General features: G+C 34.6%; 55 protein-coding genes (1 of these 55 cut by a window edge). 25 read left to right on the top strand and 30 right to left on the bottom strand.

All coding sequences use genetic code 11. The features are described 5' to 3' along the window. The 3 genes in view from JJQ60_RS13690 to JJQ60_RS13700 are tightly spaced (at most 36 nt apart) and all read right to left on the bottom strand, a layout consistent with a single transcriptional unit that may run on beyond the window. Window positions 1-212: the beginning of a hypothetical protein gene (locus JJQ60_RS13690; protein ID WP_201921079.1), read on the bottom strand. The gene continues 928 nt to the left of window position 1, outside the view; 212 of the gene's 1,140 nt are visible here — the first part of the coding sequence; the start codon lies at window positions 210-212; the stop codon falls past the left edge of the window. Window positions 213-228: 16 nt separating this feature from the next. Further along, on the bottom strand, window positions 229-1,110 hold the full coding sequence (locus tag JJQ60_RS13695) for a sugar-transfer associated ATP-grasp domain-containing protein (RefSeq protein WP_201921082.1): 882 nt from the start codon (window positions 1,108-1,110) through the stop codon (window positions 229-231). A gap of 36 nt (window positions 1,111-1,146) precedes the next feature. Continuing rightward, window positions 1,147-2,715, bottom strand: coding sequence for a 7TM domain-containing protein (locus JJQ60_RS13700; RefSeq protein WP_201921085.1), 1,569 nt, complete (start codon window positions 2,713-2,715; stop codon window positions 1,147-1,149). Window positions 2,716-2,789: 74 nt separating this feature from the next. Here JJQ60_RS13700 and JJQ60_RS13705 point away from each other — a divergent pair, with 74 nt between their 5' ends. The 3 genes from JJQ60_RS13705 (at window position 2,790) to JJQ60_RS13715 (ending at window position 7,022) form a co-directional block, all read left to right on the top strand. Further along, the gene (locus tag JJQ60_RS13705) at window positions 2,790-3,302 is read left to right on the top strand and encodes an RNA polymerase sigma factor (protein WP_201921088.1); all 513 of its coding nucleotides are present in this window, start codon (window positions 2,790-2,792) and stop codon (window positions 3,300-3,302) included. A 221-nt stretch (window positions 3,303-3,523) separates the two neighbouring features. After that, entirely contained in the window at window positions 3,524-4,426 is a 903-nt protein-coding gene (locus JJQ60_RS13710; RefSeq protein ID WP_201921091.1) for a FecR family protein, read from the top strand. Between the two features lie 16 nt (window positions 4,427-4,442). Further along, window positions 4,443-7,022 carry a carboxypeptidase-like regulatory domain-containing protein gene (locus JJQ60_RS13715; protein ID WP_201921094.1) on the top strand — a complete coding sequence of 860 codons (2,580 nt, stop codon included), beginning with the start codon at window positions 4,443-4,445 and terminating at the stop codon, window positions 7,020-7,022. Between the two features lie 20 nt (window positions 7,023-7,042). Here the strand turns inward: JJQ60_RS13715 and JJQ60_RS13720 are convergent, their stop codons facing one another. Continuing rightward, complete coding sequence (locus JJQ60_RS13720; RefSeq protein ID WP_201921096.1) at window positions 7,043-7,315, bottom strand: hypothetical protein; 273 nt, start codon at window positions 7,313-7,315, stop codon at window positions 7,043-7,045. Window positions 7,316-7,318: 3 nt separating this feature from the next. Continuing rightward, window positions 7,319-7,561, bottom strand: coding sequence for a hypothetical protein (locus JJQ60_RS13725; RefSeq protein WP_201921098.1), 243 nt, complete (start codon window positions 7,559-7,561; stop codon window positions 7,319-7,321). A gap of 147 nt (window positions 7,562-7,708) precedes the next feature. Between JJQ60_RS13725 and JJQ60_RS13730 the strand changes: the two genes are divergently transcribed. Then, on the top strand, window positions 7,709-8,218 hold the full coding sequence (locus JJQ60_RS13730) for a CvpA family protein (RefSeq protein WP_201921099.1): 510 nt from the start codon (window positions 7,709-7,711) through the stop codon (window positions 8,216-8,218). A gap of 32 nt (window positions 8,219-8,250) precedes the next feature. On the opposite strand, the gene JJQ60_RS13735 is transcribed toward JJQ60_RS13730, so the two are convergent. From JJQ60_RS13735 to JJQ60_RS13750, 4 genes are all read right to left on the bottom strand, one after another. Next, entirely contained in the window at window positions 8,251-10,116 is a 1,866-nt protein-coding gene (locus JJQ60_RS13735; protein WP_201921101.1) for a SulP family inorganic anion transporter, read from the bottom strand. 116 nt (window positions 10,117-10,232) lie between these two features. Continuing rightward, window positions 10,233-10,865, bottom strand: coding sequence for a carbonic anhydrase family protein (locus JJQ60_RS13740; protein ID WP_201921103.1), 633 nt, complete (start codon window positions 10,863-10,865; stop codon window positions 10,233-10,235). Window positions 10,866-10,875: 10 nt separating this feature from the next. Continuing rightward, the gene (locus JJQ60_RS13745) at window positions 10,876-12,456 is read right to left on the bottom strand and encodes a SulP family inorganic anion transporter (protein ID WP_201921556.1); all 1,581 of its coding nucleotides are present in this window, start codon (window positions 12,454-12,456) and stop codon (window positions 10,876-10,878) included. 146 nt (window positions 12,457-12,602) lie between these two features. Continuing rightward, entirely contained in the window at window positions 12,603-12,878 is a 276-nt protein-coding gene (locus tag JJQ60_RS13750; protein ID WP_201921106.1) for a hypothetical protein, read from the bottom strand. 275 nt (window positions 12,879-13,153) lie between these two features. On the opposite strand from JJQ60_RS13750, the gene JJQ60_RS13755 reads away from it, so the two are divergent. The 3 genes from JJQ60_RS13755 to JJQ60_RS13765 are packed head-to-tail and all read left to right on the top strand — an operon-like array spanning window position 13,154 to window position 15,842. Then, complete coding sequence (locus JJQ60_RS13755) at window positions 13,154-13,606, top strand: hypothetical protein (protein WP_201921108.1); 453 nt, start codon at window positions 13,154-13,156, stop codon at window positions 13,604-13,606. A 32-nt stretch (window positions 13,607-13,638) separates the two neighbouring features. Then, complete coding sequence (locus JJQ60_RS13760; protein ID WP_201921110.1) at window positions 13,639-14,577, top strand: alpha/beta fold hydrolase; 939 nt, start codon at window positions 13,639-13,641, stop codon at window positions 14,575-14,577. Window positions 14,578-14,636: 59 nt separating this feature from the next. Next, the gene (locus JJQ60_RS13765) at window positions 14,637-15,842 is read left to right on the top strand and encodes a DUF418 domain-containing protein (protein ID WP_201921113.1); all 1,206 of its coding nucleotides are present in this window, start codon (window positions 14,637-14,639) and stop codon (window positions 15,840-15,842) included. Between the two features lie 2 nt (window positions 15,843-15,844). Here the strand turns inward: JJQ60_RS13765 and JJQ60_RS13770 are convergent, their stop codons facing one another. The 9 genes from JJQ60_RS13770 to JJQ60_RS13810 all read right to left on the bottom strand — a co-directional run bounded on the left by JJQ60_RS13770 (window position 15,845) and on the right by JJQ60_RS13810 (window position 25,575). Beyond that, a complete protein-coding gene (locus JJQ60_RS13770) occupies window positions 15,845-16,594 on the bottom strand; it encodes a tetratricopeptide repeat protein (RefSeq protein WP_201921116.1) in 750 nt (249 codons plus the stop codon). A gap of 5 nt (window positions 16,595-16,599) precedes the next feature. Further along, window positions 16,600-18,366, bottom strand: a complete 1,767-nt coding sequence (locus JJQ60_RS13775) for a BatD family protein (protein ID WP_201921119.1) — start codon at window positions 18,364-18,366, stop codon at window positions 16,600-16,602. Between the two features lie 106 nt (window positions 18,367-18,472). After that, window positions 18,473-19,378 carry a tetratricopeptide repeat protein gene (locus JJQ60_RS13780; protein WP_201921122.1) on the bottom strand — a complete coding sequence of 302 codons (906 nt, stop codon included), beginning with the start codon at window positions 19,376-19,378 and terminating at the stop codon, window positions 18,473-18,475. A 6-nt stretch (window positions 19,379-19,384) separates the two neighbouring features. Then, the gene (locus JJQ60_RS13785) at window positions 19,385-20,419 is read right to left on the bottom strand and encodes a vWA domain-containing protein (RefSeq protein WP_201921125.1); all 1,035 of its coding nucleotides are present in this window, start codon (window positions 20,417-20,419) and stop codon (window positions 19,385-19,387) included. A gap of 15 nt (window positions 20,420-20,434) precedes the next feature. Further along, the gene (locus tag JJQ60_RS13790) at window positions 20,435-20,944 is read right to left on the bottom strand and encodes a flavodoxin family protein (protein WP_201921128.1); all 510 of its coding nucleotides are present in this window, start codon (window positions 20,942-20,944) and stop codon (window positions 20,435-20,437) included. Between the two features lie 4 nt (window positions 20,945-20,948). Beyond that, window positions 20,949-21,953: a vWA domain-containing protein gene (locus JJQ60_RS13795; RefSeq protein ID WP_201921558.1), complete on the bottom strand. Its 1,005-nt coding sequence runs from the start codon at window positions 21,951-21,953 to the stop codon at window positions 20,949-20,951. After that, on the bottom strand, window positions 21,953-23,587 hold the full coding sequence (locus JJQ60_RS13800) for an LPXTG cell wall anchor domain-containing protein (RefSeq protein ID WP_201921131.1): 1,635 nt from the start codon (window positions 23,585-23,587) through the stop codon (window positions 21,953-21,955). Before JJQ60_RS13800 ends, JJQ60_RS13795 begins: the two co-directional genes overlap by 1 nt. Before the next feature lie 43 nt (window positions 23,588-23,630). Beyond that, window positions 23,631-24,497 (bottom strand): DUF58 domain-containing protein, encoded by an 867-nt coding sequence (locus tag JJQ60_RS13805; RefSeq protein ID WP_201921134.1) that lies wholly within the window; start codon window positions 24,495-24,497, stop codon window positions 23,631-23,633. A 76-nt stretch (window positions 24,498-24,573) separates the two neighbouring features. Then, on the bottom strand, window positions 24,574-25,575 hold the full coding sequence (locus JJQ60_RS13810) for an AAA family ATPase (RefSeq protein WP_201921136.1): 1,002 nt from the start codon (window positions 25,573-25,575) through the stop codon (window positions 24,574-24,576). 246 nt (window positions 25,576-25,821) lie between these two features. On the opposite strand from JJQ60_RS13810, the gene JJQ60_RS13815 reads away from it, so the two are divergent. From JJQ60_RS13815 to JJQ60_RS13850, 8 genes are all read left to right on the top strand, one after another. Next, window positions 25,822-25,977: a hypothetical protein gene (locus tag JJQ60_RS13815; protein WP_201921138.1), complete on the top strand. Its 156-nt coding sequence runs from the start codon at window positions 25,822-25,824 to the stop codon at window positions 25,975-25,977. A gap of 22 nt (window positions 25,978-25,999) precedes the next feature. Continuing rightward, window positions 26,000-26,752, top strand: a complete 753-nt coding sequence (locus JJQ60_RS13820) for an SDR family NAD(P)-dependent oxidoreductase (RefSeq protein ID WP_201921140.1) — start codon at window positions 26,000-26,002, stop codon at window positions 26,750-26,752. Between the two features lie 84 nt (window positions 26,753-26,836). Next, window positions 26,837-27,973, top strand: coding sequence for an ATP-binding protein (locus tag JJQ60_RS13825; protein WP_201921142.1), 1,137 nt, complete (start codon window positions 26,837-26,839; stop codon window positions 27,971-27,973). Window positions 27,974-28,032: 59 nt separating this feature from the next. After that, window positions 28,033-28,761, top strand: coding sequence for a metallophosphoesterase (locus tag JJQ60_RS13830; RefSeq protein ID WP_201921145.1), 729 nt, complete (start codon window positions 28,033-28,035; stop codon window positions 28,759-28,761). Window positions 28,762-28,962: 201 nt separating this feature from the next. Continuing rightward, the gene (locus JJQ60_RS13835; protein ID WP_201921148.1) at window positions 28,963-30,828 is read left to right on the top strand and encodes a sensor histidine kinase; all 1,866 of its coding nucleotides are present in this window, start codon (window positions 28,963-28,965) and stop codon (window positions 30,826-30,828) included. Between the two features lies 1 nt (window position 30,829). Next, a complete protein-coding gene (locus JJQ60_RS13840; RefSeq protein ID WP_201921151.1) occupies window positions 30,830-31,582 on the top strand; it encodes a LytR/AlgR family response regulator transcription factor in 753 nt (250 codons plus the stop codon). A 133-nt stretch (window positions 31,583-31,715) separates the two neighbouring features. Further along, window positions 31,716-32,852, top strand: a complete 1,137-nt coding sequence (locus JJQ60_RS13845; protein ID WP_201921154.1) for an SPFH domain-containing protein — start codon at window positions 31,716-31,718, stop codon at window positions 32,850-32,852. A gap of 80 nt (window positions 32,853-32,932) precedes the next feature. Continuing rightward, window positions 32,933-34,033, top strand: a complete 1,101-nt coding sequence (locus JJQ60_RS13850; protein ID WP_201921157.1) for a DNA helicase PriA — start codon at window positions 32,933-32,935, stop codon at window positions 34,031-34,033. Window positions 34,034-34,050: 17 nt separating this feature from the next. On the opposite strand, the gene JJQ60_RS13855 is transcribed toward JJQ60_RS13850, so the two are convergent. From JJQ60_RS13855 to JJQ60_RS13895, 9 genes are all read right to left on the bottom strand, one after another. Next, entirely contained in the window at window positions 34,051-34,572 is a 522-nt protein-coding gene (locus JJQ60_RS13855) for a hypothetical protein (protein WP_201921161.1), read from the bottom strand. Between the two features lie 80 nt (window positions 34,573-34,652). After that, on the bottom strand, window positions 34,653-38,363 hold the full coding sequence (locus JJQ60_RS13860) for a T9SS type A sorting domain-containing protein (protein WP_201921164.1): 3,711 nt from the start codon (window positions 38,361-38,363) through the stop codon (window positions 34,653-34,655). Between the two features lie 87 nt (window positions 38,364-38,450). Beyond that, window positions 38,451-38,825 (bottom strand): carboxypeptidase-like regulatory domain-containing protein, encoded by a 375-nt coding sequence (locus JJQ60_RS13865; RefSeq protein ID WP_201921167.1) that lies wholly within the window; start codon window positions 38,823-38,825, stop codon window positions 38,451-38,453. A gap of 75 nt (window positions 38,826-38,900) precedes the next feature. Beyond that, on the bottom strand, window positions 38,901-40,292 hold the full coding sequence (locus tag JJQ60_RS13870; protein ID WP_201921170.1) for an MGH1-like glycoside hydrolase domain-containing protein: 1,392 nt from the start codon (window positions 40,290-40,292) through the stop codon (window positions 38,901-38,903). A gap of 101 nt (window positions 40,293-40,393) precedes the next feature. After that, window positions 40,394-41,944 (bottom strand): L-piperidine-6-carboxylate dehydrogenase, encoded by a 1,551-nt coding sequence (amaB, locus tag JJQ60_RS13875; protein WP_201921174.1) that lies wholly within the window; start codon window positions 41,942-41,944, stop codon window positions 40,394-40,396. Between the two features lie 154 nt (window positions 41,945-42,098). Further along, on the bottom strand, window positions 42,099-43,523 hold the full coding sequence (locus JJQ60_RS13880; protein WP_201921176.1) for a leucine-rich repeat domain-containing protein: 1,425 nt from the start codon (window positions 43,521-43,523) through the stop codon (window positions 42,099-42,101). 43 nt (window positions 43,524-43,566) lie between these two features. Then, window positions 43,567-44,106: a 3-hydroxyanthranilate 3,4-dioxygenase gene (locus tag JJQ60_RS13885; RefSeq protein WP_201921178.1), complete on the bottom strand. Its 540-nt coding sequence runs from the start codon at window positions 44,104-44,106 to the stop codon at window positions 43,567-43,569. A 119-nt stretch (window positions 44,107-44,225) separates the two neighbouring features. Continuing rightward, a complete protein-coding gene (locus JJQ60_RS13890) occupies window positions 44,226-44,438 on the bottom strand; it encodes a hypothetical protein (protein WP_201921181.1) in 213 nt (70 codons plus the stop codon). A gap of 246 nt (window positions 44,439-44,684) precedes the next feature. Beyond that, window positions 44,685-45,608 carry a nicotinic acid mononucleotide adenyltransferase gene (locus JJQ60_RS13895; protein WP_201921184.1) on the bottom strand — a complete coding sequence of 308 codons (924 nt, stop codon included), beginning with the start codon at window positions 45,606-45,608 and terminating at the stop codon, window positions 44,685-44,687. Between the two features lie 122 nt (window positions 45,609-45,730). Here JJQ60_RS13895 and JJQ60_RS13900 point away from each other — a divergent pair, with 122 nt between their 5' ends. The 8 genes from JJQ60_RS13900 to JJQ60_RS13935 all read left to right on the top strand — a co-directional run bounded on the left by JJQ60_RS13900 (window position 45,731) and on the right by JJQ60_RS13935 (window position 53,688). Then, window positions 45,731-46,726 (top strand): NAD(P)H-dependent glycerol-3-phosphate dehydrogenase, encoded by a 996-nt coding sequence (locus JJQ60_RS13900; protein WP_201921187.1) that lies wholly within the window; start codon window positions 45,731-45,733, stop codon window positions 46,724-46,726. A gap of 39 nt (window positions 46,727-46,765) precedes the next feature. Further along, complete coding sequence (locus tag JJQ60_RS13905; protein ID WP_201921189.1) at window positions 46,766-47,227, top strand: nuclear transport factor 2 family protein; 462 nt, start codon at window positions 46,766-46,768, stop codon at window positions 47,225-47,227. Window positions 47,228-47,236: 9 nt separating this feature from the next. Then, window positions 47,237-47,695, top strand: coding sequence for a nuclear transport factor 2 family protein (locus JJQ60_RS13910; RefSeq protein WP_201921192.1), 459 nt, complete (start codon window positions 47,237-47,239; stop codon window positions 47,693-47,695). 9 nt (window positions 47,696-47,704) lie between these two features. Further along, the gene (locus JJQ60_RS13915; protein WP_236669124.1) at window positions 47,705-48,553 is read left to right on the top strand and encodes a sulfurtransferase; all 849 of its coding nucleotides are present in this window, start codon (window positions 47,705-47,707) and stop codon (window positions 48,551-48,553) included. A gap of 30 nt (window positions 48,554-48,583) precedes the next feature. Continuing rightward, complete coding sequence (locus tag JJQ60_RS13920) at window positions 48,584-49,684, top strand: glycoside hydrolase family 3 N-terminal domain-containing protein (RefSeq protein ID WP_201921195.1); 1,101 nt, start codon at window positions 48,584-48,586, stop codon at window positions 49,682-49,684. 474 nt (window positions 49,685-50,158) lie between these two features. Next, window positions 50,159-52,399, top strand: coding sequence for a catalase/peroxidase HPI (katG, locus tag JJQ60_RS13925; RefSeq protein ID WP_201921564.1), 2,241 nt, complete (start codon window positions 50,159-50,161; stop codon window positions 52,397-52,399). Between the two features lie 117 nt (window positions 52,400-52,516). Then, a complete protein-coding gene (locus tag JJQ60_RS13930; RefSeq protein WP_201921199.1) occupies window positions 52,517-52,912 on the top strand; it encodes a nuclear transport factor 2 family protein in 396 nt (131 codons plus the stop codon). A gap of 167 nt (window positions 52,913-53,079) precedes the next feature. Next, entirely contained in the window at window positions 53,080-53,688 is a 609-nt protein-coding gene (locus JJQ60_RS13935) for a helix-turn-helix domain-containing protein (RefSeq protein ID WP_201921202.1), read from the top strand. 46 nt (window positions 53,689-53,734) lie between these two features. Here JJQ60_RS13935 and JJQ60_RS13940 read toward each other — a convergent pair whose 3' ends face one another. The 3 genes from JJQ60_RS13940 to dprA form a co-directional block, all read right to left on the bottom strand. After that, window positions 53,735-54,241, bottom strand: a complete 507-nt coding sequence (locus JJQ60_RS13940) for a GNAT family protein (RefSeq protein WP_201921205.1) — start codon at window positions 54,239-54,241, stop codon at window positions 53,735-53,737. Continuing rightward, window positions 54,241-54,525, bottom strand: coding sequence for a type II toxin-antitoxin system TacA family antitoxin (locus JJQ60_RS13945; protein ID WP_201921208.1), 285 nt, complete (start codon window positions 54,523-54,525; stop codon window positions 54,241-54,243). The genes JJQ60_RS13940 and JJQ60_RS13945 overlap by 1 nt, the downstream gene beginning before the upstream one ends. Before the next feature lie 83 nt (window positions 54,526-54,608). Next, window positions 54,609-55,712, bottom strand: coding sequence for a DNA-processing protein DprA (gene dprA / locus JJQ60_RS13950; RefSeq protein WP_201921223.1), 1,104 nt, complete (start codon window positions 55,710-55,712; stop codon window positions 54,609-54,611). A 145-nt stretch (window positions 55,713-55,857) separates the two neighbouring features. On the opposite strand from dprA, the gene JJQ60_RS13955 reads away from it, so the two are divergent. Together JJQ60_RS13955 and JJQ60_RS13960 are read left to right on the top strand one after the other, a co-directional pair. Then, window positions 55,858-56,856: an HU domain-containing protein gene (locus JJQ60_RS13955; RefSeq protein ID WP_201921226.1), complete on the top strand. Its 999-nt coding sequence runs from the start codon at window positions 55,858-55,860 to the stop codon at window positions 56,854-56,856. Between the two features lie 204 nt (window positions 56,857-57,060). Further along, the gene (locus JJQ60_RS13960; RefSeq protein ID WP_201921229.1) at window positions 57,061-57,570 is read left to right on the top strand and encodes an acyl-CoA thioesterase; all 510 of its coding nucleotides are present in this window, start codon (window positions 57,061-57,063) and stop codon (window positions 57,568-57,570) included. The last annotated feature ends 101 nt before the right edge of the window (window positions 57,571-57,671 follow it).

The following is a 57,671-nucleotide window of genomic DNA, read 5'->3' on the forward strand; positions in this document are numbered from 1 at the left end:
TAGTTGAGTTTTATATCCTGATAGATACTACTGGCAATTAGATCTTCTTTGGTGAGTATAGTATCATTCATTCTGATTACTTCGGGGCTTTTAAAATAGTTGTATTCATATCCTCCTCTTGTTTCGACATCAAATGCAGTTTTACTTTGCGAAAATGTTAAACCACTTAGTAATAATGCTATAGCTCCAATTATTATTTTTCCTGTATTCATAGTTATATGTATCTTCTTATTTAATTTTGTTTTCTATGGTTTCTTTTAATCCTTGTTTATTCACTAATTGAATTCCTAATCCTGGACGCACATTAATCTCCATGATCTGTGGTCCTTTATTTTTATCGATCACAATATCTATCCCCAAATAATTGAGTGGAAACGCCTTAGCAGTCGCTACAGAAATTTCCAGAATCTCTTTCCAATATGGGATCGCAACATCTTTGACAATAAACTTACTGTCTGGATGGTGGTTGTAGTAGTATTTTCCATCATAGACCTGGGTTAGTCTTCCTTTTTTCATATCCACCCCTATACCTACTCCATTTTGATGCAGGTTGGCTTTACCATCAGACCGGTCCGTCGGCATTCTTAACATTCCCATAAGAGGTACTCTATCCAGGGTTATGATTCTAAAATCTGGCACACCTGCCGGATATATATCATGAAAAAATGGGTGTGGTTCTATACATTCTTCAATCAAAACTCTATCATGAGAGCCCAGTGAAAAGAATCCCATGATGGTAGCTGCCATATGCTGAAAAATTGCTCGTTCTGATATCACTTTTCCACTAGAAGTCCAATTTCCGCTCTGATCTTTTTTAACAATTTTAATCCCTCCACCACCACAACCATTAGCTGGTTTTATGGCCATGGCGCTATATTGTTTACAGGTCTCCCATGCTTTTTTTATATCGCTATTATATTCTATAACTGCATAGGTCTGCGCACATGGAATATTATATTGATGCAGGATTTCTTTAGTAAGCACCTTATCATCTGCCAGGGGATAATGTTTTTTATTATTATTAGGGTAAATAAGCTTTATATTTCTTTCGTTCAAGCCAATTACTTTTGATTTTTGGCGTGATTTGGCATCCAGTATTCTTGAAAACATCGGAATCATAATTTTATCTCTTTGAATTGATACTATCTAGCTAAAAAGTGGTCTGAAACGATAGAATTCGACCCATCGTATCCCAATATATCTCCCTAATAACATCGCGGTTGCGATAATTAAAAGAATGCACTCAGGAAAAATAATCAGGACAGAAGGTAACCATGACAAGGACAAAACACCGTAGCAAATTGTTGTTGCTATTAGGGTTTGAAATAGTTTGTCTATTGCCATTTTATATCCATCTTCGACCGTGGATCTAGAAAATCGCTCGGCAGCTATGGTAAGAATGATAGTAGGAAAAAATGTAAGGGTTGTTAACCAAGTGATATTGTATTTAATACCAAGCATAGTCGCCCCAATCATAAGACTAACCATTATGGTTAATGAAATGACCAGTTTTGGAGTATATAGTAATCCTATTTTATCAAATGGGTAAGAAATTAGCCCCACTAGCAGTATTAGACATATAAATAATACTACTCCCGAAATATATCCAGTATGCAACAATGAAAATGCAATTAATACAGGAAGAAAAACACCAAAGGTTTTAACTCCTACAACATTTCTTAAAAAAGCAACCAGCAACCCTCCTAACGGAAGTAACAATAATAAACTAAGCGCATTTTTTGGTAAAATTCCGCTCTCTACAATACCCCAAAGTGAAATACTCGACAACTTATGAAGCTCTTCAGAATTCATTTTTAAGAACGAAATATGATTTAGTTCATTGATCTGATAGGTATAATCAAATTGTATTCCTGGTGTATGTGTAATTAAAAATTCATCTCCTGCATACACTTCTAAGTAATTAGCGGGCAAATACCCATAATGATTGTTTAAGGCATCAAAAGAAACCCAGGTTTCATTGATCATTACCTCGGCCCATGCATGCGAAGTTCTTTTATCTGTATTTTCCAGGATAATTCCGCCTTTAATTCTGGCAGGGTACCCCAAATTTCTACATAAGGCTACAAAAAGTCTGCTTTTACCATTACAGGATGCTCTGTTTTGCTTAATGGTTGTTAAGGCATCAGTAAGAGTTATTATTGGCGCTGAAGGAATACTAAGAACATGATCAAAAATATTCTTTATTACTTCTCCATCGTTTGCCGTGTTTTGTGCAAGTTGTGTCGCCAGATTACTAATAGTTTCATTATCTGATTGTATATTATCAGTCGATTTTAGATAATCGCTATACTTTTCTGAAGTTATATTAAACTGTTTCGGGATTTGGAAATACTTTTCTTTGCCTTCAAAAATGAATTCGTAATTTAACGTATGATAGGTATTCTTCTTACCTGTTCTCCAAACCCCCTTCTGATTTTTATTTTTAGAGACTTGTCTTGAAAATATTAATGTCGTATCACTTTTGCTTTTCTTTGCTGAAATACGTTGTCTGGAATTGCTAAAAGGAATAAAACTTTTTACTACCGTGTTTTTATCTTCGGACTTAAAAAAGTAATTATAATTTACCTTATAGACTACATTTGGATTAAAATCGTCATAGTTTTTAAGAATCGGTTTTATCTTAAACCCAATTGATATCAAGGCAATTATCGTAACTAAAAGTAATACGGTTTTAATATTTGTCTGAGAATCCATAATCAGTTATTTTTGGGTTAATAACAGGTGAGAATAAATTCACCCTACCATAAATCGAAAAAAAATCTTTATACATGGAGCAATCCTCAAAATCTGTTTGTGATCAACCCGTTTTTACTGAATTGTTTGAAACACATGCAGAGGCCGTAAGAAACCTTATTTATTATAAGTGTGGAGATAGAGATCAGGCAGAGGATGTAATGCAAGAGGCCTTTATAAAACTTTGGGATCATTGCAAAAAAGTTCTTTTTGATAAGGCAAAGGGGTTTTTATGTACCGTAGCTAATAATCTTTTCTTAAACCAAGTTGCTCGAAAAAAAGTACGATTAGAATACTCAAAAATACCACGTAGCAATAAAAATGTAGAATCTCCTGATTTTGTAATGGAAGAAAAGGAGTTTATGGATAAACTTCAGCGAGCCATAGGGGAGCTTCCAGATGGACAACGAGAAGTTTTTCTATTAAATAGAATTGATAAAAAGACCTATAAGGAAATTGCCGAAATGCTTGAAATTTCGGTAAAAGCCGTAGAAAAAAGAATGCATAATGCATTAAAAAAAATGAGAGTTCTGATAAAAAATATCTAATCATACCAAATGAATTTTGAAATGAACGATTAAAAAACGAAGTTGCTTTTTTGTTTTACAAAGCTAAGAATCCTTTACCAAGCCTTGGCTAAGAAAAGAGGTGACCAAAGAAGTAAAACGGAAAATGAACAAGTTTTTAGTGTTTATTTTAATGTTTATTTGGTATTTGGGTAGGGTATTTTAAAAATCACCTGTTATTGATCTGATATGAAGATAGAATTATGCTTAACGAAAATGAAAATATATATTTAGCAAAATGGTTGAATAATGATCTTTCGGCTGAAGAACTTGAGGAGTTAAAAGCGCTTCCGGAATACGATGAATATAAAAAAATCGTAGATGGATTGACTTTTTTTAATCCTCCCTCTTTTGATGTCCAAAAATCATTAAAAACTACTATTACCAAACTTGATGCTCCAAAAAAAGGAAAAGTCATCAAGTTAAAACCTGTTTTATATGCTATTTCTGCGGCGGCTTCAATAGTCTTGATTATTGGGCTTTTCTTTAATAAAGTAACTCACACTGCTGATCCTGGACAACAAATCGCCGTGGTTTTACCAGATGGAAGTTCTGTAAATCTAAATGCTTCTTCTACATTATCTCATCAACGCTTTTTCTGGTCAAGTAACAGAAATGTTACCTTAAATGGTGAGGCGTTTTTTAAAGTTGCTAAAGGAACCAATTTCTCGGTCTCTACTCCATTAGGTACCGTAGAGGTACTAGGAACTCAATTTAATGTAAAAGGAAGATCAGATGAATTCTTGGTAGGGTGTTATGAAGGAAAAGTACGTGTATCATCCTTAAAGAACCAGAAAAAAATATTGAAAAAAGGAGATGCAGTATCTTTAAAAAATGAAGAATTGATCTCAAGAAAAATTAAAGATATTACCCCGCTATGGATGCAAGGAGAAAGCTTATTTGATAGCATCCCACTAAAAAAAGTGCTTGACGAATTAGAAAGACAATACTCAATAACTTTTAAAAGGGAAGCCATTGATCAAGATCAATTATTTACAGGTGGATTTAATTATAAGGATTTAAAAATTGCGCTAGAATCGGTGTTAGTTCCTATGGAAATTGAATATATTATCAACGGAAATATAGTTTCCCTTTCTCCAAGGTAAGGCTAGAAAATGTGCTATGAAAAAAATACTCTTATTATTTATCTTTTTTTCTTGCTCATTGCAAGCTCAAATGACCAAAGAATATAAAGAAACTCCTTTACAACAAATATTATCAGAACTTTCAGAATCTTATGGACTCATTTTTTCTTTCAGTAATGAGACCGTAAAAAATAAAATTCTTACACTGGCCATTAATAATACTCCTTTGGATGATTTACTAACGACTCTAAGCAGCTTAACTAAGCTCGATTTCAAGAAAATATCAGATCGCCAGATTATTGTAAGCTCCCCTAATACCAAAGTAGAAGTTTGCGGATATCTTTTTGACGAAACTACCAATGCTCCGCTGCCTTTTGCATCCATCCTTATTGAAAGTCAAAAAACTGGAGCGGTCGCTAATGATGACGGTTTTTTTCAATTAGGCGAATTAGACGAAAATGAACCTATATTAATCCAATATGTAGGATATAAGGATAAAAAAATGACCGCAGCAGATTTTAAAATGCCTGACTGTCCCCGAATACCTCTTTTTGTCGAAAGCACAGCGCTAGAAGAAGTTCTTATCGTAGAGTATATTACTACCGGGATTGGAAAAAATATTGATGGATCATTTACTTTTTCGAATGATGAGCTCGGTATCTTACCAGGTCAAACAGAACCCGATATATTGCAAAGTATACAGCTAATCCCTGGAATCAATAGTCCAGATGAGACCGCAACCGGAATACAAATACGAGGAGGTTCGCCAGATCAAAATCTTATTCTTTGGGATGATATAAAAATGTATAATACGGGGCATTTTTTTGGAATGCTCTCGGCATTTAACCCCAATGTAGTTAACGAGGCTAAGATTTTTAAAGGAGGAGCAGATCCAAAATACGGCGATCGTGTCTCCGGGGTAATTGATATCTCGAGTGATACAGAAGTGGCAGAAAAATTTACTGGTGGTGTCGGAATTAACGGCACGCATCTCGATGGTTATTTTAAAACTCCGATAGGGAGTAAAGTTGGCATCGTCATTTCTGGTAGAAGATCATATACCGATTTTTTTGAATCTCCGACATACAACTCACTTTCAGAAAAGGTATTTCAGAATACGAAAATAGATGCTAATTCTAATACTCAAACTCCGATTCCTGATGAAGAACCTGAAAACGAAATCGAAGAAGAACCTGAAAATGAGCAAGATATAGGCGATAATAATTTTTTCTTTTACGATACAACCGCCAAACTCATTATAGACGCCACAAAAAATGATAAAATTTTGGTGAGTGGTATTTATACCAACAACGATTTGGCGTTTCAAATAAATGATGATGAAGACGCAATTAATGATGACTTAGAAATTCAAAACGAAGGAGTTAGTTTTTCATGGATAGGTACAAAATCAAAAGATTTTCATCATGAGCTAAAAGCCTACTATTCAAAATATGACTCTGATTACTTATTTACTGTTAGAGAAGAATTACGTATTGAAGAACAATCTATTAGAAAAAATACTGTCGAAGATATTGGGGTAAACATTAATCTTACATATGATATTGATCAAAAAAACGCATTAACTGCTGGTTATCAATTTTCTAATAGCAAAGTCTTTTATGCCATCACCCGTGAAAGCGAATTTGAAACTCCTGTAAACGAGACTGATCTTGTGAAAAATACTGCGAATACGTTCTATGCAAACTACAAGTTATTAACCAAAAATAAGGGATTTATAAATCTTGGAGTTCGCTCGTCACATTATTCTATAGTCGATAAGTTTTATATAGAGCCCAGGATCAATATCGAGTATCCTATTTCAGATAATTTAAGAATTAAAGGTACAGGAGAACTGAGGTATCAGCCTATAAGTCAACTTATAGAATTTGAAGATACCCAACTGCGATTAGAAAATAATATTTGGATACATGCCAATGACGACATCCCGGTTTTAGAAAGCACGCAATTCTCTGGTGGTTTATTGTTTTCTAAAAAAGATTGGAATATAGAAGTGGATGCTTACTTTAAGAACATAGACGGTTTAACATCAATAACTAATGGGGTAAACACCTTTGATATTGATTTATCTACCGGAGAAAGTACAATTTTTGGAGTAGATGTTCTTTTACGAAAGAAATTTAAAAACTTTAGAACCTGGCTTGGATATACTTTTAATGATATTGAATATACCTTTCCCGAGATACAACCTGGGTCTTTTCCTGGAAACAATGATATTACACATAATTTCAGAATATCTAACACTTTAGAAATAAATTCGATGGAGTTCTCGTTAGGTTGGTTTTGGCGTTCTGGAAGCCCTTTCACCGATGCTGCATTAATTAATGAAGAAATAGAGTTTGGGTCTGCTAATGCAAGGCGACTACCAGAATATCACAGATTGGATATCTCGGGGGTGTACCGGTTTAATTTCAACAAAAACGAAAGCTGGAAAGGACAATTAGGCATTTCTATATTAAACCTCTATAATCGCCAAGTTCCTATTTCGGTGAGTTACCGGGCAGACGAAAACCCAAATACCGGAGAAGTAGAACTAGAAGTACTACGGCAGCAATCCTTAGGATTAACTCCTAATTTGGTTTTTAGGATGTTTTTTTAAGCAACCTGCTTATTCATAATTTAAGTATCTAATGCTCTAATTACTTCATCCCGATGTAACCATCGCATTAATGTTATCTGATTTTCTGCTGTCATAACACCAATCAAAAAATATAGTCCTACGCCCATCTTAAATACTTTATCATTGCCACGAACTGTTTTAAATTGGCTTAAGATATCTATGTTTTTGGCTGTTTTAATAGATTCTAAGACACTTTTGAGCTTTTCCTGAAGAGAACTGTCATTTAAAGTTTTAAAATCATCAGCGAAGCTTGAAGAGATTATTACATCCATCTGTTATGATTTAAATAATTCTTCTTCACTAATAGCGGTGGTAGTTTTAGCTTGCTGAAGCAAAAGCAACAACCCTAAATCCTCTTTCTGATCCAAAGACATGGCATTTATCTGTTCTTTTTGTTTATGCTCGACATACCACGTTATTGCATCTTCCATTACCTTTTTAACGCTAGAACTCTCTATTGCTGCAATTAGCTTGAGCTTAGGAATTATTTGTTCATTAATATCTATTATTTTTCTCATGATATATATCATATATATTATATGTCAAATATATATAATTATCAATTCATTTCAATGAAGAAAATGTTTTAATTCTACCTAGAAACAAAGGTAGATCCCGATAAATGTGATGAAATGAACTATATTTAGCCTAGAATTACTGATCTAATGAATTACATTGACATCATCTTAGGCATTCTTTTATTATGGGGATTAATAAAGGGGCTTAGTAAAGGTTTATTTGCTTCTTTAGCCTCTTTGTTGGCTTTAGTAATAGGTATTTATATTGCTGTTCATTTTTCACATATTGTTGGTGATTATTTGCAACAATATGTAGATTGGCAAGAAGGTGCTATGAAGCTTGCTGCTTTCGCCCTTACGTTTATTCTTGTCGTTGTTTTAGTTTCGTTAGCAGGTAAACTACTTACCAAAATTGCAGATTATGCGGCCTTAGGGATTTTAAACAAAATTCTTGGAGCAGCTTTTGGTGTCTTAAAGATGGCATTTATTGCCAGTGTTCTCATTATTTTTATTGATGCGATCAACAGAAATATCACGATTATAAAGGAAGAAACACTGGAATCCTCATTACTTTACAATCCAGTACGCAAACTAGCACCTATGGTATTACCCAACATATTAAAAGAGGCTCCCGCAGAAAATAATAGTGAATCCTAAATAAGAAATATTAGTTTTTCTAGTTCAAGAAATTACTTAAGAGATGTCACTCTATCTTCTACTACTTCTATCAGATAGGTCATACACGAATCAAAGTCTTCAAAAACCCGTTCTTCTGGCACTAAATCAGGTATTATATGAATACTCTTTATTATATACATAGGTTGTTTTTGAATACCAACAATTTGAGTTTTAATATTTTTTTGTTCTAGTCCCAAAATAATCTCTTCAAGAGTATACACTCCAGACTGATCCATATAAGGCACTCTATCCATTCTTAAAATTACATGAGAAGCCGTTTCAGGAATTTGATTTGCTAATTCTTGTAACTCATTATTGGATCCAAAAAACAGTGGTCCATTAAGATGCTTTACAAATATTTCTTCTTTAAGCTCTGTTGGGAAGTTTATTTCGTCTTTCCAGGGTTTCTCTAGCATGCGATTTTCAAAACCATTCAAGGACTCTATCCTTGATTCCATGACGGTAACGTCTCCCATTTTTTTCATAAAGGCTAATGAAGCTAATACTAAACCTATACCTACAGCATAGACCAAATCCCAAAATACTGAAAGTACTAAAACAATTATCATAATGATAACCTCAATTTTTGGCATACTAGGAATTGCTTTTAGGCCTTTATAATCCATAACTCCAATACCAACAGTGATTAAAATCCCGGCAAGTACAGCCGCTGGGATTTGTGATGCTATGGGACCAAGAGCCAATAAAACGATTAGTAGTAGAACTCCTGCTATCATACCAGACAACCTTGTTTTTCCTCCTGCATTTATATTCACAACGGTTCTTATTGTTGCACCAGCTCCCGGGATTCCTCCAAAAATAGCTGCTATACTATTTCCTATCCCCTGACCTATCAATTCTTTTGTAGGATTATGCTTTGTTTTTGTCATATTATCGGCTACCACAGAAGTTAACAAAGAATCTATAGCTCCTAAAAAGGATAACGATAACGCTGTAAAAAAATAAGGAAATATCGTATCTAAATTAAAATTGGTAATGATTGATAAATTAGGAACCGGAAAGCCGCTGGGAATTTTTTCAATAGGCCTATAATCTAACCCTAAACCATAGGCTGCTCCAGAAACAATTAATAATGCCACTAGAGTGCTGGGCACTGCTGTAGTGATTTTTTTAAATCCATAAATAATTACTATGGTCATCAAACATAAAATCAGTTCTAGATAACTTATACTTTTTATCGCTCTAGGCAGACTTCTAATCGAACCCAAAACACCAGAAGCCCTACTATTTGCTAGGGCTTCTGCTTCGAGATATATTTCATCATCCGTAATTTTCTCTGCCCTTCTAATGGTTTCTCTAAAGTCTTCTAAAACCAGAATTCCTTCTCCAGCTTCATCTATTAGTATTTTATCAAGAATTACTTCTTCTGCCTGCGGTTTAAATGTTTCAACATAAGCTTTGTCATCTTTTGGATAATATCCAAGAGCGGGCAATATTTGAGTAATCAAAATCATCACTCCAATCGCCGTCATAAATCCAGATACCACAGGATAAGGTATATATCTAATGTATTTACCAATGCCAATAGCTCCTAAACCAATTTGGATTAATCCTGCCAAAAGAAAAACCGTAAGGATCGCTGGCAATGCTTTTTCAACATCACCATTATTTGCACCAATTAACCCAGCAATTACCAACATACTTACAGCAGTCATTGGTGCTGTAGGGCCAGAAATCTGAGTGTTTGTACCGCCAAATAACGCAGCAAAAAAACTGATAAAAATAGCTCCATACAATCCCGCACTTGGTCCTAATCCAGAAGAAACTCCAAATGCTAATGCCAAAGGTAAAGCTACAATTCCGGCAGTTAATCCTCCGAACGTATCTCCTCTAAGATTACTAAAAAAACCTTTCATATCTTGCTATCTTTTGATTTTAATCATAAATAATAGTATAACTATCAAAATTAGCAAAAAAAAAGAGCCGATATACATTTATTTCAGCTCTTTTATGAAAATTTCAATAAACTTGATTAGCTCTCAAAAAAGGTTACTTTTCCGTTACTAATATCATACATTCCTCCAAGGATTAGTATTTCATTATTATCCTCCATTTCTCTAAGTACTTCACTATCTTTTCTAATGTTATCAATAGTCATATGTACATTTTTAACAGCAACTTCATTTACGAAATCAATATTTTTCGAGTTTCTCGATGAAGGATCCGATGGTTCGGTTACTGCTTCAACAGCAGGTTTGATTTTGCTAATAAGTGCAGTCAGGTTCCCTAATTTAGCATCATCACAAGCGCCTTTTACTGCACCGCAGGCAGTATGCCCCAAAACCAGAACCAATTTGGTTCCAGCTAGTTTACATGCAAATTCCATGCTTCCTAGAATATCTTCGTTAACAAAGTTACCCGCAACTCTAGCGCTGAAAATATCACCAATCCCCTGGTCAAAAATCAACTCAGAAGATACCCTTGAGTCGATACAACTTAATATTGTAGCAAAAGGAAACTGACCACTTTTAGTATCTGCTACTTGTTCCAACAAATCTCTATCAGCATGCATTTTCTTTTGAAATCTTTCATTCCCTTCTTTTAATAATGCCACAGCTCCTTTTGGCGTTATTGATGCTTGAGTTTCTTTTGTATGTGCTTTCATAATAATCTATTTACGCTGATTTTGGTCTTAATTTAAAAAATTGAATATAACTTTCAGGGTTTTCAACTTCCCCTCTTTCTGAAATAAGTTTAATATCGATATGTCTACCTTTTGCTTTTTCAGAAAAATCTTCTAGAATTTCTAAAATATCATTATCCAGATATCTCGTCTTTCTAACATCCAAAGTAAGATACGTATCTTCTGGTAATTGATCAAGTTCTTTTAGAATAGCTCCCTTATTAAAAAAGGTAACCTCTTCTGCCAATGTCATTTTTACTCTGTGTTTCCCATTACTAACATCTTCAATATGCAAGAAATGTGAGTTTTGGTAGCTTTTATATAGAATAACAACAATTCCGACCATAAGTCCTAAGCCAATACCCCATAATAAATCGATAAAAACAATTCCTAATATAGTTACTATAAAAGGCACAAATTGTTTTCTACCTGCACTCCACATGGCCTTAAAAGTAGAAGGTTTTGCCAATTTATATCCTACTATTAGTAATACTGCTGCTAAAACCGACAACGGAATCATATTTAATAAACGAGGTATTAAAATCACCGATATCAACAAAAAGAATCCATGAATTATAGCCGACATTTTAGTCTTACCTCCAGACTGTATGTTCGCTGAACTTCTTACAATTACCTGGGTAATAGGCAACCCTCCGATCATACCCGAAATAATATTACCGGTTCCTTGCGCAAATAGCTCTTTGTTAGTTGGAGTTACTCGTTTTTCAGGATCCAACTTATCTGTTGCTTCAACACAAAGTAATGTTTCTAAACTAGCTACCAAAGCTATTGTAAATGCTGTTATCCATATATCTGTATTACCTATAACGGCAAAATTAGGAAAGCTAAACTGACCTAAGAATGAAGAAAAATCTCCAGGAATAGGTACACTAACCAAATGTTCTTTAGAGATACTCAGTCCTTCGCTATCCACAGTAAAAGCATAAAAAAGTATCCCAATCACTACCGCAACCAAGGGTCCTTGAACCAATTGAAATATTTTGGCTTTCTTAACCAGAACCTTATCCCATAGAATCAATATTGCCAAACCAACAATGGCGATTATAGTAGATCCCAAACTAATGGATTTAAAAGCATTAATAATTCCAGAAAATGTATTCCCCCCATCGGTTTGAAAGAAAGAAAAATCTCCTTCAGGAGCCGCATCGTATCCAAAGAAATGTGGGATTTGTTTTAGAATTATAATAATCCCTATACCTGTTAGCATTCCTTTAATAACAGAGGAAGGAAAATAATATCCTATAACCCCTAATTTCAATACTCCAAAAAGAATTTGAATTAAGCCACCCAATACTACGGCAACCAAAAAGTTTTCGTAACCTCCTAATGTTCCAATTGACGCAAGCACTATTGCCGCTAATCCAGCCGCAGGGCCACTTACTCCAATCTGAGAACCACTCAAGGCTCCAACAACAATACCACCTACAATTCCCGCGATTAAGCCAGAAAAAAGTGGAGCTCCACTAGCTAATGCAATACCCAAACATAAGGGCAAGGCAACAAAAAATACTACAATACTAGCCGGTAGATCATTTTTTAAATTCTTAAAAATGTTCATAGTTTTTAAAATTAAGTTTTAGCTCCCATTAGAGAAACAGGAACAATCGAATAAAATTGATTTGAGATAATCCAAAACGATAGTAATGTTTAACTAACTCATGTTAAACTTTATATTCTGAATTATAATGCCAAAATGTATTATGAATACTTTGGAGGTGGTGTTTTATGCTCCAGATATACTGAGGAATTTCTAGCGTAACAATCAGGATATGATTTAAAAATCAAATCAACTATAGCCATTGGTTTTTCGTCAAAATCCTGAGTGATCTTATCTTTTTCTTTAAAATCTTCTTTTTCTGAGTTTTCTTTCTCTTTCTGTTCAGAAGTATCCATTTCTTCTAAGGCAATAGATGTTTTTTCATCAGAAAGATAGAAATCAAATACTCCCATAGCATAATTGGATATATTTAACATAAATCCAAATACAATTAAAAACCGGATTATCTGAAGTTTACTCGTCACTTACTTTTATTTGAATCACAAAAATAATAGTATTGCTTTCAAAATGTGTTAAATGAATTGTTAAATTCTTTAAACAATTGTGCTTATGTGATATTTTTTGGCAATATAGCGATTTTTCAATTGGACAAACCTAAATCTTCTTTGTATATCGTTACTTAAAAATCAATTCATTACATAATGGGTTTTGAAATAATTTCCGTATTATCTACAAACTATTTGTCGTTACCATGTATATCCAATTAATCCTATATTTAGCTTTTATTTCAATAATATCCCTAAACATTCAGGAACAACAGGTAATTAATAGCTATTATGAGTATGTAAATTCTACCAACCCTGGAGAAGATTCTCCATCTAAATGCGATTGTGATTATAAAAAAATTGAATTGTACCTCTCCAAAGATTTTTCTTTCCTATTAAGAGAGCAAAAGGGTCGGCTCACCATTCTTTCACTTGATTCATTATACGGCACCTGGCAAATTAACCCTCTAAACGAACTACAACTTAATATAGATTCTGTAATTACAGACTCTAATACTATCATCCCTGATTTTTTACATAGCAAAACCAAAAAGTTTAGCCCGCCCCGAATAGAAAAAATAAAAATTACCAAACATCAATTGCTTTATGATTATGATAAAGTTTTGCTTCCAAAAGGAAAGACTATTGAGCTACGATAAGACAAGTTTTTAACTCAAAAAAAGATCTAAAAATGAAGAAGATCTATACCATTTTTAAATATATCGTTTTGGTGCTGGGGATATTGCTTAGTATCTCCATACTTCTTGGATATACTAATCTTGGCAATTTATCGCACAAACAAAATCCAGCAGATACGTTTGTAACTATCGAAAATGAAAAAATCAGAGTTTCACAAAAAGGAAGCGGAAAAGATATATTATTTATTCATGGTAGTCCAGGTTTAATTGAAGATTGGAATGATATAGCCGATACACTTGCAAAACAATATAGAGTAACTTCTTTTGACAGGCCAGGGCATGGATTTAGTTCTTCTAAAGAATATACATATCACATAAAAGATAATGCCCTTTTGGTAGAACAATTGATTTCTCAATTAAATCTAAAAAATCCCTTAATCGTCGGGCACTCGTATGGGGGTTCAACAGCGGCTTATATGGCTGCACATTCAAACACAAATAATCGCCATTATATAATTATTGATTCGCCGTTATATACATCGCGATCAAGAACAATTTATAAGCTCATTTCTACCCCAATAATCGGCAAAGGAATTGCTCTTTTAGCTTCGTATACCATTGCAAATAATCAAATAAGAGATGGCTTGACCACAATATTTCAGAATACTCCTGAAGAAAAAGTGGAACAACTTATAAAAGAAAGGCAAAGGATTTGGTCTCAACCTAAAGTAATCTACACAAAATCCATGGAGTCTCTTCATTATCAAGAAGATCTTAATGCGATATCGCACAAGTACAAAAATATAAACGCCTCGATTACCTTGATCACAGGAAAAGATTCATTAAAAACCCTAAGGAAAGACTGTGAAAGATTTCATATAGAAGTCCCAAATTCTGAACTTATACTTTTGGATAAAACCGGGCATTATATTCAATTTGACAGGTCCCAAGATGTTATTGAAATCATACGTAGTAAGATGGAACTAAATTAATCCATACGCATAAGATTTCACTTTTTGTGATGTCATTATAAATTCCTAATTTAATAGTATTGGAAAAAACGTCTTCAAATAGGATAGTAATTATTGATGCTCTAAGGGGTTTTGCCCTTGCTGGAGTGGCACTAGTACATATGACCGAACAATATATTGCCTCTGCACCTACCGATAACTTAATGGAGATTACCAATGGTACAATTGATCAGATTCTTAGTGGGGCTATTGGATTTTTAATTATTGGTAAATTTTTTGCTCTTTTCTCTATTCTTTTCGGCCTAAGTTTTTTTATCCAAATGGATGCTGCCGCTAAACGCGGACAAAACTTTGCAGGTCGATTTTTATGGAGAGTATTTTTACTTTTTGTTATAGGATATACTCATCATCTTTTTTACAAAGGAGATATTTTAACCATCTATGCACTTCTTGCCCCTTTTCTTATTCCTTTTTACAAAGTAAATAACAAATGGATTTTGTTAACCGCAGGGCTATTTTTGCTGAGTATTCCACGATTTATTTCTTATTCTATACTGGGTACAGAAAGCGCTTTTGGCTTTTCATCATTTACTGATTTTAACAGCGAATTAAATACATCATATATACAAACGCTCAAAGAGGGGAGTTTGAACCAGGTATTTGCAAAAAATGCTGGTCAGGGAATGCTTCAAAAAATGGATTTTCAGATTGGCTTTTTTGCCCGATTTTATCTAACGTTTGGTTATTTTTTAATCGGTCTCTGGTTGGGTAAAATAGGGTTGTTTCAAAATGTAAAAGAAAGGGTACCCTTAGTAAAAAAGTGGTTAAAAAGAGCGAGCATCGCTTTTGGTATTGCATTACTCGTTACTGCGGGTTTCTTTGCAATGAGCCCGCAACCTGTAGATTTTAATAGCTGGTTGCATATTTTAGGCATTAATGCTTATGATTTATCAAACATTGCGCTTACTACCATTATTTTATGTGGTTTTATATTGATATATAGAAAAAAATGGGGCGAAAAACGATTGTCTTTTTTTGCACCTTACGGAAGAATGGCACTCACAAATTATGTACTACAATCTATTGTAGGTACTTTTATTTTATTTGGTTGGGGCCTTGGATATTTAGGAAAAATCAGAACCTTATATCTTTTTGCTATAGCGATAGCACTAATTGTACTACAAACAATTTTAAGTAAGATTTGGTTAACATATTTCAAATACGGCCCACTAGAATGGGCATGGCGAAGTGCCACGTATGGAAAACTGCAGCCTTTTAAAAAATAATTTTATAACTCTTTTAGATCTTCTGCGGGAATCCAGCCAATTTTTCCATCGGCAAGCTTTATTTTTTTCCAGTTATTTACGGTCTCTGTAACCTTTACTTTGGTTCCTTCATGAAGTTCAAATACTTCTTCGCTTCGTAAATTAGGTTCGCTTTTAACCACTGCTTCTTGACTAAAAATAATAGCGAATTGATCGTTTTTTAACGTGTTGTACTGGTTAAACGCAAAAACCACCCCTAAAATTCCAACAAAAAGCAATAGCCAGGAGCTTACGAAAAACAATCGTTTTCTTGATGAGGTATCTGCAGTGTAGTATAGAATAAAGAGAATAACAAATAGAACTACACAAAGTACAGAAATCCAAGCCCAATTATCGTAACTAAACATATTTGTAAACCCCTTTATTGTCCTCGAAACAAAACCTTCTGGGATAACATCTATAGCATCAATAGTTGCATTTTGGGCAAAAGCCAAATTGTTTTTTATATCTTCATCATTTGGAGCTAATTCTAATGCTTTTTCATAATAATATATGCTAGGGCCAATGTTACTTACTTTATAATGTGCATTTCCCAAATTATAATATAGTGCGGCAGATTCTTGACCAGAATCCAATATGGACCTGTATGTATCTATTGCTTCCTGATATTTTTCTTGATTATATAATGACCCCGCACGTTGAAATGTTTCTTCGTCTTGCGAAAAACCAAGGGCTATCATCAAAAATAGTAGTATCTCAATGATCCTTTTCATATATTTTATAATTGTTTGTCTATGGTAGCAATTACTCGAGACGCTTTATCATAATCTTGTTGCATAGCTGAAGTTGAAGACGGTGTATATCTTGCAAATTCGCAACTCTCTAATAAGGCAATAAACTCTATAGCAATGGTTGCTTCTACATCTTGTTCTTTTAATAATCGTTGTATACGATCTTTACTCATATCACTGGTTTGGATATGTAGTTTTGCTTTTAAATAATTATGTAACGCACGTTCCATAGCAATGTAAAACTCTTTTTGATTTCCAAGATTTTTCTTGGCTTCAGAAAGATACTTACGCGCTAGCTTATCTGCTTTACGAACTCTATTTCCTTTAACATCACTCAACCGCTCTTCTCTCTTTTTTCCAAAGAAAAGAAACAACGGGATAGCTAACAATGGGGCTGTAAGTGATATCCAATATGCCGTAGATTTAAAGAAATGTTTTCGTTGTACTGGTTTAAGATTTGCACTGGATTTTAAGAATCTAAACTGTGTACTTGCCTGGGTAACTAATTTTTTACCCGTACTATTAGATTCAGAAGTGGTGATCGTATTACCTCCATCTGGTCCTGTCTTTACATTAATAACAATCTCATCGGATGTAATTCTTTTATAGGTTTCAGTTTTTAAATCAAAATATGAAAATGAAACCGCAGGTATGGGATATTTGCCTTTATATTGAGGCACTAATGTGTATGTATCGGATATATTACCACCCATACCGGTTAAGTTAGTTCTAACACGCTCATTATGCTGTGGCTCGTACTGTTCTAATCCGCTAGGAACAACAAGTTTGGGCAAATCAAATAATTTTAAGTTCCCATTTCCAGAAACAGATACTTTGGCGTCTAATGATTCGGTAGCATCTAATTCTGTTTTGTTTGTCGTGACTTTAAACTCAAAAGATCCGACTGCACCCGTAAAATCATCTGGTTTTCCTTGGGTAGGTAGTGGCTTTACATTAATGGTTCTATTTCCGGCAGCTACAGTTTTATTAACCGTTGAATATAATCGCCCTCCAAAAATATCTCTTCTCTTGGTAGGGACATCTACAGAAACGGTAAGCGTGAGAGGTTCAATATTTAGTTTTCCTGTCTTTTGTGGATATAATACCGTTTTACGCAGTACTACATATCGATAAGGCTCACCTTTATACTCTCCATTTTCAATTTTGAGCTGCTTCATATCGATCGCTTGACTCCAAAAATCACTATATTTTGGACTGTCTAGCTCTCTCCAATTACTTACACTAATTCTGGGGCTAACATAAAGCTTATATACTACCGTTATGGCTTCGTTTAAAAAAGGATTGGCTTTTGAGACTTCAGCAACAAGGTGTAAATTTTCGCTTGCCACAAAATCAGTATTGTTTCCATCTTTTGGCTTATCAACCGCACCTGTAACTTCTACAGTAACGGGTAGTGTTTTATACGTCTGACCATCGATTTCGATGGTAGCTTGTTTTATAGTAAACTTCCCCCTACCTCTCGGTTCCAGAAAGTAACTAAATGTCTTAGAGTACGATCGTTTCCCGTTGATCCATGAATTACTTATCGATTGATTAGGCCCACCTACTACCGTAAATCCTAAAAATGACGGAGGGGTAAAATTGTCTCCATCTTTATTCATTTCAAAATCTACACGTAATCTTTCATTAACCCCTAACTTTTTCTTACTCACTTTGGCTTCAAACGTTACCTGTGCCACTGTAAGCTGAGTTACGGTCAGAAACAATGTTAGAAAAATTAGTTTTAGTTTCATTTTAAATTCTATGTTTTATGTCATTTTTGCGAAGGCGGAAATCTTTATACGTCTTATTTATTAAGTAGACTTCAGTCTTCACGGAAATAGACAATACTATCTCAATTTACCAGTCTTTATCTGTTTGCACTTTTGACCCTTGAACTTTTTTAGCATTAATCTTATCCTGCACCTTCTTTTCTTCATTATTCATGGCTTCGAGCAAACTTTTTACCTGCTGAGGGGACAATTGCCCCTGTACTTGCTGTGGTTGCGACTGTTGATCTTCGGGTTTACCTTCTCCTCCTTTTTGGTCCTCCTCTTTATCACCTTCATCTTTAGGTTTTCCTTCATCCTCTTTTTCTTCGTCACCTTCATCTTTTTGATCTTCTCCTTGGTCGCCTTTATCATCCTGATCTCCATCTTTTGGATCCTGCTCTTTATCGCCTTGATCACCTTTTTTCTCTTCCTTGTCGTCTCCCTCTTTCTGATCTTTATTATCCTGGTTTTGATCTTTGTCTTGATTTTGATCCCCACCCTGATCATCTTTATTCTGATCGTTTTGTTTTTGTTCTTCTTCCAACATTTTTTTGGCTAACGCTAAATTATATCGGGTTTCATCATCTTTAGGATTATTTCTCAATGCATTTTTGTACGCTTCTACAGCTTCTTTATATTTTTTTTGCTCCATATAGGTATTCCCTTGATTATGGAATGCCTTATGTTTTTTCTCTTTAGAAGTTGCCGATTTTGAAGCTTCTGTGTATCGTTGGGTAGCTTCATCATACTTTTCGGAAGTATAATATGCATTGGCAAGATTATATTTTGCTGTTGGATCTACCGGATTTTTGGCTATAGCTTTACGATATTCTCCTTCCGCTTTAGGAAAATTACCATCTTTGGATAATATTTCATTTCCTGTTGCAACAAATTGCTTGGCCTCGGCAATGGTTTGCTCCCTGTCTTCTTCATTTTCTTGCGAAAAAAGGAGACCAAAATGTAAACAAAATATGAGTATTAAATATTGTTTCATCTTATTTTATTGTTCATTAAAAAGGTTCAGTTTTTTAACCCATGATGTTTTTCTTTCCAAAAAGAAAACATCTAAAAACAGCAACAACAAGGCTCCTGCTAAAAACCACTGAAACTGATCCTTGAAATCTGCAAATTGTTTGGCTTCAAATTCTTTTTTATCCATATTTTGCAGAATTGTGGTTACTTCTTCTACAACCTTGCTTGTACTTCTACCATCAATGTATGTGCCATTTGCTTCATTAGCGATTTCCTGCAAAGTTGTCGTGTTTAGCTTGGTAATCACAGTAGCACCTTGTCGATCCTTTTTGTATCGTTGTACTATACCATTACGTTTTATTGGAATTGGCCCTCCTTTTTCGGACCCTACTCCAATAGTAAAGATTTTAATTCCTTCTTTTGAAGCTTCTTCAGCAATAGAAGCTACATTACCCTCATGATCTTCACCATCACTAACAAGAAACAAGACTCTATTAGTTTGTTCTTCGTCATTATAGTATGTTTTTGCCAACTCTATAGCTTCATAAATTGCGGTTCCTTGTGAAGAAAGCATATCGGTATTCATGGCCTGTAGAAACATCTTACCCGATGCATAATCGGTCGTAATAGGAAGTTGTGGAAAGGCACTTCCGGCATAAGCTATAATTCCAATACGATCACTAGCCAGATTATTGATAATTTGAGTGATCAACTGTTTGGATTTTTCTAATCGGTTAGGCGCTATATCCTCGGCCAACATACTTTTTGATACGTCTATGGCAAAAACCACATCTACTCCTTCGCGTTTTACGGTTTCGAGCTTAGTCCCTATTTTAGGATTCACTAAAGCTACCACCATACACGCCAATGCTATACTAATCAGAAATATTTTTAAAATAGATTTAAAAATAGATTGATCCGGACTTAATTTTTTTAACAACGCTGCATCAGCAAACTTCTTCTGGGTGGTTTTTTTCCACACTAACACCCCTATAAACAACAGTATTAATACTGGAATACCCAATAACAACCAGAAATATATTTTTTCTTCTAATAAGTACATCTTTCTTTATACTTTTTATTTTTTCAAGGTTAATGCAAAGGCATTTATTTTTTCTTTTACCTCAATTGGGATGTTCTTATTTTCTACCCAGGTATGAATATCTCCCAAATAATTCATCCCAAGATATTTAGCACTTCTTGAAAAAGGTAAATTAAACTCCTTTGGTCTATCATTATCATTACTGCAACTTATAACTGCCATATTTTTACCGCGCAGCATTCTTCCGAAATCTTTTTCTTTATATAAGAAGTCTGAAATCCTATCTAAAAACGTTTTCATGATACCACTCATTGTATACCAATACACCGGAGTCGCAAAAATTATAGTTTGATAATTTTGAACTATACCCTTAAATAGGAAATTAAAATCATCACCCTCATTTATAAAATCATAATCAAAATGACCAATATCTTTTTGATTTAAGTCTATAATCTCAAAACCCGTTACGTCTTTCATATAGGATACTACATTAAACGTATCTCCATTACTTCTTGAACTTCCTAATATGATGATTCCTTTACTCAAATCCTTAAATAAAACTTCTAAACACTGTATATCTCAATAAAAACTCTACAAAAACTAACAATCCAGCTAACAATACCAATGATCTAAATTTTTCTTCGTAATTATAGAATTTGAATTCTTCGATATCTGTTTTTTCTAATTTATCTATTTCCTGATAAATTTGTTCTAATTTTTTGTTATTTGTTGCTCTAAAATATTTACCTCCGGTAGCTTTTGCTATTTCTTTCAGTAAATCTTCGTCAATTTCTACCTGTACCCTGCCGTATTGAAAAGACCCATTAGGTAAAATTGCTACCGGCGCCAATGCCATTCCATTAGTTCCTATGCCAATGGTGTAGGTTTTTATACCATATTCTACTGCTAATTCTGATGCAATTTTGGGATCTATAAAACCTGCATTATTAGATCCATCAGTAAGTAATATGATCACTTTACTTTTGGCTTTACTATCTTTTAGTCGATTTACTGAGGTAGCCAATCCCATACCTATTGCAGTTCCATTTTCTAGTACATTGTCGTATTTTACATCTTTCATACTCCCCAAAACAATAGATTTATCACTAGTTATGGGTGTTTTTGTGAAACTTTCTCCTGCATATACTACTAAACCAATACGATCATTAGGTCGATCTTTGATAAATTCTGCCGCAACATCTTTTAAGGCTTCTAATCGATTTGGTCTAAGATCTTTTGCCAACATACTGGCCGAAACATCGATAGCCATAACAATATCAATCCCTTTGGTCGTTTTTGTCTTTGTAGAAACATCTACCGTCCTAGGTCTTGCCAACGCTATAATGATCAAAGACAGGGCAATGAGCCTAATCAGGAACAAAGTTGGTTTAAGCTTAGTTAACCAGCTTGCCGAAGCTTTGAAGCCTTTTATGCTAGAGATTTTTAAAGCCGCTTGTTGTTTGTTACGTTTCCATATGTACCAGGCGATTGCCAATGGTAGTAGTAAAAACAACCAAAAAAACTGCGGATTTTCAAATACAAAATTTTCAAACATCATTCTTTGGCATTTTTAAGTTCTACAGAATTAAGAATGCGCTGTGCAACATCTTTCGCGTAGCGATCTTCTTCGTCGTATACCAGAGTGATTTGCTGAAACCCTCCATTCTCGGCAAAATTTAGCATCAGATACTCCTTTTTTTGTTCTTTTTGCGTAACTGTATTTTTTACCACAAGATTTCCAAACACCTTAACGCCTTTTGCGCCACCCAAGGTTTCATACTCTTCCTCTTTAACCGAGATATTTTTTGCTCCTTTAGATTCGAAATTTCCTACTACACCATCTACAACCTCGTCTAATTTCACTTCGGTGGGTTGATTATACAAAACTGTCGAAACCACAATCTGAAAATTCCCTTCAAGACTACCATACACAAAGGTTTCGTTTCCTTTTAGGGTTTGTCTTTGCTGATCTGTCATTTGGTAGACATTACGTATCAACACTCTAGGAGTAGAGATAGTGACAGGTGGTGATCCATATGCACTTGAAATCCACTCTGCATCTGCCAATTCTTTGGTAGGATGCCCAAATATAGAATCTACAACTACATCGTATCCTTTACTATAAATAAAGATTCCTAATGTAATAGCAATTACTCCAACACCGGCAAGACTTCCAAATATGATTTTCTGTCTTTGTTTCTTTTGGGCAACTGCTTTTCTATATTCTTCATCTGCCAACAACTCTTCTTCTGTGGGCTCCGGGATTGCTTCTTTGGTTTCATTTATTACACGCTCGATCACATTGCGATCTGCTTTTGCGGTACCTAAATCGGGTTTTGATCTGGCAAATTTGGCCATATCAGCAGTTTTAAGAACACTTTTTAGTTCTTCAATAATATGTTTGTCAAGGTTTAGAGCTCCTGATTTTATTTCTTCATCAAGGCGAATAATAAGTTCGTCTGTAGTACTTTCTAAAGCATGATCATATACTTCTTCATCAATATATCTACGAGCAGTTTCACTTAATTGCGAATAGTATTCTTTATGTGAATCTTGTTCTAATAAATGAGATTCATCAATTCTCTGAAGCGCTAACATGGCTTTTTCATAGGGCGGAAGCTCTTCTTCTTTTGCTGCTTTCTTCTTTTTTCTTCTACGAAGTAGAAAAACAACTCCTCCAATAATAAGTAAAGGAAGGCCTATTAGTAATAACCATTTTTTCCAATTGAAAGGAAATTTAGCTTCAACATCCTCTAGAGGCTTGATGGCATACATTTTTTGTTTGGTAGTATCCACCAACACATCTCTCACCTCAACTTTTAAGGAATCTGTAAAAAACACCTGATCTCCAACCATCACTTTTTGCCTTGGTATGGTGTAATACCCCGAATCAAATTGTGTCAATCCATATTCTTTGGTAAGCCCCAGTCGACCTCCATTTTTTGCAGTATCTATGGTATAAGATTCAATGACTTCTAAAGGAGTAAATGCCTTTCTATCTGGGAAAATCACAATCTGTGTAGAGTCGACTTCGACCTGCATTTTGTATCGAATCTCTTCTCCTATTTGAATAGAAGTTGAATCTATAGTTGCAGAGACTTGGGCCACACCCATTGTAGTCAAAAGTAACATGAAGGACATTAACAACATCCCTCTAACCCCATTCGAAGGGAGAAAAGAATTTCTCATTTTTTTAATTCGTAATTCGTAATTCTTCATTCGTAATTCTATACTATCCTCTTCTTTTAAAATAACCTAATAGTTTCTTTACATAGCTTTCATCTATTCGGCTACTTAATGAACCTGCACCACTACGGGTAAAACTATCTTTAAAATAATTTACCCTGTCCTGATAATATTTGCTATACTGTAACCGTGTTTTTTTAGAACTTGTATTGACCAGTAAAAGTTCTCCAGTTTCTTCATCTTCCATTTGTACCATCCCAAGATTAGGAATTTCTTCTTCTCGTCGATCATACACTCGTATTCCGGTCACATCATGTTTGCCTCCCACTATTTTGAGTGTTTGTTGATAATCGTCTGCAATAAAATCTGAAAGCACAAAAACGATGGCTTTCTTTTTCATCACGTTAGAAAAAAACTTTAGGGCTTCGGTTATGTTTGTCTTTTTACTTTTGGGCTCAAACTCTAATAATTCTCTTATAATTCGTAGTACATGAGACCTTCCTTTCTTTGGCGGAATAAAAAGTTCTATTTCATCTGTGAAAAGAATTAGTCCGATTTTATCATTATTCTGCGTTGCCGAAAAAGCTAATGTTGCTGCAATTTCTGTTATTATTCCTTTCTTAAATTGTTCTTGTGTACCAAATAATTGGGACCCCGAAACATCAACCATGAGCATCATGGTTAACTCTCGTTCTTCTTCAAAAACTTTTATATAGGGTTCATTATATCGGGCAGTTACATTCCAATCGATATTACGGACATCATCTCCAAATTGATATTGGCGCACCTCGCTAAAGGTCATCCCACGACCTTTGAAGGTAGAATGATATTCACCCCCAAAAATATGATCGCTCAGGCGACGGGTTTTTATTTCAATTTTTCGAACTTTCTTTAGTAACTCCTTAGTATCCATTTTTTCAGTTTGCAGTTTGCAGTCAGTTTTTATCGGTATCCAGAAAGCTACTGCTTACTAAATACTGATTACTGATTTATGGTACTTCAACTTCATTTACAATCTTATTAATGATATCTTCTGAAGTTACATTTTCGGCTTCAGCTTCATAGGTGATACCGATACGGTGGCGTAATACATCATGAATTACAGCACGCACATCTTCTGGAATCACGTATCCTCTTCGTTTTATAAATGCATAACATTTTGCCGCTGTTGCTAAATTGATACTACCACGGGGTGATGCTCCAAAATTAATTAGTGGTTTTAGTTCTTCTAAACCATATTTTTCTGGATAACGCGTAGCAAAAATGATATCTAAGATGTACTTTTCGATCTTTTCATCCATATACACTTCGCGAACGGCTTGTTGAGCATTAAGAATTTGCTCTAGAGAAACCACAGGGTTTACCTGTTCAAAAGATCCTTTTAGGTTGGCTCTAATAATAAGTTGCTCTTCATCTAATTTTGGATAATCGATAACAGTTTTTAACATAAAACGGTCTACCTGCGCTTCTGGCAAAGGATAGGTTCCTTCTTGCTCCACTGGGTTTTGTGTAGCCATTACCAAAAACGGTTTGTCTAGTACAAAAGTTTCATCTCCTATCGTTACTTGCTTTTCTTGCATTGCCTCTAGTAGAGCACTTTGCACTTTTGCAGGAGCACGGTTAATCTCATCAGCTAAGACAAAATTTGCGAAAATCGGACCTTTCTTGATAGAGAAATCATTCTCTTTCATATTAAAAATCAAAGTACCTACAACATCGGCTGGTAACAAATCCGGAGTAAACTGAATACGGCTAAAACTACCATGAACAGCTTTGGATAGGGTGTTAATCGCTAGAGTTTTTGCTAATCCGGGAACACCTTCAAGCAAAATATGTCCTTGTCCTAATAATCCTATAAGCAGACGCTCTACCATGTGTTTCTGACCCACAATTACCTTATTCATTTCCATGGTCAGCAAATCCACAAAAGCAGATTCTTTTTCTATTTTTTGGTTGATTGAAGCAATATCAATAGCACTATTTTCTTCCATCTAATTTATTTTTTTAAAGCCGTGAATTTACTATTCATAATTAAACATTGCAAATTGTCGAAATAATTTTCGCTCTCTTGTTAATTCTTGGTTAAATGTACTTCTTTAAGGAGTGTCTTCCCATAAATTTTAGAGTATATTTAAACTATTTTTACAAAAAAACTAGACATAGCAATATTCATCATTTTCATGATGAGTTTATCAAAAGACGAAACATCCATATTAGTGTTGCAATTTTTTAAAACTATGAAAGGACTATCTTTTTTCTCATACCTAATAGCAGGATTTTTCTTTATTGCCGCATTTGACGCATACGGTAACCAAAATTATCAATCTATGCTCATTTATGGGGTAATTGGTTTGGCTTTTATTTTAATTAAAATCTTCAAAAACAAGGAGTGAAATATTATTCTTAACAATCCATATGAAAACAGCATTAATTACCGGAGCCACTAGCGGAATTGGAAAATCAACCGCAATAGCACTGGCAAAACATAATATCAATCTCATTTTGTGTGGCCGAAGGCAAGAACGGTTAAAAGAACTGCAAAATGAGCTCAGCAAAACTGTAAACGTTCACATACTTAGTTTTGATGTTCGAGAAAAAGAAGCCGTTTTCTCTGCTATAGAAAGTCTTCCCGAAGCATTCAGTCAAATTGATATTCTGATCAATAATGCGGGTAATGCTCATGGCCTTGATCCAATACAAACTGGTAGTATTGATGATTGGGATGCTATGATTGATATTAATGTAAAAGGATTGTTGTATGTTTCAAAGGCAATAATTCCAAAATTGGTTGCTCAAAAATCAGGGCACATCATCAACATTGGTTCTATTGCAGGAAAAGAAGTATATCCCAATGGTAATGTATATTGTGCCAGTAAACATGCTGTAGATGCATTAAACAAAGGGATGCAGGTTGACCTTAATCCGTATGGTATCAAAGTAGGAGCCATTCATCCTGGTTTGGTTGAAACCGAATTTAGTACTGTGCGTTTTAAAGGTGATGATGAACGCGCTGACACCATATACCAGGGCTATGATCCATTAACTCCAGAAGATATTGCAGATATTATTGGTTTTGTAGTGACAAGGCCTTATCATGTTAACATTGCCGATCTTGTTGTATTTCCAACAGCGCAAGCTAGTAGCACCATCGTTAAAAAAAGTTTATAATTTCTTTATTCTCATTGCATTGCAGACCCAATAAAAATAGCTAAGTTTATCTGGGGAAAAGTTTCAATTGCAATTAGGAAAAGAATGATCAATAAACGTCTTCTTATAAAAAACCTGCTGGCTCATAATGACGAAAATAGTTTTTATGACAAGAAACGTAAGCTTAATATTGGCGAAAAAGAAGGAAAAGCCAAGTTCTTAAAACATATCTGTGCACTAGCCAATTCTAATCCCGAAAACAATTCATATATCGTTATTGGTGTTGAAGATGAAGATAACCAAATTGTTGGTGTAGACTTTTTTGATGATAGTAAAATCCAAAACTTAGTAAATGCATATCTGGATAATCCACCACTCGTAGCTTATGAGAATATCCCTTTTCCGCATTTGCCAAGTGATAAAGTAGTTGGCTTAGTTTCTATTCGCTCACAAGGAAACACGATGTGTTCGCTTCGCAAAAATATTTGGAAATATTATGGTGGCACTGTTTTTTTTAGAGATGGTAGTATGAGCATGCCCAAAGTATTTGATATCGAAATTAAAGATGTTAACTCAGATATTGTAAGTGCCATTGAAAGTCATGCGCAAAACAACATCGAACTCACCTTAGATGGCGTTTTTGATTTTATGAACTCCAGAAAAGATTATAACCCAAATTATAAAGTTTTTAAAGAGTATTTTGTAGTCTGTTGGGCCGCAAAAGAAAAAAGACAAAATGGAGAAACGTATTACTCCAGGGTAGATATTGAGCTGATTAATGAACACGTAAAGCTATTTTATTCAGAATTAGATGAAGTGAGTATTTCTTTAACCGATAATCAGTTTAAGATTATAGAATATGTGCAATTAGGTCTAAAGAATACGTATAAGTATTATCCCTTAGAAGAAGTAGTAATTACTTTTAAGGATAATGCCAGTTATGATATTGATAGCAAACTCTTGTTTCAACCTCCACAATTTGACCGTAAAACTTTATATCATTTGTATAATAGCAACAATGCATTGATTGAAAAGCTAAAAAACAAGATTCCTCTATCCAAAAATGAAGAGAAAGATATACTTAATCTGCCGGCAACCTATTTGATATGTTATTTTAATGATTTTAGTGAAGCAAAAGAGAAGTTAGAAGAAGCCAAACCCTATTTAAAAACCTATAATGATACTGTCTATAGCTTGTATAAAGAAAGTATCAGAATTGTTAGAAAAGTTAGATATAGCTAGAAGTAATTATATATTTTGAAATGTAATTTTTAACCCAAAACGATCAACTCTTAACTGGTATGAGCAGAACATTAGTCTTTGGAGATATGCATGGTGCTTTAAAAGCATTAAAACAACTCATTAAAAAAGCAAGAATCACTAAGGATGATACACTTATTTTTCTTGGAGATTACGTTGATGGTTGGAGTGAAAGTGCACCATTAGTATCTTTCTTAATACAGCTCAAAACCACACATGATTGTGTTTTTATACGAGGTAATCATGATGCACTATGTTATACCTGGCTCATGCAAAAGACCTATAACCCAGAATGGATAAAGCATGGTGGACAAGCCACTATGGATTCATATGCTGCTCTATCACAAGAAGAAATTAATACTCATCTTCATTTTTATGAGAATCTTATCAATTATCATGTAGTTGAGCATAATCGTCTGTTTTTACATGCCGGGTTTTCAAACCTTCATGGCCCTCACAGAGAATATTTTGATGAGACATTTTATTGGGATAGAACCCTTTGGGAAACAGCATTAGCAACCGATCCTAGGCTAGAAAAAACAGATCCGATTTATCCTGCACGATTATTACTCTTTGATGAAATATATATAGGTCATACTCCTGTAACCAGAATTAATCAAACTACACCTGTACAAGCTACTTGTGTGTGGAATATTGATACCGGTGCTGCTTTTAAGGGTCCTCTAACTGCAATTGATATTGATACAAAAGAATATTGGCAAAGCGATCCCGTTCATCTATTGTACCCTAATGAAAATGGTAGAAATTAGTTTTTTTTACCCGCCAGATTGTCTCAAATTATTTTTTCTATATCTTAAAAAACAAAAAGAAACTGTAAATTTGTTAAAAACAAACTCATATTTACCTGATTAATAGGTTCTTAGGTTTTGTTTTGTGCCTCATCAACATTTATACACCTATTTTTAGATAATTCCCCTATCTATATCTTGCTATGTAAAGACTGCTAACTCATGCAACAATATTATAAACTTCTACTATTCTCCATTCTAATATTGGGCATGACTGGGTATGATATTAATGCACAAAATGATAACAAACAGCATAGAATCGAGATCCCCATAAAGATCTACAAAACTACAAATGACACACTACTTATAGATCAGATAACAGAATCTGATCATCTATTTCTACCTTCTAGTTCGTTTTCAGAAAAAACCAAACCCACAGATACCTATTGGATAAAAATTGATTTTATAGAAGAGCTCGATGCTTTAAAAAAAGACTCATTGTGGTATCTCAACCTCAATAAGTATAACTTTAGTTATGCCTCTATTTTTTATGTAGCAAACAACAGTATAGTAGAAAAACTTTTTGGATCCTTTAATGATCCAAAAACAACGAAGTCCATTCTACATCCTTCTGGCATAGCCTTTAAGACCAACTCTTTAATTAAAAATCGGTTTTTGTACCTCAAAGTAAAACGTGTAAAATATTTTGAATCCGTTAGTTCATGGAAGGTGTATTATGTTTCTAAAGAAACACAAAACCTAAACAGTCAATTTTATTCTTGGGAAGACATTAAAACGTTAATTCCTAAATATTTGTTTACTGGTATTTGTCTAATCATGTTTATTCTAACATTTGCCTTTTATATCACTTCCAAAAAAATCGAGTTTTTGTTTTACTCGCTGTACGTAATTTGGTTATTTGTTTATTTAAATGGAGATGTTCTTAGAACCAATAATTTGCTGTTTGGCGGGGATACCATTGTAAGTTATTGGCTTTTTCAAATTGCACAAGTATTCATTAATCTATTCTATGTGCTTTTTGTGATGTATTATCTGGATACAAAAAGAGAATACCCCAAGCTATGGTATATCATAAATGTCATTATTTCAATACTCTCTGTAATTATTATATTGGATACCCTATTTTTTTATATTGAATACTTTACTGGACATCTTTTTATTATGAATGTTCAGCGTTTGGTAATGACACTTTTTGGTGTAGGCGGAATGTTTTATCTACTTTTTTATGCCAAAGACCGTTTGCCTTATTTTATTGTTACCGGATCATTTTTATATATGATCGGAGCTTGGTTTTTGTTTTTCTTCGGAAACACCACCTATATGATAATGGGATCAGCACTCGAAATCACAGTTTTTGCACTAGGATTAAGCTATAAAATCCAGCAAGAGCATATAGAAAAAATACACTATCAAAAAGAATCTTTTATAAACAATAATAAAGCTTTAAGGGCTCAAATAAATCCCCATTTTATTTTTAATTCTTTAAATTCAATTCAAAATTTAATTCTTTCAAATGATAAAGAATCAGCGGTCAAATACCTTAATAAATTTAGCCTCTTAATGCGAAACCTCTTAGAGAGTTCTATAGAAACCAGCGTTATTCTTTCAGAAGAAATAAAGCTTCTTAAAAAATATTTGGAGCTAGAATCTCTACGTTTTGATAACACTTTCAACTACACTATAGAGCTCGAAGAAAACCTAAACCCTGATGCTATAGAAATACCAATGCTTATTGTACAACCCTTTATAGAAAATGCAATTCTGCATGGATTATTAAACAAAAATGGTACAGACAAAAACCTTGCTATTCGCTTCAAAACAAAACAAAATACAATCATTTGCGAAGTAGAAGATAATGGTGTAGGAAGAAGTAATTCTTCAGAGATAAATTCTATTCTCAAAAAAACTAACAAATCCAGGGGTGTTGAAGTAACTAAAAAAAGGTTACAACTGCTGGATCCATCTAAAAACGAAAATAATATAGAATTTATTGATAAAACAGACCATACTGGCCAACCCTTAGGTACTAAAGTTATTATTAAAATACCAACTGAATATAGTTTTTAATATGAGTATTACAGCAATCATAGTTGACGACGAAAAACACTGTAGAGAAACGCTACAAAATTTACTTCACGTATACTGTAAAGAAACAACCATTCTCGAAATGGCAAATTCTGTTGATGATGCTAAACATAAGATTTTACAACATAAACCCGATGTAGTGTTTCTTGATATCGAATTAGGATCAGGAAGTGGTTTTGATATTTTAACACAAATCCCCACTATTCATTTTGAAGTCATTTTTACAACGGCATTCGAACAATATGCAATAAAAGCTGTGAAGTTTAGCTCTTTGGACTATTTGCTAAAACCCATTGACCCGGAAGAACTAAAAAATGCAGTCAAAAAGGCCCAGCAAAAAAAAGATCAATCTATCTATAAAAAGCAATTAGAAACTTTAATTCATAATCTAAAGCAACAACCAAAACTTCATAAAATATGCTTGTCCACCGCAGATGGGTTTGAATTTGTTGACATCGAAGATATTTTGTATTGCAAAGCCAATGGATCGTATACCTCGTTCATTCTAAAAAATAAGATCTCTTTGTTGGTTAGTAAGCATCTAAAAGAATATGAAAATTTATTACAAGAACAACGCTTTATGAGAACTCATAACAGTTATCTCGTAAATTTAAAAGAAGTCAAAAAATTTGTAAAATCTGATGGTGGTTATATCATCATGAATAACAATGATACCATTGGAGTCTCAAAAAACAAAAGAGATCAATTTTTAGATGCTATGAATATGCTATACTAGATCACCTCTTAAAAAAACCTCTGATTAAAAGTGGTTTCGTTGAAAAACTATTATTTTTTAGAATACTAAAATTAATTTTTCATAAACCTATCAATTTTGTAGCTTTAAGACTCAAATATATAAATACGCTAGAATGGGAATTTTTGATCAAATAAAAAACAAACTCAGTCATGAGTTTATTGATATAGTAGAATGGTTAGATTATACAGATGACACCATTGTACATCGATTTGAACGTTATCAAAATGAAATAAAAAATGGTGCTCAACTTATTGTTCGTGAGGGGCAAACTGCAGTATTCATTAATGAAGGACAACTTGCAGATGTTTTTGCACCAGGGACATATACTTTAAATACGCAGAATTTACCCATTTTAGCCACATTAAAAGGTTGGAAATACGGTTTTAACAGCCCATTTAAAGCCGAAGTCTATTTTGTAAACACTCATTTATTTACCGATGAAAAATGGGGTACTAAAAACCCTATTACTTTAAATGATGATCGCTTTGGTTTGGTTGAAATTAGAGCATTTGGAACGTATGCTTTTAAGATTAATGATGCAGGTAAATTTATTATCGATGTTGTAGGGACAGATGCTAATTTTACGAACTTTGAAATCAATGAACACCTTAAAAGTTTAATTTCTACACGATTTACAGATACTATAGGCGAAGCCAATCTTCCTATAGAATTATATGCTGCCAATACAACCGAATTATCTGAAACTTGTCAGGAAGTAATGCAACCTGAATTTAATTCTGTAGGTATTTCTTTGGAAAAATTCTTTATAGAAAATGTTTCTATGCCAGAAGAATTGAAAAAAGAAATTTTTGAGTATAGCAGAATAGATAAGCTGGACTTAGATAAATTAACCAAATTTAAAACCGCCAAAGCTATTGAAGCCGCAGCCGCTAATGAAGGTGGTACTGCTGGAGCAGGAATGGGAATGGGAATGGGGTTTGTACTTGCACAACAAATGGGTGGTATGATGAATCCTATGGCTGGACAACAAGCCATTCAACCTCAGCATACTTCACCAGTTGCTCCACCACCAATGCCAGTACAAGTTCAATACTTTTATGCCAGTAATGGTCAACAAGCCGGACCCGTATCTTTTGATCAACTAAAAGCGTTATTTGCCAACAGAACCATTAATAAAGATTCATTAATTTGGAAACAAGGAATGGCAAATTGGACAGCATTAAAAGACATTGAAGAACTGAAATCATTTTTAGGTGGAAATACACCTCCTCCATTACCTGGAGTATAAATTTGTTTCGTTTATATTCACTAGATTTTCGGTGTTAGTATCTCTTGAACAGTACACTAAGCCGAAAATGATATTCATCTATGGAAGAAGAAAGAAAAGCAGTTTCAGAACAAAAGAAATCCTGTATTAATTGTGGTGCAGAATTAAAATATAAACCCGGTACTACAGAAATCACTTGCGAGTATTGTGGGCATCAAGAAACAATTGCCAAAGATGAAAGTGGTTTTAAAGAATTAGAACTTTTGCCTTATCTTGAAGAGATGGGTTCTCAATCCCACTCTGAAGAGATCATGATGTTGCATTGTAAAAATTGCGGTGCTAATCAACATATTGAAGAAAACTATAAATCCTTGCATTGTGTTTATTGTACAATGCCCTTGATTATTGAAGATGCCTATAAAGAAGATTGGATATTACCAGGAGCTGTTCTACCGTTTCAATTTGATCAAAAAAAATCACATCAAATCTTTACTGCATGGGTAAAAGGATTATGGTTTGCTCCTAATAATTTAAAAAAAGCGGCTTTAGATCCTCAAAACACCAAAGGGTTATACTTACCTTATTGGACTTTTGACGCCCAACTCTACGCTTCGTATACCGGGCAACGAGGTGACTATTATTATGTAAGTGTTCCATACACCACTACAGTAAATGGTAAAACCGTGCAAAGAACACGACAAGAACGTAGAACAAGATGGACCAATGTAAGCGGAAATATAAGTGGTTTTGTTGATGATACGTTGATCAAAGCTTCGCATCAAAGAAAAAACCCTATCCCCTCAAAAATATCGAATTGGAAACTTGATGCTCTCGAACCATTTAATACCAATTTTTTATCTGGATTTGTAACCGAAAAATATACTATTCCTTTAAAAGATGGTCATTTATCATCTACAAAAGAGGCTGAAAAAATTGCCACCTCCTGGGCACGGCGTGATATTGGTGGAGACACTCAAAGGGTTAGTGGAATTGATATGAATCTAAGCGAACAAACGTTTAAGCACATTTTATTACCTGTATATATTAGTGCCTATACTTATTCTGGAAAAAAATATAATTTTTTTATTAATGGTCAAACCGGAACCATCTCTGGTAAAAGACCTTATTCTTTCTGGAAGATATTCTTTTTAGTACTATTTATACTTATTCTAATAGCAATAGCGATAATGTTATCAGAATAATCGAGGCAATTTGTATCTTATTTTGGAAAGTTAAAACGAACTATTTCGTATATCTTCTCTTTACCTGTACTAGAGCATACATTTTGTTGAACTACCAGAGTAACTTTTTTTGTAGGATTAAAATGTTTCTGAAGCGCTTCAGTATCAACATAACTTTTTTCGAATACAAAAGTCATTTCCTGGCCTTCAGAAAACAAATTAGTGACTCCGGATCCAAATTTATTAATCTTATCCACCTTGATTTTTATAGCCGCCTTAAATGGTTTTTCGCATACTATTTTAGTCGTAAAGAATTCTATTACAGATCCACTAAAATATACTTTCTTAGATTCTGAACTATTATATTCCTCAGCATGCATATTCGTAATTTCATTATCCCAGGGATCTCCTAAACCTGGTATTTCAATTTTTGGTTTTCCCTCTTCAGTATTTTCAACCTTATCTTTCTCAGTGTTAAGGCTCGTATTTTCTTGCGCAACGCTATTTGTTTTACAAGAAAACGAAGCGATAAGGATTAAAATATATAAGAATTTGTACATCCTATAAAAATAAAAAAAGGGAGTCGATATATCAACCCCCTTTTTCTTAAAATATCAAAATTTCTTTTATTTATATACCTCTATTTCTTAAGTAATTTAAAAGTCAATTCTTCTCCTGATGCTTTTGATATTTTTACAAAATAGAATCCACTATTAAATCTAGAAGCATCCCATTCAAAATTTGAGCTCAGATTATTTCTTTGATATATCATATTACCAGTAATATTATAGACTGCAATAGATACTTTCTCTTGTGATTTAAAGTTATTTAAATTAAAAGTGAAACGATCTGAAGATGGATTAGGAGACACAACAGCAGTGTTACTTACATCTAATGTTGCTAATGTAGCAGGCTCAGATCCTGCAGTTTCGTTATCTCCTCCAGATATTGTTCCATATAGGTTAAATACTTGATCAACAGGTCGATCAGAAAAAATAGAACCAGTTGGTGTCCAATCAACAGCTCCTACACCAAATAGGTCAAACTCATCTCTAAATAAAGACTCCTGACCAAATGCAGCATTTTGAGAAGACCAAAACCATTGGGTTGCACCTGGGTTAAATGTTAAATTCACATAAACAGATATCCAGTAATTTCCACTTTCTAATATTAAAGGTTCTGGAAGCGCTAGATTTAGGTTTGTGTCGTTTGGATCAGATAGTGGAGCAATCTGCCCGCTATTATAAATCTCTTCTCCAGGAACTCCTGCATTATTTTCATAAACAACTACCGTTGCATTGGTAAGCGCTGGAGAATTATTAACCGCACCAAAAGCCAACACTCTCTCAATGGTCCATGTATCTCCCTCTGGGATGCTAAAATCATCTGCTGTGTTTAGTAAAGCACCAAAATCTGGGAAAAATTGAGATATAGAAGAACCTGCTCCTCCACCTTCTTGATTATAAATAGGAAGTTCAGAAACTGTAATTGTAAATCCTTCTGCTACTTCTTCATTACCAGAGGAAGCAAGAAGCACTATAGTAGCCTTATCTCCAATTTCTGCATTTTGTCCTGTAAACTCTATACTTAATGTATTGCCCTCTAGAGTAGCTGTAACCAGATCTGAATTAGTATTCTGTAATTCTACATTTATTGCGCCTCCGTTTGAATTAACAAATAAGCCATCTACATTTACCTCAAAACTTTCAAGTGAATTAATATCCGCTGTTACATCGTCTAACAAATACGCAACGCTTAAAGAAGACTCGGGTAATTGATTAAATATTGGGAATCTTGCACTAAACAAACCGTTACCATGAGCGGCTGCAGCAATAAAACCATCCTTACGAGTTGCAACTTCAGGAATCACATTATTACCGATAACAATGTTTTCTTTTCTCCAAACCGTATTACTACCATTTAATCTACTTGTAGAATACAATCCTGTACTTGTTCCGGCGAATACTCTCTGTACTCTTGCTCCTAAGAACCCTTGGCTACCTCCTAAAAATGCGGTACTTCTTACAGATGGGCCATCTCCTGTTCCGTCTCGGTTTTGCTCAAGATTACCACTGATATCGGTCCATGTTTCTCCTCCGTTTTCTGTAAGAAATAAACTTGGGATATTGTAGTTAGAATATGTAACAATTACTCGATCAGAATTTGACGGGTCTACATTTATATCAGTTACAAAACCAGATGGCAACCCTTTTCCTGTTGTTAAATCTACGGCTACCTGACCATCTACATTGGCATTATCCATTCTAAAAACGGTTCCGTTACTTGTTCCATAATACAATCTATTCGCAATAGGATATTTTGAAACGTCTAATGAAGAAATTGAAAAATCTCTTTGATTTGGGTCTGGGTTACCTGGAATCTCACTATTTTCTAAATTAACCCAATTTACTGTAGCATTAGAATTGTTGAATAAGGGAACCTCATCAAGATTATTATTTCTCCATATTCTTCTTCCTGCAGGAAGATACATGATATTATCATTATTAGGATCTAATACAAAAGGTGCAATAAATGCGAATCCTGATGCACCGGCAGGAGTAATTCTTGTAAATGCCTGCTCTACACCAGCTTCATCATAATTGAATCTAAAAATACTACCGAGCTGAGAAGATACATACCTTGTTCTTCCACCATCAGAAATAGCACTATATGATCCATCACCTCCAAAAAGATCTACCCATGGCTCAACACCATCAGTAGAATTTGTATACCAGGTACTATTATCCTGGAAACCCGCTGCTAAGTCATCACTATTTGCTTCAGGATCAAACGACACATGATATGGCTGAGTCGTTAAATACCCATTGCTTAAAGAAGTCCAATCTACTGGTTCTCCTCCACTCAAGCTGGTTGTAATATCTTCTGTAACAGAAACTCCTCCATCATGACCAGATAACACCTTGTTAGGATTTGACGGATAAAATACTAATGCATGCTGATCAGGATGTTGATCAGTGTATAAACCAAAGCTATTACCATTAGCAGAAGTATATCCTCCAATCCAACTCTCAGGGCCTACTGGTGTAGTAAAGCCATCCATTGATCTATATAAATTAGTTCCTCCTATGAAAACCATATTAGAATCTGCCGGGCTTACTTTTACTAGCATATCATACCCGCCTTGAATATTGTAAACTCCTCCTCTTGATCCAAAATTAACTGGAAGGTTTACAGTAAGATCGGTCCATTTTTCTTCTGCCGCAGCATCATATTTGAATAAAAATGACTGTGGTGTATTATTACCCCTATTAGCCATAAAGAAATATACAATATTTCCATTAGAAGGATCAGATCCCATAACAGTTCTAAGAAACTGCGCTGGTATAAAATCAGGGTTTATCTTTGTCCAAGTATCCCCGTCAGAAGAGGTAAATATACCATTATTCACTTCACTATTATCATCCATTGTTGCATAGATCTGCCCTGTTGCAGTGATATGAACTTCTGCAAGAGTACTCGTACCCCCCTCTAACACTTGTGTAAAAGTACGTCCGCCATCTTGTGATCGCTGTATACCCGTGTAAGAAGCAAGATAAACATCTCCAGTAACCGGATGTATTTCAATTGAATTAATAAGGTCGAAATTAGAATCGGTAGTAGGGTCACCATCATCTGTACTTCTTAATTTTTCCCAGGTACGTCCACCATCACGTGATTTATACACACCTTCTCCTCTAAAGTCAGCACCGCCATCTCTTGCAGAGTTTCCAATAGTTTCTCCAGATGCATAATACCATGTAAAACTTTTTCCTGGTCTTGGATCTTGAACAATAGCGGTAATACTTGGATTTTGGAAACGTCTTGTTACTTTTCTCCAAGACTGACCTCCATCTTCAGATCTCCATAATCCTCCAGAAACACCTCCTGCCAGAATTACGTTTTCATTGGTGCGATCAATGGCCAAGGCCCTCGTTCTACCCCCTACATTCCAAGGTCCTCGATTTTTCCAATACGAAAAACGACCTCTACTAGAAGATTTTGCAGTAGTAGCTAATGACTTTCTCGATACATCGCTCACCTTAATTTTATCAGAAAATTTTACTTCTGCTTCACGAATGCCTTTCGGAACCAACCCTGTATTTGGGTCTACTAATAGTTGCCTCTCATATTCTATCCTTGCCTTTAGGTTTTCACCTACTCTTTGAGGTTTAGACGATCGCGACGTACCTGACTTGCTTTCATAAAGTTTTTGAGACTGTCGATAAACTTGTTTACCGTTAATTTGGTCTTGTTGAACTGTAATACCTGACTGTTGGGCATTAGAAGTAATAGTCCCCAACAAAACTACTCCCCAAACAGATAGTTTGAGGTAACATAGAATTTTTTTCATTTTTTAAGCTGATTTGTGAATAGTCGATAAATCTAGCTCAATTTTTTACGTTTTTTCTTAAAAATTTTTAAAAATTACTGTTAAAAATTAGTTTTTTTCTAACAAAACCTCAAGATTTTGGGTAATTACATGACAGATGTCTTTCTCTACAACTACGGGATCAGTTATTTTGGTTTGATATCCATTTTTACGAACTTCAATGATATAGGTTCCCACGCGCTCATAAGCTCCAAAAAAAGTATTATTTCCTGAAAAACTTGTAAGGGTTTCTTTATACTCTCCGTCGGTAATAATTACCTCTACTCCTTCAACCAAAAACATTTCATCTATTGCATCTTTTACTCTTACTTCTATGCCTGGTCTAGCCTCTAGTGTGCAAAAAATTGGGTCCTCGGTTTTATCATCATCATTATTACAAGCCCAAAAGGCTATTACTATGCTAATAAAAACTAATCTCTTCATCTAACTATAAATAATACATTAATACTTGTATAAAAGATGTGTTTTAAAAGATAGGGTTGCGTTATTTTAACTTTTTTAGGAAATATATTCTTTATAAACAGCAATAGGAATTAAGGCTGTCCATCCACAAAAATCTTTTTTTGCTGGCATACCATATGAGATCAAATCGGGAGAATAGTTTTCCCAAAAAGTACCTGTTGCTACAAATACTTCGGCTACAGAGGTGTAGATTTTTTGGGCCAATCGTTTAGCCAAATCATTTTGTTCACAAACTGTTAGCCCCTTTAAAACCATATAAGCTGTTGGTGCCCATACACCACCTCGCCAATAATCTCCCCACCCTTTATAATCTATATCATCTGCAGAAAGTGCGGGCAGTGGAGTACGTCTTCCAAATTCTTTTGGGTTTTCGAGATGCGCTAAAAATGATTCCATTCTATCTTTGGGAACTATTTTTCCTAATAATGCCCAGTACATGCCTATATGTTTCCGTGGAATTTGTTTCTCAAAACCTAAATCATAATATATTTGATCTTCTTCATTCCAGCATAATTCATTAACGGCTTTGGCTATATTTTCATGAATTTTAGAATACCTATCTATATCATTAGATGCATCTATGCTTTGAGCTATTGTTTTGAGTTGATCGGCAAACATTGCCATTTGACAAGAGAAATCTACTAACCTGCCTTGTTTGTTCCACAGGCCTTGCAAAGTTTTTGGGTATTCTGCAACAAATGTGTTTAACTTCACCTCTCCGGGAGCACTCATTTTTTCTAATTTCTCGCCTAATTCATGATGGGTCATACCATTACCATCATTGTCCCAACCTTGAGGGTACCTCTGAATATTATCCATCCCCATTCCTAAGGTATCGGCATAAAACAGATGATCATCCATCTGATACGTCGCTACCAAAAACTCAAAGTTCTTTTTTAGAATTGGATACACCTTCTTTAGCCGTTCTTTGTCTTTTGTAACCGAATATATCTCTAGTTCGGCAAATGCTAATAACGGAGGGTTTATTGAAACCGGGTGATCTTTTGACCAAAGTGGGGATCCATCATGGCGATATTCTCTGCAGATGTACCCATCTTTTTCCATTTGCTCATAAAAATTATCTAAAGCTTGGTACACGGGCAGTTCATCCAAATGATATTTTGCAAAGCATACCATAAAACAAGTATCCCAAAGAAAAATGTTCTGAGAAAATGCGGCATCGATAAAGGGTTTTTTAAAAAACACTTCACTGTCTCCTCCTCGTACTTTGGCTTTTGTAATTTCTAGAGCCTTATCATACATCTGTTTTGATACTTCTGGAGTAACCTTAAATTCTGAAGGACAATCCTTATTCGCTTTTTCTTCAGTTTTTTTACTTTCAGTTTTTGTAGTACAGCCATATGTTCCCGCCAAACCTATGGTACCCGCTGCAATACCGATTTTTTTTGTGAATTCTCTTCTTTTCATGATAAGCCCATTAATTTCCAGAAAGTTACGTAATAGATGGTATTCAACAAAAAAAGCACCCCATGATGGAGTGCTTTTAACTATTTTATAAGAAATACAATCTACAAATCGAATTTGATTCCTTGTGCTAATGGCAATTCTGTAGTGTAGTTTATTGTGTTTGTTTGACGTCTCATATATACTTTCCAGGCATCTGATCCAGATTCGCGTCCTCCTCCGGTCTCTTTTTCACCACCAAAAGCACCACCAATCTCGGCCCCTGAAGTACCAATATTTACATTAGCAATACCACAATCTGATCCTGCATGCGATAAGAAACGCTCAGCTTCTCTTAGATTATTGGTCATAATCGCAGATGATAATCCTTGAGCAACACCATTTTGCACGTCGATTGCATCTTCTACATTTCCGCTATATTTTAAAAGATACAATACCGGAGCAAAAGTTTCATGCTGTACGATCTCAAAAGAATTATTAGCTTCTGCAATGGCTGGTTTTACATAACATCCGCTTTCATATCCTTCTCCAGAAAGTACACCGCCTTCGACAACGATATTTCCACCTTCTTGTACTACTTTTTCGAGCGCATTTTGATATCCTTTTACCGCATCTGTATCAATTAATGGACCTACATGATTATTTTCATCTAACGGATTACCAATTCTTAATTGCCCATAGGCATCAACCACTGCTTTTTTGACTTTGTCATAGATAGAATCATGAATAATCAATCTACGTGTTGACGTACAACGTTGACCTGCAGTACCTACAGCACCAAAAACAGCTCCAATTACTGTCATTTTGATATCAGCATCTGGAGTAACTATTATGGCATTGTTTCCTCCAAGTTCTAAAAGAGATTTTCCTAAACGTTGTCCAACGGTTGCTGCTACGATTTTACCCATTCGGGTAGATCCCGTTGCCGAAACTAAAGGAACACGTTTATCTGTAGTCATCATCTCTCCTACTTTATAATCGCCATTGATTAGACATGAGATTCCTTCAGGTAAATTATTTTCTTTTAACACTTTAGCGATAATATTCTGACATGCAATTCCGCATAATGGCGTTTTTTCACTTGGTTTCCAAACACAAACATCACCACAAATCCATGCTAATGCTGTATTCCAGGACCAAACAGCTACCGGAAAATTGAATGCAGAAATAATCCCAACAATTCCAAGTGGGTGATATTGCTCATACATTCTATGACCTGGACGCTCTGAGTGCATTGTTAACCCATGCAATTGTCTTGATAACCCAACAGCAAAATCACAGATGTCGATCATTTCTTGTACTTCACCAAGACCTTCTTGATACGATTTTCCCATCTCATAAGAAACTAGTTTGCCTAGAGGTTCTTTAAGTTTTCTCAGCTCTTCTCCAAATTGTCTTACGATCTCTCCACGTTGCGGAGCAGGCATTACTCTCCATGATTTAAACGCTTCTGATGCTGTTTGAATTACTTTCTCATAATCATCTTTTGTAGTAACCTCTACTTTACCGATTAGTTCTCCATCTACCGGTGAGTATGATGAAATTGTTTCTTGAGAAGAAAACCAATTTGCTCCTGTTGAAGTTCCTTTATTATGATCTGAAACGCCTAATTGTTGAAGCGCTTCCTGAATACCAAAATCTACTATTGTTGCCATAATGTTTGTTACTTTTAAAAATGTAAAGATACTGTGTTTTGAAGATAAATTAAATTTTGATCGATTCTAAAGTTAATTTTGAATGAATTTTTAAAAAACCTTACATAAAAAAATCAATTTAGCAAAAAAATAAAGTTTTATAGATTGATTTGATTTAATCAAATGCAACCATTTCTCCGGTTTCTCCTAGCTCCCATTTGATGTCAATTCCTGATTGAAACATTTCTTTCAGAGCGGGCATACTCTCTTTTGTGACTCCTTCAGAATAACCACTTATTTTCTTTAGGTTTTTAAGATTGATAAATACTTTGGCGTTCACTTCAAATTCGGCAAAAAAATGTAACTCTTTTAACTTGAGCAGATCGGCAATTGCATCAATATCTTCTTGCTTTTTTGGATCTACGTAAAGGTATTTCAGCTCTTTTAGGTTTGATAAGGCTATATTTACCTTAGACATGGTATAGCATGAATATAGATTTAAATATTGAAGATTTTTTAACCCTGATAAAGGCGTAACATCTTCAAAATCATTTGATTCTAGCTCAACAAGATACAACCCCCTAAGCATTTTAATAGGTTCTAACGTCTTCAACCCCATGCTTGAGGCAAAAAGAGCTTTCAATTGGGTCATTTCTTGTAGGTCATGCCTTGTTGGTGGATCAAAAACTACATTAGGATAATTGTTCTTAAAATATGCTGAAGTAACCATACCTAAACATCGCGTAACCACACTATTAAAAAGTTCATGTCTTTGTATATGAAGGTTTATTTGTAGTATATGTTTCCAGGTATCAGATAATGCTTTCCACCAATCTGTTAATTCTTTTTCTGAATATTCAGTATTCACCGCCGCAGGCTCTAGTAGAAATTTTCTGTTTTTTATGTACTTTGGAACATAGTCCTTTGCATAGTACCCCTCAAAAGAAAAGGCTGCAGACTCCCACTCAGAACCTTCGATAACATGCGAAATAATATGCCGTTGCTTAACCGTAATTTTTAATGTATATGATGGATTAGGGTCCTCTTGATGAGCCTCATATGCTTCTTCGGGAAAATCCCATGTTTCTTTATAGGTTAACCAGGCATCTAAACGATCAAACCAATGTGGATAGTTTTTATGGTCTAAAACCTCAACAGATTCAATATATTTTTCTATTTCTTCACAAAATTTAGAATACTCGGGTTTTAATGTAATATGATGTCGGGTTTCCTCTTCTATCCCCATTGCCGAGATCTCCTTGCCGTTATAACTCCAATCTCCTTGATTTTCAATATTTTTATATTCTTCTTCTGTAATATCTATAGACTTACCATAACAAAACTCTTTTAATGGATTAAGTTCTGCCCTTAGCTCTTCGGTGATTAATTTATTAGCCTCTTCTTGAGTGATTGGATACTGTTGCCAACCTGCATTATAGATATATTCATTCTCGATACTGTTAAACTGCTCAAGTATGATCTGAAAAGCATAACTAAAATCGTCTCGTATAGGATGTTCATCAGGATGTATAATTTCTACTTCAACTTCAAGCGTGTTTTCTTCCTTTGAAAGAATATGAATGCGTACTAAACTAGACATAGGCTACCTGTTGCTTTTTAATGGATAAAATTGATCTTGTTGGTTATTCTTCAGAAACAAATCGTTTGTCCGTGGGCATCTCTGTACCACAATTATTGCAGGTTCTTAACGCCTTGCTTCCATAAAAATGTTTAAAGTGTTTCAGAAAGTCTTTTTCAATATCATTCAACTTAAAATACACCTCGTGTAGTTTGGTATTGCAATTATCACAAAACCACAATAGCCCATCTTCTGCTTCCTGATCTACTCGTTTTCTTTCAATCACCAAACCAATAGATCCCTCATGACGAACTGGAGAATGCGGCACTTTGGCCGGATGCAAATACATATCACCCGGACCAAGAGTCATGGTTTTCTTTTTTCCTTCTTCTTGAATATGCACTTCGATCGTACCTTCTAACTGATAGAAAAGTTCTTCGGTCTCGTTATAATGATAGTCTTTTCTGGCATTTGGACCTGCAACAATCATTACAATATAGTCGCCAGATTCTTTATATAAATTTTTATTGCCTACGGGTGGTTTTAGTGTGTCTCTATTTTCTTCAATCCACCGGGGAAGATTGAATGGTTTTTGAATCGCCATATATTACTTTTTAAGGAATATAAAAGTAAGGAATTGCAGAGGAAACTTTCTAAAAATTGAAGGAATGTTGTTGCTAAACTAAAAGAATAAAGCGAACCGAAGTTCGCTTATATTAAAAATTAACAACCGGTGTCTTCGTATTCTAAAGCTCCATCGGTTGGACACGGAATAGAACAGGATTGAGTAATCAATATCGGAAAAGAACTATTACCTGGTCTAAAAACGCAGGTGCAACAATCGTCAAAAATTGGAATAGCTCCTCCGGTTACAGATTTTTGTTCATTCTTGGTTAATTCTTTGACATTTTCAATGTTTAAAATTTTTTTCAGCATAACTTAAGTTTGATTTGTTAACGTAATTAAAGTTACGAAATATTATATTTCAATTCTTAATTTTTGAGAAATTAATACCTGAATATCAAGTGTATAACAAAAGTTGAGTGAGGGTTGTTTTTTTCATAACTTCATGACCTTTTTAAAAAAGAAATCGCTCAAACAAGATTTCTCCTGTAGAGCGATTCCCAACTAAATAACCAACCAAAAAATTTGTGTCGTAAAGTGCTACCTTACTTTTTATTTTTAAAGCTTTCTTAACTTAAGATCTGCTTTTTTTATTCTTTTTGTTTCGTTTTGGACTTTTTTACCGTTTTTAGAACTCTTGAATAATAAGTGTCCTCTTCCCTTAAATTGATACACCGTACCTGATCTTGGATGAAATAATTCTATTTCACTGTCATTAATAACGGATAACTCAAAGAATTCATTGTCCAAAAAGCTGTAATCAAGTGTTAAAGTTTTCCTATAAAAGTTATCTGCAATATCATAAACCTCGTAATGCCCTATATAATCGTAAAAGATATCATCAATAGGAATTCCGTTTGCATCTTCAGAACTTTTAAAATTATCTCCAGAACCGTAGTACAGGAATTTTAAATAGTTTTCGTTATCAAATTCATTAAGTACACCATATTCACTGGTATATACTTTTTCCCAGGTCTCATATTCCTGAAGAAAATAATGAATATTGTCATAAAATACCTTGTCATAATCAAAAGTATTTCTTTGATACCCGATCAAATAATAGCTTGTATTAGTAACCCCGTCATACAACTCGATTTGATTACTAGAAAGTTGAGTTACTCCAAGTCTATATACGCCATCAATGTCATGATTAACATCTACTTCTGAGCGATAGGCATCATAATACCCTACATCCAATCCGAAACCGTTACCATTACTTCCCATTCCTACCAAATTATTGTTGGCATAAAATGTTCCGTTCTTAAACGAAACTGTAAATGCTTTTTGCAAAAACGGAATCTCACCATTACCTTTTGTACGCTCGATATCTACATACCAAATTTCATACGTATTTAAAATTTCATCAAGAGTAACGATAGGTTCTTCGATATATACATCTTCTTCAATAATAACTTCTGCTACACAAGATGTTAATAGCATTGATCCCATTAGAATAACCGAAAGTAATTTTAGCGTTTTCATAAGCTGTGTGTTTTCAAATTCTCTAAGCATAAACCAAAACATGTGCCAAACTCACAACAAACTGATTGTCAATGCTTTAATTTAAGCTGTATTTTACCTATTTTTGAACCACAATCATTTTTATGGAAAAAAAATTAAAGTTTGCCGTTCTGGGTGGTGGTAGTTGGGCAACCGCCATCGTAAAAATGCTAACCAATAATCTAGATGAAGTAGGTTGGTATATGCGCAGTGTATATGCTTTAGAGCATCTCAAGAGGCAATATCACAACCCTAACTATCTTAGCTCTGTTGAGTTTAAAATAAACCAACTCAAACTTACAAATGATATTAATGAGGCTATTGAATATGCAGATTATCTCATTTTTGCAATCCCATCCGCATTTCTTCATACCGAACTAGAAAAGCTTACCGTTTCATTACAGGACAAAGTGATTTTTTCTGCCATAAAAGGGATTGTTCCAGAAACCGGTCTGATCGTAGGCGAACATTTTCATGATGAATATAATATCCCGTTTAATAATATTGGAGTGATTACAGGCCCTTGTCATGCCGAAGAAGTTGCCTTAGAACGTTTATCTTATCTTACCATAGCTTCTAATGATGAAGAAAAAGCCAAAATTATGGCAAATCACTTGAGTAGTGAATATATCAAATGCAAAACCAGTGATGATATTATTGGTACAGAATATGCCGCTGTGCTCAAAAACATCTATTCTGTGGCTGCAGGTATAGCTCATGGGTTGGGGTATGGTGATAATTTTCAGAGTGTATTAATGAGTAATGCCATTCGCGAAATGAAGCGTTTCATTAAAAAAGTACATAAAATGAAACGTAATATTAATAACTCTGCTTATTTAGGAGATTTATTAGTAACAGGATATTCTATTTTCTCCCGTAACCGAATGTTTGGTAATATGATTGGTAAAGGATATACTGTAAAAAGTGCTCAAATGGAAATGAATATGGTAGCCGAAGGATATTATGCCGCTAAAACGGCCTATGAGTTAGATGCAACCAAAGCAGCTAGAACACCTATCATAGATGCCGTGCATGATATTTTGTATGAAAACAAAAACCCTAAAAAAGTATTTAAAAAACTAGCTGATAAGCTAGATTAATTATTCTTATCTTCATAGCTCTTATTTTATATTGATTCTATGAAGCAACTTATTGAAACATTCTACACAGGTTTAAGCGAACTAGATCCTGATAAAATGGTGTCTTGTTATCACGACGATGTTGTTTTTGAAGATCCTGGGTTCGGAAAACTAGAAGGAGATCGTGCCAAAGGCATGTGGCGAATGCTTTGTAAAAATGCTACCAATTTCAAAGTCGAATTTTCTCAGGTCGAAGCAAATGAACAAAAAGGTTCAGCGCATTGGGAAGCTTGGTATTCGTTTAGTAAAACCGGAAGATCTGTCCATAATAGTATTGATGCCGAGTTTGAGTTTAAAGATGGTAAGATCATAAAACATACCGATCATTTTAATCTACATCGATGGGCATCACAAGCCATAGGATGGAAAGGCAAATTACTTGGTGGTACGGGGTTTTTTAAAAAGAAACTAATTCAGCAAACCAACAGAATGCTTGATAAATTTATGGCGAGCTCTGCTTAATCCTTTTTTATGAAAGAAGTTATCAAAGCATTTTATACCGCATTAAACAATCATGATGTAGATACTATGGTTTCTTATTATCATGATGAAATAATTTTTGAAGATCCCATTTTTGGTAAACTTGAAGGTGATAAAGCTAAAAAAATGTGGTATTGGCTTTGTGAAAACGGTAAAGATCTTACGGTAAAATTTTCAGACATAAAGGTAAATCATGATAAAGGTTCGGCCTATTGGGAAGCACGTTATACTTTTGGCGGCAGAAAAAGACCTGTTCTTAATCGTGTAACCTCCACCTTCGAGTTTAAAGATCGTAAAATTATAAAACACACTGATAATTATAGTCTACATAGATGGTCATCCCAAGCTATGGGCTGGAAAGGAAGAGTTATCGGAGGCTCAAGCTATTTTAGAAAAAAAATCCAATATCGATCCAATCGATTACTCGACAAATTTAATATTGATGCATAATCTATGGCTATGAAAGAATTAAAAATTGAGCAACCTTTAGTTTCAGTTTCCTGGCTTTCAGAACATCTAAATCATCCAGATCTCATTATTTTGGATGCAACCATTAAAAAAGCAGCAAATAATAGTAACGAAAAGTACCCAAAACTAAGGATAAAGAATGCTCGCTTTTTTGACATTAAAAAGGCCTTTTCTGATACCTCTACAGACATACCCAATATGCTATCCTCTCCCAAGGTATTTTCTGAAGCTTGTAAAAAATTAGGGATTAGCAATCATCATAAAATTGTGGTTTACGATAAAATCGGAATATACTCTAGTGCAAGAGTATGGTGGATGTTCAAAATCATGGGGCATCAAAATATCGCAGTACTCGATGGAGGTTTACCCGCTTGGCAGCAACAAAATTTAGCCATTGAACCCGAAACCAATGACAACACATACAATTTAGGTGATTTTAGAGCCTCATTTAATTCGAAACTTGTTGTGGATGCAAAAAAGGTCTTAAATGAAATCAATAATGAGTCCACCTTAATTCTGGATGCACGTTCTCCAGGTAGATTTACAGCTCAAGAGCCAGAACCTAGAGCAAGTCTTAAAGGTGGCCATATTCCAAACTCAATGAATTTGCATTACAAAGACATATTGCGAGATAGGCATATGCTTCCTGTAGATGAGTTAAAAGAAATTCTGGATGATTTTAATATTGAAAATAAAAAACTGATCTTTACCTGCGGATCTGGAATTACTGCATGTATTATTATGCTGGCAGCCAAGCTGGCTCAATATCATAATGTATCAGTGTATGATGGTTCCTGGAGCGAATGGGGGCAATTGAATGATGTACCTATCGAGTGTTAATTAAATTACGAATTATTACGTTACACAAACATGAAATATTTTTTTCTTTTACTCTTAGCTTCATTAGTACTGGCAAATACTGGTAATGCACAGGATAAAAAATTTGGTTTGAATGATTTCTATACCGATAATCCAGAATTAGATCATACTGTAGATTCTATTTATAACACTCTATCTCAAAAACAAAGAATTGCTCAAATGATCATTAGCTGTACAGGAGAGCTAGGTAAACCCGAAGCAGTGGTAAAAAAACTCGCCGAAGATGATATTATTGGTGGGGTTGTATTTTTAAAGGGAAGTAAGAAAACACATACCGAAACGATTGATGAACTCAATGCAATTTCAGAAAAAAATAAAACGCTGCCTCTTATGTTTAGTATGGATGCAGAACCCAGTTTATTTGCAAGTAGAATCAAAGGGGCACAAGATGTAGGTAAAACGATTGATATTAAAACCAATGCAAAATCAGATTCTGTAGTTACTATTATCAATCAAGAACTCAAAGAAATTGGTGTTCATCATAACTTCGCTCCCGTGCTTGACATTAGTCCGGGTAATGAAGCTATCAAATCACGAAGTTACGGCAACAATAAAGATTCTGTAATCAACCTAGCTAACCGATTTATTAAATGTACTCAAGAAGGTGGTATTATTGCTACAGCGAAACATTTTCCAGGTCACGGATTGGTCAAAGGGGATACACATAAACAAAGCGTATATATTGATGGCCCATTGCAAGAAGTGGATAATTACAAGCCTATAATTGCCGATGGAGTATTATCTATTATGATTGCTCATATTACGGTTATAAATAATGATGTATTTGGCACCAATGGGTTACCATCTAGTTGTTCCAGAAGAATAATAACCGATTTATTAAAAGACGGGATGTGTTTTGATGGTATTATAGTTTCTGATGCTTTAAATATCATGAAAGCAGTTACTATTTTGGATAATGCTCCCCTACTCGCTTCAAAAGCCGGTTGTGATATGATCCTTATGCCAAAAGACGAAGAAAAAACTATGAAATCTATCCTTGCCGAAATCGAAAATGATAAAGCCTACAGCGAACAAGTTATTCAATCGGTAAAAAAGATATTGCGTTTAAAGGTTTGTGCAGGAATGATTTAATTATAAATACCTGCAAACTATATCTTTAAAAACAATCCGTTGAGACTTGTCAATGGTCCCATGAAACACATGCTAAATACAATAGAATTAACTCCTAACCTAGCAAAATTACAAAGTCTCCAGATGTTAGGTAACTAACAAATTATTTGCCTTTGTCGTATTAGATTTGACATACCATCTTAAATATATGTGCTATGAAAAATCTAATTAAAATCTCTTTTTCTATAAAGATCTCCTCTGTAGATCCAATTTGAATTTTTCAAAATGATGTAGAATTCTGTAGTTAGTATTTTTTCATAACTATATTTTCTAATCCATCATAGATGTTATCTATTCGGCTATAATTTTATAAACAGTATCTGTTTTTATCTGCGAAAAAATACAGTTAACTTTAAGGACCAACAATAAAATCACGTATTAAACCTAAAAATTACACAAATGAAAAACAAACTCTTAATTCCCTTAGCCCTTGCTATGATCCTCTTTACAGCTTGTCATCAAAATGAAACACAAGGTGATGCAGCTAAAAAAGGGAAATGTCCTTTCGGTTTTTCCTCTGAAGGACCTTCTGGTGGTCTCAATGTAAGTAATGATGGAAAAACCAATAGAGATTGGTGGCCCAACCAACTCGATTTAAGTGTCCTCAGACAACATTCATCAAATTCGGACCCTATGGGTCAGGATTTTAATTATGCTGAAAAGTTTAATAGCCTGGATTATGAGGCTTTAAAAAAAGATTTAACCCAACTCATGACAGATTCACAAGATTGGTGGCCCGCCGATTATGGGCATTATGGTGGGTTGTTTATTCGTATGGCATGGCACAGTGCTGGTACCTATAGAACAGGTGACGGCCGTGGAGGCTCGCGTGAGGGTCAGCAACGTTTTGCACCGCTCAACAGCTGGCCCGACAATGGCAACCTGGATAAGGCAAGGAGACTTCTTTGGCCCATTAAACAAAAATATGGAAGCAAAATCTCCTGGGCAGATTTGATGATACTTACTGGTAATGTTGCCTTCGAGTCCATGGGTTTTAAAACCATTGGTTTTGCGGGAGGTAGAGAAGACGTTTGGGAACCTGCGAGCAATGTATATTGGGGTTCAGAATCAAAAATGTTGGATGATGAGCGTTATACTGGGGACCGCGAGCTAGAAAGACCTCTGGCAGCGGTTCAAATGGGGCTTATATATGTAAATCCAGAAGGTCCTAACGGCAATCCAGATCCGGTTGCCGCAGCCAAAGACATACGAGAAACGTTTGGACGAATGGGAATGAACGATGAAGAAACCGTGGCGCTTATAGCTGGAGGGCATACGTTGGGTAAAACCCACGGTGCAGCATCCGGTTCACACCTTGGGGCCTCTCCCGAAGCTGCAGAAATTGAAGAACAAGGATTTGGTTGGAAAAGCGGTTACGGTACCGGAAAAGGTAAAGATGCTATCACCTCTGGTTTGGAAGTAATCTGGACCGCCACACCTACTCAGTGGAACAATACCTTCTTTGCTAATTTGTTTAATTTTGAATGGGAATTAACAAAAAGCCCGGGAGGAGCCCATCAGTGGGTTGCCAAAGATTCTGAGGCGATATTTCCCGATGCTTTTGATTCTGAAAAAAGACACAAGCCAACAATGTTAACTACCGATCTTTCGTTACGATTTGATCCTGTTTATGAAAAAATTTCAAGAAACTTTTTAGAAAACCCAGAAGCCTTCAACAAAGCATTCGCCAATGCATGGTTTAAATTAACTCATAGAGATATGGGTCCTAGAACGACATACTTAGGGCCAGAAAACCCTAAACAAGAATTTATTTGGCAGGATCCAATCCCTGAAGTTGATCACAAATTAGTTACTGCTCAGGATATTGCCGATTTGAAATCGAGCATTTTAGCCTCAAACCTAACGATTAGTGAACTAGTAGCAACAGCATGGGCTTCTGCATCTACTTTTCGTAACTCTGATAGAAGAGGTGGTGCTAATGGGGCTCGTATCCGATTAGAACCTCAAAGAAATTGGGAAGTTAATAACCCCAAACAATTAAATAAAGTATTGACAACTTTAGAAAAAATTCAAAACGATTTTACTGCAAAAGGCAAAAAAATCTCGATGGCTGATCTAATTGTATTAGGAGGAGCTGCAGCTGTTGAGGAAGCTGCAAAAAAGGCAGGATATCCCATAAAAGTTCCGTTTACACCCGGGCGCATGGATGCGTCACAAGAACAAACAGATGCAAATTCAATGGCTGTGCTAGAACCATTGGCAGACGGATTTAGAAATTATTTAAAAACAAAATATACCTTAACTACAGAAGAATTATTAGTGGACAAGGCTCAATTACTTACTTTAACCGTTCCAGAAATGACGGTTCTTGTTGGTGGTATGCGTGTTTTAAATGCTAATTATGATCGTTCGAGACACGGTATTTTCACAAAAAACCCAGGAACTTTAAGCAATGACTTCTTCATAAATCTTTTGGACATGAGTACCGCATGGAAAGCCGTTTCTGATAAAAAAGAAAAATATGAAGGAAGAGACCGGGCAACAAATGAGATCAAGTGGACAGCTACACGCGCAGATCTTATTTTTGGTTCAAACTCTGAATTAAGAGCTTTGGCTGAAGTGTATGCCAGTAATGATGCTAAAGAGAAGTTTGTAAAAGACTTTGTTGATGCATGGAGCAAAGTAATGACGCTGGATCGATTTGATCTGAAATAATTTTGTATAGCTATACAATAGAACCCACTTCGTTTTTAAAATGAAGTGGGTTTCTTTTGCAGAAAGATATTTATTGTAGATTTATACGTTTCTATAAAATAAAAAAACAACTATATCATGAATAATCAAAAAGGGCTAGCCTTATGGCATCAATTTGTTGCAAAAAGAGATGTGTCTAGATTAGGCGAACTTATCGCAGATGATGCAGTATTACATTCTCCTGTAGTATGGACACCCCAAAAAGGAAAGAAAATTGTAGGCATATACCTTACTGCAGCGGCTAGTATTATTGCCAATGAGCATTTCAAATACAAGAGAGAAGTGAGTAATAATGAGCATAGCATTTTAGAATTTACTACAGAAATTAACGGTGTTACCGTCGAAGGTGTTGATATGCTTACTTTTGATCAAGACGGAAAATTAAAAGACATCAAAGTGATGATTCGTCCATTAAAAGCTATACAGGTGGTACATCAAAAAATGGGAGAGTTCTTGGAGCAGATGAAAAAGTAATTCATACAGGTTCTAATATTCAACTTTTCGAAAATGATAGTGTATAAAATCTAAGTATCTTTAGAATGCATGTTTTTGGCTTAAAGCAGGTTGTATTCATCTGAGATTGTCCAAAATTGACAACTTTATATGTTCACGGTACTTGTATCTTACGTAAAAAGAAATTTATGAATAATCCTACACAACTAGATAGATACAAATCGCTATTAGATTTTTTAGATGAAAGGTTTAAAGAAGATATCTCTATTAAGGATATTGAAAATGTTTCTTTTTATTCTTACAGAAACATCAATCGAATCTTCATGGCATTACATCATGAAACTATCGGAAAGTATCTCAAAAGAATAAAGCTAGAAAAAGCTGCGCAATATCTTAAATATTCGAACAATACTATTTCAGATATTGCCTTAGAGGTTGGCTATAGCGATATTGCAGCTTTTAGCAAAGCTTTCAAAAATCAGTTTAATTGTGCTCCTTCTCAGTTTAGAGAAATACAAGAATTGAAACAGCAAATCACTAAAGAAGCAATAACTAAAAGCAAAACAACTCCAAAGCCTTCTCTTGAATTTGAAATTGAAGAATTACCGAGTCTTGAAAACATTAAACAATGGCATCTTTTTGAGGTATCTGAACCTTTGATAGCCAAAGATTTTTTTAGTATTCACATGATCACAGATGTGTTATTAAAAAATGGGCAAAAAATGTATGTTGATGAAATTATCGTTTATGAAGCAAGCGGTGATAAAATTATAAAAGAGCAATTTTTTTATAGATAAAACTTTCCAAATACTTCAAACAGGTTTCTAGCAAATAATTTACTATTTAAAATAGTTGGTCGATAGTTTTCATTGGTAAAAACATCTTTTTACTATCTGGTATAAACTCAAAGCCATATTTTTCATAAAAAGATTCTGCTTCTTTATCTATTGGATCTACTATAACAGCAAATGAAGCAATTTTTTTTGCTGCTAAATAACATTGATAAAGGGCATCCATTAATAAAAATTCCCCTGCTCTTTTTCCATTAAAATTTTTATCTCGTGCAAGTCTTCCTAAAAGAGTTACAGGAATTGTGGTGTAAGATTTTGGGAATTTTCTTTGATAGTTTTCAGGGATCATTTTACGAGGAATACCTGAATTAGAAAGTGTATAATATCCTTTTACCTTTTCTTTTTCATCCTCATTTTCAATAATTACATTACAAACAGATAATTTCTTTTTAATATCTTGATTGGCTTGCTTTTTAATATAATTATCTAATAATTCTTTTCCACTGCAAAAATCTTCACGGCAATGAGAAGATTTGAGATTTTCTGTTTGTAATGTCATTATTCTTTTACCTTCAAATACTTTTTCGCTGCATTTTTTAAAGCTTCATTAGGAGGTTCTGGATTCATTAAAGCGTCAAAAAATATTTCACTATCTCTTTTTGAAGCTAAAATCACTTCGTTTTCCTTAATAATCTCTTTTGCTCTTTTTTGAACAGTTTTAAGAACAAAATCTGTTAAACTTCCATATCCTCCAAGAGTAGCAGCTCTTTCAAATAATTCTTTTTGTTTTATCGATAACCTAGTATCAAACCGCGTTTTATCGAGTTTTTTTGTGACTTTCATAAGTGTATTAAGTAGAATTATTTCAAATGTACGTATAATTTCCGTACCTTACAATTATATGCGGAAATTTTCCGTACAATGCATTAAATTACCTCAAACATTTTACCTGGTAGAGGCCTGATCATTCCTTTCAGTTCCATATTTAATAGAACAGAAGCTGCTTTAAAAGTAGGGATCTTGCATTGCAAGGCGATAGTATCTAATAATTCTTTACCATTATCGCTTAAGAAAGTATGAATCTTCTTCTCATCTCCTTCTAACTCTACAAATAGTTTCTTTTGTACTATGGGTTGTTCTTTTTTTTCTAATTCCCAGTTAAGCATGTAGATTAAATCGGCTGCACTAGTTAACATATGAGCACGCTGTGTTTTGATAAGCATATTACACCCTTTACTCAAAGGATCATTGGCGCGACCAGGCACTGCAAATACATCTCGATTATATGAATTTGCAATATCTGCCGTAACCAATGACCCGCCTTTGTCTGCACTTTCGATAACTACTGTAGCTTCGCTAAGTCCTGCTATGATACGATTACGGCCTAAGAAATTTTTACGGTCGAATGTATCTGTACTCCAAAAATCAGTAAAAAAACCTCCATTTTCTTCGATTTGGGCTACATATTTTTTGTGTGCTTTAGGATAGATTTGATTAAGACCATGAGCCAAACACCCTACCGTTTGCAGTTTGTGTTTTACGGCTGCACGTTGTGCCGTAATATCTACTCCATAAGCAAAACCAGAGACGATAACGGGATCGATTGGAGCCAGAGTTTCTATGAGTTCTTCACAAAATTGAACTCCATAGCTGGTCACTTTCCTTGTACCCACAATACTCAATATCTTCTTCTCACGCAGATCAATATTTCCACTACTAAACAAAACCACCGGACCATCAATACAATGCTTCAATTTTTCGGGGTAATCTGGTTGATCATACACCCAATATCTCAGGTTATTTTCTTTGATAAATCGCAATTCGTTATCGGCAGCTTTGCGGTGTTCTGGATTATGCAAGTCTTTTATCTTGACAGCACCAATACCATCTATTTTTAAAAGATTACTGGTTTTTTCATGAAGTACTTCTTGTGCAGAGCCTACTTCGCGAATCAATTTTTTGATAGAATTATCCCCAAGATTAGGTACTTTTTTAAGCGTAAGTAAAGCTATTAATTTTTCGACGGTCATGTAATACTTTATAAGTCAGTACAAGAAACAAAAAAAATCGAAACTGTTAATAAATTCAGCTGTCTTAGTTTTGATCAGCTTCATTTTTTCATACCTTTGGTTAAATAACCACACACTGCAATAGCAGCACATTTTTAGAGGGGAAATGAATACAACAGCCAAATACATAAGCGAATTATTATATAGGTATGAATGTGTAATCTTACCAGGTTTTGGTGCTTTTTTAACAAGACGCCAACCTGCTACGATACAAGAAAGCACCAATTCGTTTTATCCTCCTCAAAAACAAATATCTTTTAATAGCCAGTTAAAAAACAATGATGGTTTATTAGCAAACTACATTGCTTCTGCTGAAAATATTTCATACACCGATGCTGTAGCCAAAATTCAGCGATATGTATTATCACTTAATGAAAAAATGGCGCAAGGCAAACGTATAGAATTGGATCATATTGGTGCATTTTTTACTTCAGTAGAAAACACCTTACAGTTTGAGCCATTACAAGATGTGAATTATCTTACCGAAGCATTTGGTTTAAGCTCTTTTGTTTCTCCTGTGATAAAACGTGAAGTTGAAATAAAGCGCGAGGTGTACAAAGAAGAAATTGAAGCCATTGAAGAAGTGGTACCTCTAACCTTTACTCCTGAAAAGCGCAAAGAGCGCCCTTATTTACAATATGCGGCAGCGGCTGCCATTGTGATAGGAATTGGAGGCTTTTTTGGCCTAAAACAAATAAGTGACAATACGATAAGCTATAATCATCAAGAGTGGCAACAAGCTAACCAAGAAATAGAAAACAAAATCCAAGAAGCTACATTTGAAATTTCTAACCCGCTACCGGCTATAAATCTTAATCTTATCAAAGAAGAAGAAACAACTACAGATTCCTCTACAGAGGTTGAAACTGTTTCTGGAAAATATCATATCGTTGCCGGAGCTTTTAGAATAGCGTCTAACGCTAATAAAAAAGTTGAGCAATTAAAGAATCAAGGTTTTAATGCTCGCCTAATCGGAGTAAATAAATATGGCCTACATCAAGTAGTTTACCAAAGTCATACTGATCGATTAGAAGCACTAAAAGCATTACGAAAGATTAAAAAAGAACAAAGTTCCAGAGCTTGGTTGTTTGTTGAAGAACTATAAATTCAAGAAATTTTTATTTCAAAGAAAACCGCATTGCATTTCATTTTTAGTAATATTCTTTTTGATTTGTAGTCATCATTTATACTTTTTGAGTAAAAACCTGATTGAATTCACAATCTACTCATTTCATTCTAAACCACTTTTATTCAACAGTATAGTGTAAGTTATCCAGACGTGACTATCTTTGCCAAAATTTTGTATCACATGGAAGCCAGATATCCTTCAGAATCTTGTACTACATTAACCGATTTAGTCTTAACAGGTGAAACCAATCCTCTTAATAATTTATTTGGAGGTGAGCTTTTGGCTCGTATGGATCGTGCAGCTGGTATTGCAGCTGGTAGGCATTCAAGAAGAATTGTAGTTACAGCCTCTGTAAATCATGTAGCATTTAATAAAGCTATTCCGTTAGGTAGTGTAGTTACGGTTGAAGCTAAGGTTTCCAGGGCATTTAGATCCTCTATGGAGGTATATATAGATGTTTGGGTAGAAGACCGACAAAGTGGCGATAAAACCAAGGCTAACGAAGCCATATACACCTTTGTTGCCGTAAACGAAAGTGGGACACCCGTAGCGGTACCTCCTATTACACCAGAAACGCCACTAGAAAAAGAACGTTTTGACGCCGCTTTGAGACGTAAACAATTAAGCTTGGTTTTGGCCGGTAAAATGAAACCTGATGATGCTACAGAACTAAAAGCATTGTTTATATAGTCTTATCGGTTATATACTCTTATCAGGTAAAGAATCATGGATAGGCTCTACAGTCTTTGTTTTGTTTGTACACTTAAGTTTGAAGAATTCAGCAAAGCTCT

The sequence above is a fragment of the Aquimarina mytili genome (genome assembly GCF_016735115.1).
Classification (GTDB): domain Bacteria; phylum Bacteroidota; class Bacteroidia; order Flavobacteriales; family Flavobacteriaceae; genus Aquimarina; species Aquimarina mytili.

Coding starts and splice junctions, on each gene's coding strand:
- JJQ60_RS13705 (WP_201921088.1), top strand. CDS start 2,790: ATGGAGCAATCCTCAAAATCTGTTTGTGATCAACCCGTTTTTACTGAA.
- JJQ60_RS13905 (WP_201921189.1), top strand. CDS start 46,766: ATGAAGCAACTTATTGAAACATTCTACACAGGTTTAAGCGAACTAGAT.
- JJQ60_RS13960 (WP_201921229.1), top strand. CDS start 57,061: ATGGAAGCCAGATATCCTTCAGAATCTTGTACTACATTAACCGATTTA.
- JJQ60_RS13930 (WP_201921199.1), top strand. CDS start 52,517: ATGAATAATCAAAAAGGGCTAGCCTTATGGCATCAATTTGTTGCAAAA.
- JJQ60_RS13810 (WP_201921136.1), bottom strand. CDS start 25,575: ATGGAAGAAAATAGTGCTATTGATATTGCTTCAATCAACCAAAAAATA.
- JJQ60_RS13915 (WP_236669124.1), top strand. CDS start 47,705: ATGAAAGAATTAAAAATTGAGCAACCTTTAGTTTCAGTTTCCTGGCTT.
- JJQ60_RS13760 (WP_201921110.1), top strand. CDS start 13,639: ATGAAGAAGATCTATACCATTTTTAAATATATCGTTTTGGTGCTGGGG.
- katG (WP_201921564.1), top strand. CDS start 50,159: ATGATCCTCTTTACAGCTTGTCATCAAAATGAAACACAAGGTGATGCA.
- JJQ60_RS13780 (WP_201921122.1), bottom strand. CDS start 19,378: ATGAAACAATATTTAATACTCATATTTTGTTTACATTTTGGTCTCCTT.
- JJQ60_RS13895 (WP_201921184.1), bottom strand. CDS start 45,608: ATGAAAACGCTAAAATTACTTTCGGTTATTCTAATGGGATCAATGCTA.
- JJQ60_RS13945 (WP_201921208.1), bottom strand. CDS start 54,525: ATGAAAGTCACAAAAAAACTCGATAAAACGCGGTTTGATACTAGGTTA.
- JJQ60_RS13730 (WP_201921099.1), top strand. CDS start 7,709: ATGAATTACATTGACATCATCTTAGGCATTCTTTTATTATGGGGATTA.
- JJQ60_RS13870 (WP_201921170.1), bottom strand. CDS start 40,292: ATGAAAAGAAGAGAATTCACAAAAAAAATCGGTATTGCAGCGGGTACC.
- JJQ60_RS13835 (WP_201921148.1), top strand. CDS start 28,963: ATGCAACAATATTATAAACTTCTACTATTCTCCATTCTAATATTGGGC.
- JJQ60_RS13735 (WP_201921101.1), bottom strand. CDS start 10,116: ATGAAAGGTTTTTTTAGTAATCTTAGAGGAGATACGTTCGGAGGATTA.
- JJQ60_RS13775 (WP_201921119.1), bottom strand. CDS start 18,366: ATGAAACTAAAACTAATTTTTCTAACATTGTTTCTGACCGTAACTCAG.
- JJQ60_RS13885 (WP_201921178.1), bottom strand. CDS start 44,106: ATGGCGATTCAAAAACCATTCAATCTTCCCCGGTGGATTGAAGAAAAT.
- JJQ60_RS13750 (WP_201921106.1), bottom strand. CDS start 12,878: ATGTTAAATATATCCAATTATGCTATGGGAGTATTTGATTTCTATCTT.
- JJQ60_RS13715 (WP_201921094.1), top strand. CDS start 4,443: ATGAAAAAAATACTCTTATTATTTATCTTTTTTTCTTGCTCATTGCAA.
- JJQ60_RS13900 (WP_201921187.1), top strand. CDS start 45,731: ATGGAAAAAAAATTAAAGTTTGCCGTTCTGGGTGGTGGTAGTTGGGCA.
- JJQ60_RS13710 (WP_201921091.1), top strand. CDS start 3,524: ATGCTTAACGAAAATGAAAATATATATTTAGCAAAATGGTTGAATAAT.
- dprA (WP_201921223.1), bottom strand. CDS start 55,712: ATGACCGTCGAAAAATTAATAGCTTTACTTACGCTTAAAAAAGTACCT.
- JJQ60_RS13920 (WP_201921195.1), top strand. CDS start 48,584: ATGAAATATTTTTTTCTTTTACTCTTAGCTTCATTAGTACTGGCAAAT.
- JJQ60_RS13955 (WP_201921226.1), top strand. CDS start 55,858: ATGAATACAACAGCCAAATACATAAGCGAATTATTATATAGGTATGAA.
- JJQ60_RS13845 (WP_201921154.1), top strand. CDS start 31,716: ATGGGAATTTTTGATCAAATAAAAAACAAACTCAGTCATGAGTTTATT.
- amaB (WP_201921174.1), bottom strand. CDS start 41,944: ATGGCAACAATAGTAGATTTTGGTATTCAGGAAGCGCTTCAACAATTA.
- JJQ60_RS13720 (WP_201921096.1), bottom strand. CDS start 7,315: ATGGATGTAATAATCTCTTCAAGCTTCGCTGATGATTTTAAAACTTTA.
- JJQ60_RS13910 (WP_201921192.1), top strand. CDS start 47,237: ATGAAAGAAGTTATCAAAGCATTTTATACCGCATTAAACAATCATGAT.
- JJQ60_RS13740 (WP_201921103.1), bottom strand. CDS start 10,865: ATGAAAGCACATACAAAAGAAACTCAAGCATCAATAACGCCAAAAGGA.
- JJQ60_RS13860 (WP_201921164.1), bottom strand. CDS start 38,363: ATGAAAAAAATTCTATGTTACCTCAAACTATCTGTTTGGGGAGTAGTT.
- JJQ60_RS13865 (WP_201921167.1), bottom strand. CDS start 38,825: ATGAAGAGATTAGTTTTTATTAGCATAGTAATAGCCTTTTGGGCTTGT.
- JJQ60_RS13800 (WP_201921131.1), bottom strand. CDS start 23,587: ATGAGAAATTCTTTTCTCCCTTCGAATGGGGTTAGAGGGATGTTGTTA.
- JJQ60_RS13855 (WP_201921161.1), bottom strand. CDS start 34,572: ATGTACAAATTCTTATATATTTTAATCCTTATCGCTTCGTTTTCTTGT.
- JJQ60_RS13880 (WP_201921176.1), bottom strand. CDS start 43,523: ATGTCTAGTTTAGTACGCATTCATATTCTTTCAAAGGAAGAAAACACG.
- JJQ60_RS13840 (WP_201921151.1), top strand. CDS start 30,830: ATGAGTATTACAGCAATCATAGTTGACGACGAAAAACACTGTAGAGAA.
- JJQ60_RS13820 (WP_201921140.1), top strand. CDS start 26,000: ATGAAAACAGCATTAATTACCGGAGCCACTAGCGGAATTGGAAAATCA.
- JJQ60_RS13755 (WP_201921108.1), top strand. CDS start 13,154: ATGTATATCCAATTAATCCTATATTTAGCTTTTATTTCAATAATATCC.
- JJQ60_RS13795 (WP_201921558.1), bottom strand. CDS start 21,953: ATGTTTGAAAATTTTGTATTTGAAAATCCGCAGTTTTTTTGGTTGTTT.
- JJQ60_RS13830 (WP_201921145.1), top strand. CDS start 28,033: ATGAGCAGAACATTAGTCTTTGGAGATATGCATGGTGCTTTAAAAGCA.
- JJQ60_RS13815 (WP_201921138.1), top strand. CDS start 25,822: ATGAAAGGACTATCTTTTTTCTCATACCTAATAGCAGGATTTTTCTTT.
- JJQ60_RS13805 (WP_201921134.1), bottom strand. CDS start 24,497: ATGGATACTAAGGAGTTACTAAAGAAAGTTCGAAAAATTGAAATAAAA.
- JJQ60_RS13940 (WP_201921205.1), bottom strand. CDS start 54,241: ATGACATTACAAACAGAAAATCTCAAATCTTCTCATTGCCGTGAAGAT.
- JJQ60_RS13785 (WP_201921125.1), bottom strand. CDS start 20,419: ATGTACTTATTAGAAGAAAAAATATATTTCTGGTTGTTATTGGGTATT.
- JJQ60_RS13725 (WP_201921098.1), bottom strand. CDS start 7,561: ATGAGAAAAATAATAGATATTAATGAACAAATAATTCCTAAGCTCAAG.
- JJQ60_RS13890 (WP_201921181.1), bottom strand. CDS start 44,438: ATGCTGAAAAAAATTTTAAACATTGAAAATGTCAAAGAATTAACCAAG.
- JJQ60_RS13695 (WP_201921082.1), bottom strand. CDS start 1,110: ATGTTTTCAAGAATACTGGATGCCAAATCACGCCAAAAATCAAAAGTA.
- JJQ60_RS13825 (WP_201921142.1), top strand. CDS start 26,837: ATGATCAATAAACGTCTTCTTATAAAAAACCTGCTGGCTCATAATGAC.
- JJQ60_RS13700 (WP_201921085.1), bottom strand. CDS start 2,715: ATGGATTCTCAGACAAATATTAAAACCGTATTACTTTTAGTTACGATA.
- JJQ60_RS13850 (WP_201921157.1), top strand. CDS start 32,933: ATGGAAGAAGAAAGAAAAGCAGTTTCAGAACAAAAGAAATCCTGTATT.
- JJQ60_RS13935 (WP_201921202.1), top strand. CDS start 53,080: ATGAATAATCCTACACAACTAGATAGATACAAATCGCTATTAGATTTT.
- JJQ60_RS13770 (WP_201921116.1), bottom strand. CDS start 16,594: ATGAAAAGGATCATTGAGATACTACTATTTTTGATGATAGCCCTTGGT.